Source organism: Candidatus Nitrososphaera sp. 86-2 (assembly GCF_056726185.1).
Genome location: NZ_JBWZON010000001.1, coordinates 1,424,962 through 1,479,622 on the forward strand (window position 1 = coordinate 1,424,962; position 54,661 = coordinate 1,479,622).

Below are 54,661 nucleotides of genomic sequence, written 5' to 3' on the forward strand. Positions count from 1 at the left end.
TGACGCCCAGCTTTGCCGGGTCCATGGTGTTTCCAATGTCATAAAAGTCCGACTTTTCCAAGAGGCCGATTGGCACGAACGTGAGCGGAGTCACCGTGAATTTCGAGTCCGGTTGCTCGGTTTCAAGCTCGTGGATTAGCCTTATAGTTTCCCAGCTGTCGTCTGGAGTCTCGTCGTTGTCAAGACCCATGATGAGTGTGAACGCAGGAACCCAATAGTGCTCGTTGAGCGCCTTGACGCCTGTTTTCACCACCCAGTGCCATTCCTCTGGCTTGTACGGGGCCAGCTTGCGGTCGGCGTACTTGCCGATGAGCCTGACGCTTCCGGTTTCAAAGCCACACTGGATGCCGATGTGGTTGTCCGGGCCTGACTTGATTATCTTTGACACGTTTGCGAGTAGACGCTCGTCTGCGATTGCGCCGGCAAGTGTGCCGTGCGTCGGGTTGGTGTGCTCGACGCCCGTGGCCATGATACCCGTGAACAGTTCCTCAATCGCTTCCCTGTTTGGCTGCATGTTCTTGGTCGTCCTCGGATTGAGGCCATAGACGAAAATATCGTCAGAGTGTATCCATGCATTCTTTAGCCCGCCGTACTTCATGTTCACCTCTATCTCCTTCTGCACCTTCTCGACTGGGTAGTATCGTAATGGCCTAAGAGTCACGTCGCAGAACTTGCATCCCCTGCCGCAGCCGCGCATCACCTCTATCATGCCGTGCATACTGGGGTTGACGATGTTTGGGATTTCATCGATGGAAGGCTCGTTCCAGTAGTGGATGAACCTGCCGTGATAAGTCCTGTCGCTCCTTACGAACTCTTTGATCTCTACCTTGAACTGGCTCTTTTTGAAGGGATTCGCCATGTCAAACTCTCCTCCGACTAGAGCGTCAAAGAACGGACCGGCCGCGCCGTCAATCTCTGGGCCGATGCCTCCAAGCTCGCCTTCGACGATGCCGTAGAGGTCGTACTCCTCTATCTTGGCAGGGTCGTAGTTATACTGCCAGGTGCCAGAGGCGCCTGCGACGACCTTGGCCTTGCTTCCCGTCCTCTTTTTGGCGGCGCTGATGCGGTGGTGCAAGTCCGCGTTATAAAACTCGTCATACGATTGCTGCTTGCGGCCATAGGTAAAAGTCATGGTAACTGGGCCCATGCCGAGCGGGTCCATCTCGTAGGTGCCGACTACCTGCGTCTCTGGGCCGATGAACTGCTCCACGTGGTCCGGGTGCGCCACCACAACGTCCTCGCGTGCATAGCCGTCCCTCAAGAGGGCGGCTTCTACCTTTCTAAGGCCGTACGGCGCGTAGTTGGCGTAGCCGTTGGTGTGCTCTATTGGGTTGCAGATAAAGTCAAACAGTATCCTTGGCGTAACCTGGTTGCCAAGTATGTGGTACCAGATCGAGTCGTGGCTCCTGTTCATGTCGAGTGCCGGAGCGCAGCCGAAAAATGACGCAAGCGAGATGCCCCTGTAAGGCGACATCAGAGTACGGTCAGCAGTAAGTACAATCTTTGGGTGCTTTGACAATGCCCTAAATCCCTTTTTATATCAAATTAATGGAAGATAAATTAAAAGTTTTCCAACAATCTGTGAGGGTGTACAGTGTTGTTAGGGCACCTATAGTTTGCTGTCCCGCTTCTCGACAAAGCCCTGCAGGGTCTCGCCGGCCAGCCTTTTCTTTAGCGTGTCGTGGATTTCCCGGACGATGCCAAAGCCCTGGAACGTCAATGCAGTATACAGTTGCACAAGCGTCGCCCCCTTTTGGTACGCCTGCCAGGCGTCATCGCCGTTCCATATGCCGCCACACGCTATTATTGCCAGGTCTGGAAATGCCTTGTGCACGTCTTCCACCATCTTGAGCATGTAGGGAAACAAGGGTCTTCCACTTTCCCCGGCAACAGGCCGGGAAAACTTTGTTCCAAGCAAGCTGCTGGTGTCTACAGGCCGGGTGTTCCCGATGACTACCGCGTGCCCGCCGTTTTCGTAAAACACCTTTATCGACTTTATGCGCGCCTCTTTTTCGTCGCCCTTTGGCGGCAGTTCGCTGTAAGGTGCAATCTTGGACGCCTTTAACCTGCCTGCAGGCACGTGCGCGTTCATCAGGTCAATCATCTTTTTCGTAAAGTCTGGGCTTTGCAGCACCTTGTTAAAGTCGGTGTTTGGCGACGTCCTGTTTTCCTCAAAGCCAAGGTCGACGTAGGGTGAGGTGTGCGTCATTATCTCCTTGCACGCATCAAGCACCGCGTCTTCCGTGTACGAGTCGGTGATGCCGGAAAAGTTCAGCAGTATCCGTGCCCTGCCATGCTCTCCTTGCGAGAATCTTTGCAGGTTTTTGACGGTGTGCTCAAGTCCCTTGTGTGGATACCCCTGGGCGTTTATTATCGCCTCCCTCCCGTCATCCACTGCCATGCGTACGGTCCCTTCCGACCTTGGCTTTTGCGGGTTCCCGGCCCTAGGCTTTAACAACACGCTGCCGGGGTTCATGTAGCCAAAGACGTACGACATTGGAAGCAGCATGTCGCAGTTCTTGTCAAAGCCGGCGGCGACTCCGACCGGGCTTTTGAGAGAAAGCCCGTCGACAGAGATGGCAAGCTGCTCGCCGGGATCAAAATATGACTCGTTCTGGGCAAACTTGCTCGCAAGTTTTGCCAGCCGCTCTTTTGCTATTTCATGGACGACCTCGCCTTGCGCCAGCTCGTCCGTGGCCTTGTAGCGCGAGTAGAGGTACCTGCGGTACAGCTTGAACAGCGACGGATCCAGGCTCGCCTTGAAGGTGTCCACAAGCACAGCTATATACTACCAGCGACCGGGGGTTCTTTTGCCTGCCTGAATATATTTATTGATACAGATACACACACATGCACGGGGCTAGTGCTGGCTGTCCTTGACGAACTGCCAGAGCTGCGACCACAGGCCGTCAAACGAGTGCGCCTCTATGCGGTAGACTGCAGAGTTGCCGTACTCGTTTGTCACCGTCAACACTGGCTCCTTGTCGCCAGTTATTGAAATGGACTTGCCACTAAAAGACACGGTGGCGTTTCCTTCCAGCTTTGGCTCCTGCTGTTGCTGCTTTTTCTTGGCCATAACCCTGCTGGCACGGCAGGATTTTTAAATGCATTTGCGCATACGATTGTTACAGGATGGCCAAGTCAGCCGACTGCGTTGAAAACAACCACGGCAAGTGCCAGGGACACTTTAAGGAAGAGCTCAACGGTTCCCAGGTCACTAGGATGTGCGCGTGCCCCTGCCACGACAGCACGTACCAGCTGGTGAGAAACACGGTCGCGCTGATAGCGCAGGCAGAAAGGCAGAACCCGTACCACCTCGCTCAGGCGGCCAACGACGACTATGATGATGGCGGTGGCGGCGGGCACCGGTAGACGTGCTTCATGTAGAGAAGCAGCAGATTGAACGCGGTGCCAAGGGCGTTTGCGATTATTATCACCCAATCGTCCTTGAATATCCCGTACGCAAGCCAGAGCGTAGTGCCGGATGCATATAGCGCCATCAGGTACGGCGAGACATCTTGCATCTTTTTGGTTTGGTAGCCCTTGACTATTTGCGGCAGGAAACTGATGGTGGTAAGACAGGCTGCAGCCGACCCGACAAGCGTGATGAAAATGCCGTTGGCCATTACTTGCAACAGCAGGGCGTGGGGTAGTGGTGGTGGCAGCAACACTGCCGGCCATTGCCCACCCGGCGTTAAAAAAGCCTGCCATTAAGATAATAACTTGCATCAACGCTCTACAACACGTGCTGCAGCTGAAAGACCTTGTGGACGGGACGGTGGTGGGCTCGGGTTCTGATTATATCGTCATACAAAAGGGCAGAAAGAGGCTGTTGGTAGAATGCGCAGGATTCAAGGTGCAGGAGCTAAAGAGCCACGGCACACCGTACGGTTCCCAGTTTGACTAACATTTATCTCCAAGTCAATAAAAATTCCGTAAAAAGTTAAATTGAGTTACGGAGCCACATCTCAACGTTTGACGCAAAAGGCTACCGCCGAGGTTGCTTCTGCTGCCAGCAAGCCTGCAGACGTCCCGGCATCCCAGACACGGGCCGTACATAGGGGCAGAGTAAAATACGACAAAAAGGCCGAGTCAGAGTTCTTTGTGGACAACTCGGCGCTTGCAGGGTTTACTGGCGAGCGCATCCTCTACATGGCAGTGCGCGAGCTCATAGAAAACTCGCTTGACTCTTGCGAGAGCAGCCACATCCTGCCGAGGATTTCGCTGTCGTTAAAGATGATAGACCCGGCAAACGAGATGTGGACCATAACCTGCCAGGACAACGGCATCGGCATCCCGTCGGACAAGGTGCCTGTCGCCGTCTGTTCGTTTCTGACCTCCGGCAAGTATGTGGAAAAGCAGCAGCGCGGGCTCTTTGGCGTCGGGTTAAAGATGATTGCGGCCTTTTCCACAAAGGACACGGACCACCCGTTAAAGGTATGGAGCAAGTCGCTAGAAGAAGGCGAAGAATACTATTTCGAGCTGCGCACAGACATCAGCACCAACAGGCCGATTGTGCTTGCAAAAAAGCAGGTAAAGGAAGACGCGGCAATGAGCAAAGATTCGGGCTTTCGCGTGGAAGCGATGCTCAGGGCAAAGCTTTCCCCCATTACAAAGAGCAGGATTTATGATTACATCAGCCAGACGTCCGTCGTCAACCCGTACGCCCACATCGAGTTTGAGACGGACGACGGCAAGGTAGCGTTTGACCGCAGGACGGACAGGATGCCCGAGCCGGCAAAGGAAGTGCTGCCGCACCCGACCGACATGGACCTAAAAACTTTGAAAAAGGCCATCATGAATTTCATGAACCAAAAGACGACTCTGCAGGGAGTCCTTTCCGACTCGTTTCAGAAACTGTCAAGCGAGAAAGCGCGTCAGATAATCTCCGAGGCAGGACTTGACAACAAGCCGGCGGACAAGTACGACGAGCACGAGCTCATCAAGGTAGTCAACATCTGCAAGCAGACGAAATTCCACATGCCAAACACCGACCACCTGAGCCCGATTGGCGAGGAGATACTCACCGCAGGCATGACGCAGGAATACACGATAATCACCAACAAGGACGAGGCCGCGCAGCAGGGGTCGCAGCCGCAGCTTTCAGTCAAGGTGCTAAAGCCGTCGCTTACCGCGTATTCTTCAAGGACATGCGTCATCAACAACCGTCCGACAATAGTTGAATGCGGGATCGCGTACGGAGGCGACATCGGCTCGTTCAAGCTGTACAGGTTTGCAAACAAGATACCGCTCTTGTACGACGAGGGCTCGGACGTCGCAAGGGAGGTTGTGTCTGAAGTAGAGATAAACAAGATGGGCATCTCCAAAAAGGAGGTCAAGGAGCAGTTTGCCAACCCGGACGCCAAGTCGGACAGGGCAGTCGAGCTTTTGCCCTTGCACATATTCTTCCACATCTGCTCGACCAAAATCCCATACAAGACCGCCGGCAAGGAGAGCATCGCCTCAGAAGGCGAACTGAAACGCTACATGAAGGCGTGTTTATCAGATCTGTATCGCAAGGTCAGCGCCCAGATACGCAAGGAGCTGCGCATGAAGGAGGCGCAAAGCAGGCTTTCGCTCTACAAGTTCTACATACCGCTCATCGTGAGCGCCATTTCCGAATCGATAAAGATAGACTCGGAAAAGCTGGAACAGGCGTTTACGCAGCTTGCTGAAAAGCACGTCTCTGGCGAGATAACGTCGACGCCGGTGCAGGAAAAGGAGGACGAGATAACCGGCGAGCGCATCGAGGAGGAGGCCGAGGAAACAGTTGAGGCAGAGATTGATGGAGAGGTGGTAAAGCGCTCAAAGGGCCAGATAGCGATAAACGCGGCGAGGAGAAAGGGCGAGCGCAGCAAGCAGCCCAAGAAAAAGGAAGGAACAGAGCAGACGACGCTTGACGCGGTGCTGGCGAAAAAAGGCGACAGGAGGAAAAGTAAGTAGATGCCCACAAAAGACAAGCGCCACCAAGAAGTCATGAAAAAGATCGGCCTGATAATGAAGGACGTCAGCACCGACCTCATGGTTGAAAAGACGATGCCGGTGCTCGACGTGCCAAAGGTCGGCTATGACAACACTGTCTGGTCCGACGAAAAGAGGATGTTGACAATAGGTGAAAAGACAGTCAAGATAAGCCCCGACAGCACGAAAAAGATCCCGACGTTTGCACAGTACCTAGTCATGGCAAATGCAATCAGAAAGCTGTTGGACGAAGAGATGGAGAGCACCATCAGGGGCATGTACTATGCGACTCTGAGCACGGTCGGCGACGAAAAGAACAAGCAAAAGTTCTGGAAGGGCCAGGACGAGTCCGACGATGCGATAAAGGCGCTTGAACTTTTGACTGGCACCCCGCGTGAAGAGTTCTCTGTCACTTCAAAGCCAAAGGGCATGATCTCCGGGCCCATCACGCTGCGCGTCGGAGGCGACATCATCGACTGCAACCTAGGAAGCAGGGCTACTTCTCAACTAATCCCGACCAACATCCGCGACTTGGAGATAGTGAAGGTCAAGGCCGACTTTGTGATGGTAGTCGAGAAAGACACGGTGCTCAACAACATACGCAAGTCCGGCTTTATCCAGAAATACAATGCGATACTGCTTACAGGTTCGGGCGAGCCGGACCGCGCGACTAGGATGATGGTCAAGACGCTCAACGAGGAATGGAAAAAGCCGGTCGTAGTTTTCGCAGACGCCGACCCGTGGGGCCTCGGCATCGCGCTACGCTACAAGATCGGAAGCGAATCTTTGAGCTACGACAGCGACAGGCTGGTGACTCCAAACGCCAAGGTGCTCGGCATGATGTTCTCTGACATTTACGAATACAACATACCGGAGGTAGCAAGGCTCGCCGCGTCCGACGAGGACATGAACAGAGCAAACGACATGAAGAAAAAGCCGTGGTTCCAGGACAAGCAGTGGCAGAAAGAGCTCGACCTATTTTTGAAGCGCAAGGAAAAATGCGAGCTGGACGCGTTCTTCAAGCACGGCTTCAAGTACCTTGCAGAAGTGTACCTGCCGCAGAAACTACGCGCGGCCGGCGTCATCTAGCAAGTTCCACAATATTTAGAAACTAGGTCTGCTACAACGCAGTACAGTTGAAACTGCTGCTTGCAGGCACGGCAATATTGCTCATCTTTGCAGCAATGCCGGCGTACGCGCAGAGTTCCTCTTCTGGCGGCCTACATAAGTATATGGTTCATGTAGGCAACAAACCGTACATAATTACGTACAATATCACAGGTGGCAGCATCAAATCCATTCAGGCAAATTCAACGTACTCGACAATAACCGTGATAATTCAAGCCTACTCTGACGGCAAACTGATTATCAATTTGCCAGGAAGCTTCCTGAATAGCATTTCTTTCGACAAGTCCGAGCCGGTAATCTTTGTTGATGGAATAGAGGAATTTGGCAACACGACGCATATCAATTGCGACGCCACACTAGAGATCCCATTCCAAAAAGGAGGCGAGCGGATCGACATTGCAGGAGTATTTCTGACATATGCAGGACAGACACCTACAAAGGGCAATTCGTTTTATGCGGCCGTGGACGGAGGCAAGGGATTCAATCTTGAGACCGTCGCAAACGCAGACACATGCAACTTTTCCTTTAAGCAAGATGAAAAGAAGTTGCACATAGAGATGACCGGTCCGGCAAACAAAGAAGAGGGCTTTTTCCAAATCTCGCTTCCGCATGAATTCCTCGGCGGCCCGTACACGGTCCTTGCTGAAGGCCAGCCAATAGAGTTTGAAACCGCGTTTTCAAACGCGACTGGCAGAGACGCCACCACGGTTTCATTCCAGTATGACGGGGACAAAGTGCATAACATCGACATAATCGGGACCACTGCCATACCGGAATTTGGTCCTGCAACCATTGCGGCCGTCGCAATCCCTATAGCAATGCTAAAGATCGTTCGTTTCAAGCGTCAGTAGGCGTACGCTTCATATTTTTTCCCAAAAACCCTGTCCACAAGTTTTGCAACCTGCGATGTAGAATCAAGATAATAAAATTCGTTTCCAACCTGCACCACGAAAACGCCCGACGCGCTCTTGTTGACAAACATCTTTTTCCCGGCAGACTCGATCCTCACTCCCTCGTCGAGGTCAAGTGACGACAGGACCTTCTCAAGGTCACCCTGTCTTATCTTGGCACCTACGGGCATCAACTGTTGCTGGAAAAAGGTGCAATATAATCGCGCATAAACCTTTAAAGCTGGCAGGCCGGATTTCCGCCGTCTTGCTTTCGCTTCCACTCGACGACGGCAGCGTCCTGTGCATCAGCGTCAGGACGAGCAGCAGGGCAAGGCGCCTGCGCCTTGTCGCTGGCATCCGCGGGGTCGAAGCGGTCGTGCCGGCGGCAGGCTATGACGAGGGCAGACTGCAAGAGTTTGTGCAGTCCAAGAGGAACTGGATAATCAAGACTGCAAGCTATTACAGCAGGCTGCGCGAAAAAACGGGCCACACCGAATCCGATGTCCTCTATTATCTCGGCAAGAGATACCGTGTGCGCCTAGTCAAGGACAGGATCGCCTCTGCAGTAGTCTCGGACGCGCTGGGTACGGCCACGTTCCACGTGACTGACATGCGCAGGTACAAACGCGAGATAGAGCAGTGGTACAGGGAGCAGACGGCCAAGGTCATTGCAGAGTGCCTGCCGGCCCTGAGCGCAAGGCTCGGCCTTGCATACAACAAGTTTTCCATAAAGCGCCAGAAATCGCGCTGGGCCAGCTGTTCAAGGAAAAAGAACCTGAACTTTAACCTGCTCCTTTCCGCGGCGCCGGCAGAAGTTGTCGACTATGTCATCGTGCACGAGCTGTGCCACATCGCAGAGATGAACCATTCAAAGAGGTTCTGGCAGCTGGTGGAATCCGCGGACTCTGACTACAGACAACACAAAGAGTGGCTAGAGGATCATTCTCCTGTTATCGGGGTACAAGGTTTATAGAACTGCGACGGCCCGCTTTTACGAGAGATGGACGTTCAAGAGCGCGTCGCGCTCGTCATGAAAGAGCCGACGGAGGAGGTAATCACCGAAGGCGAGCTAAGGGCGCTCCTTGAGACAAAGAGCCGGCCAAGGCACTATATCGGCCTGGAAATATCCGGCATACTGCACCTTGGAAGCCTGATACTCACGGGTTTCAAGATAAACGACTTTATCAAGGCGGGGATAGACTGCACGGTCTTTCTTGCCGACTGGCACACGTACATAAACGACAAGCTGGGAGGCGACTGGGAAAAGATACGAAAGGTGTCAGAGTATTACGCCGACGCGTTCAGGTTCTTTTGCCCCGGCGTCAACGTAGTCACTGGCAGCGACCTGTATGCAAGGACGCCGGGCTACTGGGAGAATTTCGTGCGCTTTTCAAAGCACATGACGCTTGCAAGGACGATGCGATCACTCACGATAATGGGCAGGAAGGAAACGGACAACATGGACCTCGGTCAGCTCCTGTACCCGCCAATGCAGTCCGTCGATATCAAGGCGCTAGACCTTGACATCGTGCACTCGGGCATGGACCAGCGCAAGATCCACATGCTTGTGCGCGAGATATTTCCCAAAATGGGCTGGAAGCCGCCAGTGTGCGTGCACCACCACCTGCTCCCCGGCCTTGCAGAGCCGGTGAAACTGGGCCTCGACGAGAACGCGGCCGAGGACGCCGTGGTGTCGAGCAAGATGAGCAAGAGCAAGCCGGCAAGCGGGATTTTGATTCACGACGACGAAAAGGCGATAAGGGACAAGATAGCCAAGGCGTTCTGCCCCGTGGGCGTGGCAGAGGGAAACCCCGTGCTGGAGCTTGTGCGCTATATCGCGTTCCACGAGTTTTCCGAGTTTACGATAGAAAGGCCGGCAAAATATGGCGGCAACACCACGTACGGCTCGTACAAAGAAGTAGAGGCCGACTTTGTAGCAAAAAAAATCCACCCCATGGACCTGAAAAACGCGACTGCCACGTACGTCAACAAGATAATCGAGCCAGTGTACAAGCATTTCAAGGGAAAAGAGCCCGCGCTGAATTGAGCGAAAGGCAGGGCTTTTTCAAGCGGTACAGAGAAGCAATCAACTTTAACCGAAACATCATCATCGCTGGCTTGGGCGCGTTTTTCACGGGCGCGCTTGTGGCCCAGCTGTACTCTGGCTACGACTCTAACAACAGCCTTGCCAATGCGGCTGTCACGCTCGCATCCGAGTACGCTGTGTACATACCGGCGTTTGCAGGTCTATACTACTGGGACAACAGGGGCAAGTACGTCGACCCTGAAACTGGAAGACGTGACGGCAAAAGGATGAGGCAAGACGTCAAAAAATTGCTTGCGACGTTTTCGGTGTCAGAAGTGGTGTTTTCGTTCACCAAGGTAGGGGTGCAGTTCCAGCTCCTGCAATCAAACAATGACGCGTATATCTCTGCGATGGTAGCGTCCGTGGCAGCATGGGCAGTGTTTTTCGTGCTCGTAAACTATATGGCAAGGCTTGTCAGGCTGTTCAAAAGCTAGTCCCTGCACATGTTCTTGAGCAGGCGTACCAGGTCATAGTAGTTTGACACCTGAAAGTAGCGCATCATGCCCTCGATCTCGCTGTCATCGTACTCGGGGTTGCGATACTTGCCCTTCCTGTCAAGCCGCTTGTTTATGGCGCTCGTTATCGGTCGCAAGGATTCTCTCACTCATCATATTAAAGAGGTTCGCAGCACATAAAATTCTTCTATTGTCGAGAATCAATCGCCGATAATATACATAAATTGCGCGCAGGGTGATAACAAAGTGTGGAAACCGCGGCTCTTGGCGATCTAAGGGTGTGCAGGATACTGAACGGCATGTGGCAGGTTGCAGGAGGCCACGGCAGGATAGAACACGAAAAGGCAATTTCTGAAATGATGGCGTACCACGATTCCGGCTTTACCAGCTGGGACCTTGCAGACATTTACGGGCCGGCAGAGGATTTCATTAGAGATTTCAGGAATAGGCTTGCAGAAGGAAGGGGCGAAAACGAGCTGGCAAAGATGCAGGCGTTCACCAAGTTCGTGCCCGAGCCGGCGCGCATGACAAAGTCGGTAGTAGAACAAGCAATAGAGCGCTCGCGCCGCAGGATGGGCGTCGAATCAATAGATCTCGTGCAGTTTCACTGGTGGGACTATAACAACCCCGCGTGGCTCGACGCGCTGGTGCACCTGTCGGAGCTCCGGGACGCAGGCAAGGTGCGCAACGTCGGCCTTACCAACTTTGACACTGACCACATGCAGGACATGGCCGACGCGGGGATAAAAATAGCATCGAACCAAGTGCAGTACTCCATAATCGACCAGCGGCCAAAGATAAAGATGCAAGAATTTTGCAGCAAGAACGGCTCGGTGATTTTCGCGTACGGGACGGTGTGCGGAGGACTCTTGTCAGAGAAATACCTTGGCAAAGGCGAGCCGGCAAACGCGCAGCTTGACACACTGAGCTTGCGCAAGTACAAAAAGATGATAGACGCTTGGGGAGGCTGGAAGCTGTTCCAAGAACTGCTTGCGACGCTAAAAGAAATATCAGGCAAACATAACGTGAGCATCGCAAACGTGGCCGCGCGCTATATCCTTGACAGGCCGGCAGTCGCAGGAGTCATAATAGGTGCCCGGCTCGGGATAGCAGAGCACAGGCAGGACAACGCCCGCGTCTTTGAGTTAAAGCTGGACAACGAAGACAAGCAAAAGATAGAGGCGGTCACTGCCAGGTCGCGCGACCTGTTTGAGCTCATCGGCGACTGCGGCGGCGAGTACAGATAGAGACGCGTACAGAAAGAGTTTACTGAAGTCTTAACTATGATGCGCTTTCTGAATCCGCTATGAGGAGGACGTACGTGGTGGCGGCAGGCATAGCCGCGGTGGCGATAATCTTTGTTTCTCTGCTTGCCGCAAGCAGCTACGCCAATGCAAGGCTCCAGTACAGATCGCGCGGGGCACAGGGGTACGATTTTTCAAAGTCGTCCACGGATGTTGCGATGGACGTGTGCAACCCGACGCCTTTCCCGGCCAGTTTTGATAGGCTGCAGTTCGTGGCGTCTTACAAGGATAGCGACTTGGCCACGATAAAGTTTGAAAACAACTCTGTCCCGGCAAACGCGGCCTCCACCGTGGACGGCGCGCTACAGGTCAATGGCAGGGCGGCCCTTGCCGCAGTGTTCCAGTCGTTTGCAGACAGCCTGAACGGCAAGACTACAGATGACTCTAGCAGCATGAAGGTAAAGATGACGTCAGAATCTCGGCTGCTTGGCCTCGTGCCGGTGTCGCAGAGCAAAGATATGTCAGGCGACGAGTTTTCGCAGATGATGAATGGCAAGGGCGGCTTTTCCTGCCCGACAAAAAGCTGACAGTTGGATTATATTGAATGCCAAAGCAGGATTTTTTGCACCGTGATTCCTCCGGGCCTGCACGCGGCTCCTCTGTTCCCAGAGTCTGCGCCTCGCCTTGGAGGGCTGCTGTCACGGTGCATCACATCATCTTCTTCTTCCTTTAGTAGATTTTTTATCCGCGTTTTGTGTTATCTTGACTGGTGCCGACCGGCAGGGAGGAATAGAATGAAACCATTTATCATGCTAGGCGTGGGCGCGGTGACTGTCGCCGGCCTCTTGCTGAGCGTCAGCGTGGGCGCCTATTCGCAGTTCCTGACTGGAAACAGCGGCGAAATGTTCAAGCCAAGGTGCGGGAGGGGCTGCAGCAGCACGACACATCTCTCGCCAGCATTTGCAATACACTATCCCAACCTGCTCATAGCAGGCTTGCTTTCAGGGTCTTTTGGTGTTGCCCTTTTGATAGTCCGACGGCAGGAAATCGAAGGTTAGACTCCTACCTGATCAAAGTTGATTTCGCCGGCATAGCGCACCTTTGGTTTTCTTCCGTGCACCTGCTTGTGGCGTTCTAGGCGTTCCTTGTCGTCAAATTCCATGCCACACTTGCCGCACTTGAAAGCCATGTCGCAAAATATCCGCATTCATTGCATATAACGGATCATTGCTCTGGCAGAATGGAACTGATGGATGAAAAAACGATTAGTTGTAATCGAACCCCTCTATCTTGTCCATGCGGGGGGACTTGCATACGGGGCAGATGTTTGTTTTTTGAGTTACTGCGCTCAGGGTGAAAATGACTCCGCAATTCGTGCAAGCGTAGATGTTCTTTTGCTTTATCATTTACACTCTGAATGAGGGTTTGCTCTCTATTTAAGACTCTGTTCTATCAAGTAAAATCGCCTAAACATAAGCACATTCGCCTAAAAGGCGACATGAAAAATAACAAGACGGAGAGGTTCAATGGGGAAATCCGCGACCGTGAGAAGGTCATGCGCGGCTTGAAAAAGGAAGATACAGTTGTCGTTCCCGGCTATCAGATTTATCATAACTACTTTAGGCCACATGAAGGATTAGACGGCAAGACACCTGCCGAAGCTGCAAATATCAAGATTGAAGGTGGAAATAAATGGATAACGGTAATTCAGAATGCTCGACAAGCGACTGAAAGGATCAAATAGAATGAAGGTTGATCAACCAACAGTCCTGTAGAATGCAAGACAAGTCGTTTCTTGCTTTGTCCCGCCAAGAGCAGGAGGAAATGCTTCGCAAAAACGTAAGAGAGCTCTTTGACAAACTTCCTTACTTGATTGAGATAAACAAGGTGTGGTTATCTGATACATTTGTGGTAGAAGCAAGGCGAAGAGTAGCCATCGAAGCACAATGGCAAGATGACAAGAATCTTGTACGGATCTTTGATACGTGGATAGAAGCCATGCAAGAAGAACTGCGGCAAAGGTTCGTATCAGCTAGCGGTTGTTAAATTTATTCAGAATCTTGTATGACCCGACAGTTAACAGCCTTTTCCATGACCCGATAACTTACCAGAACCACCCAAGACTGTTTAAATACTTAGGCTTGCCTAATTAGGCTTGCCTAATTGACGATGAATGCACTCACGTTTGACAATCATGCCACCGCAATGCCCCTCATGCAGGAGCTCATGGACGGCGTCTCGTACAGGTTGATAATGTCGACGATAGACACGCCCAAGACGGCCGCGCAGGTGTCCGTCGAAAACAACCTCCCGCTCAGCTCGACGTACAAAAAGATAAAAAAGTTGCAGGACGTAGGCATACTCTTTATCGAAAAGATAGAGCTGGACGGCAAGGGCAAGAAGGTTGTCTATTACAGGAGCAGGATAAAGTCGATGGAGTTCAACCTGTCCCGCGACCAGATACTGCTCCAGTTTGAAAAGAACGACGTCCACATGTCGGCTCTGGTAAACGCAATGAAGCAGCAGGCAACGGCTTTCTAGCCTGCCGCATTATTTTTCATTTTTTGTCGCACGCCAAGCCTGAACAGTGACGGCAATCTCGGCTGCACTTTATTTTAGAAGATTGTTCTCGTTTGCGAAAATCGCAATTTGGTTTATAAGCGCTCCAGAAAAGCTTGGCCGGCATGGCATATGCAAAGGTAGGAAAGGTTGTGCCACTGGCTCTTCTGGCAATGCTCGCAGGTTCGATAGCCACCGTCGCAGGACCGGCTATCACGACCAAGGCATTTGCCCACACGGACAAGCCGGTGGATTTCGTTACTAACATAGAATACATCCGCGGCCATCTTGAAAAGGCCGTAGAGAACAAGAACGCAGGCAACAACACGCTGGCAGTGGCCCACGCCGGCCACCCGGTGGCAGAAGTCTACACGCTCATCAGGGCGGACATACAGGCAGACGATGCGGCGCTCAACACCAAGCTCGAAGGAGACCTGAACGCGCTGTATGGACAGATACAGAACATGACTGCGGCTGACGTGCAGGCCAAGGTTGCAGGCATCAACACCAGCCTGGACAGCGCAGTCACCAAGGTGATCGGAAACGACAGCAACAACAACAGCACCACTCTGTGGGCGCAGGTCGCAATGACCCTGCTTAACACGTCTGTCGAGGAATACAAGGAGGGCGTGGCAAACGGCACCGTCGCGCAGATGGTAGAGTACCAGGATGCAAACGCCTTCATGCACAGGGCGGAGGTCATCTTTGGCAACTTTAAATCCAGTATGCCGGCGCACGAGGCGGAGGAAGCCGCGGAATTGTTCACCCAGCTGCATTCGCTTACCGACGCCAAAGCGGACGCCGAGCAGATAGAGACCGTCATAGGCGGCATCAACCACGAGATAACCGAGGGGTTCAATCTTGGCGGCACTGTCGAAGATTCCGAAGCAGTCGCCTTTGCAAGCAACGTCGAGATGATAAGGGGCCACATGTCGCAGGCGATAAAGAACGTCCAGAACAACAACTATGATCTTGCGCAGGCGCACGCAGGCCACCCCATAGCAGAGCATTATGCGCTGCTAAAGGCAGAGATATCCGAGCACGACCAGGCTCTTGACAGCAACCTAGAGTCTGCATTGAAAGACCTGGCGGCAAACATCAAGAACATGTCAGCAGGACAGGCGATGGTGCAGGTGGCCAAGGTGTCAAGGCTTCTCAACCAGGCGATTTCAGATGTAGTCACTGCAGATACATGGAAAGACTACAAGTTCAGGGCGGCAGTCGCAAACTCGCTCCTGTCCACAATGCAGGACGAGTATTCCGAGGCCATTCAGGACGGCAAGATCGCGCAGATGGTAGAGTACCAGGACGCCGAGGCGTTTACGGCCAGGGCAAACGTGCTTTTCAGGACATTCCAGGCTCAGCTGCCGGCGCAAGAGGCGCAGGAGACAGCTGAGGCCCTTGCCAACCTGAAGGCCAGCATGAAGGCAGGACAAGAGCCGGCGGCGATAAACACCATTGCGCAGGGAGCCATCCAGGAGATCCAGAAAGGCGCAGGTATCCAGACGCCAGCGAAAGAGCTTACCTCTGCAGACTACATCGCCAAGATAAGGACGCTCCTTGGCCAGCTCAAGGAACAATATGCGGCGAGCAACTATTCCGCAGCAGAAAGCCTTGCAGTAGAGGCGTACCTGGACAACTTTGAGCACGTCGAGGGCCCGCTCGTCAGCGCAGGCCAGAAGGACCTCATGGCGAACATCGAGCAGCTGATGAGGATTCAGTTGAGGAACATGATAGGCGAAAAGGTGCCAGCCGACCAGATAAACACCCATATCGCTACCATACTCGACAAGCTCGACCAAGCAGAAAAGGCACTCGCATAGAAAAAAAAGAAAAGCCCTGTCCGGTTCCCGGACGGGCCTTCTTTTCCTTTTTTCACACAAAAACGAATGTATTTATTGACGCATGTCAGATTTGGTAGTGATGGTGGGCGAAGCGATTGCAAATTTCGAATCCTACGTCGGCGTCGCCATAGGGCTATTTGTAGTCGGTCTATTCGCAGTCATGGTTTATGAAAAATCAAGCGGCAAGTCCAAGCAACAGCAGCGCGCAGCTGCGGATGCCGACGACAAGCGTAGCGGCAGTAGTTCTTGACCAGGCAATCCACGACAAGTTTTCCAGAGAAGGCTTCTCAGAGCTAACCGCCATACAGAAAAAGGCGCTCCCCGTAATCTCTAGAAAGATAAACTGCCTGCTAGTCGCACCCACCGGCTCTGGCAAGACCGAGGCGGCGGTGATGCCCGTGTTTTCAATGCTGTCGCACGCAAAGGGCGAGCCGGGTACTATAAGGGCCATTTACATCACCCCCTTGCGCGCCCTCAACAACGACGTTCTGCGCAGGATAGTGAAATATGCAGAGTCTGACGGCCTGCGGGTCGAGATACGGCATGGCGACACCACGGCTGCGGCAAAAAAGAAAATAGTGGACAACCCGCCCGACGTCCTGATAACCACGCCCGAGTCGCTTGCAGTCGTCCTGACAAGCGACAAGATGCTTGCCGCCCTGCGCGGGCTTGAATACGTCATAGTCGACGAGGTGCACGAGCTCGTACCTTCCGAACGCGGGTCTCACTTGTCCATATCATTAGAGCGGCTGCAGGCAGTCTCGCAGAGGCAGGTCTCAAGGATAGGGCTTTCCGCAACGGTGGGCAACCTGAAGGAGGCCGCGCAGTTTGTGTCGGGCGCCGGCAGGAGACACGCAGTGCTGATAGACGGCTCTGCAAGGGGCTACGACATTGAAGTGAAATATGTAAAGGGCTCGCTCAATAACGTCGCTCATTTCGTTGTCCAGTACGTCAAGGAGAGCAAGGTGGAAGGCTCGGTCCTTTTGTTCACGAACACCCGCGACGAGGCCGAGTACCTGGGCACGATGTTGAAAAACCAGTCGGACGTCAAGGTGGACATACACCACGGCTCGCTGTCAAAAGAGATGCGCGAAGAGACCGAAAACACGCTGCGCGCAGGCGAGGCAGGGATTGTAGTCTGTACGAGCTCTTTGGAACTTGGCCTTGACATTGGCTCTGTCGACCTCGTCATCCACTACGGCTCGCCAAGGCAGGTGTCAAAACTGATGCAGAGGATAGGGCGCAGCAGGCACAAGCAGCGCACGTTTGCCAAGGGGCTGATTGTCACGAACAACGCCGACGACGAGATAGAGGCGCTTGCGATAATCAACCGCATGAGGCAGGGCTCGATAGAGGAGCAAAAGATGCACGAAGGGGCGCTCGACGCTATGGCGCACCACCTCGTCGGCCTTGCGATGCAGACCCGCGATCCGGTCAGGGTGGAAGACGCATACGAGCTTGTTACACGGGCGCACCCGTTTAGAAACGTCAGCCTCTTTGACCTGGAGAGCTGCCTCGACATCCTTGCAGGCCACAACGTGATAAAGTACGACAGGGAGAACCGCGTGTACACGCGCAAGGTCAAGGCGTACAAGTACTACTTTGAAAACCTCTCGATGATACCCCACGTCCTGAAATTCGAGGTAATAGACACGATTAGCAAGCGCAGGATAGGGACGCTTGACCAGCAGTTTGTCGGGGACTATGGCGAGCGCGGGAACGTGTTCGTGCTAAAAGGCTCGCAATGGCGCGTGCTTGCAGTGGACGAGGGCAGGATGACAGTCAACGTCGAGCCCTTGCACGGCGCGGCGATAAACATACCGTACTGGGTCGGTGAGATGATACCGGTGGACGCAAGGACTGCAGAGGAGGTCGGAAGCATCCGCAACAGGGCGGCAAAAGGAACTGTCAAGTTGTCGACCGGCCTCATAGATGATACCAAGCAGCTTGGCATAATCCCGGACGCAAAAAACATCGTGGTGGAAAGTTTCACCTCAAGAAACGTGCTCGTGATGCACTCGGCTCAGGGGTCAAAGGTGAACAACACCCTTGCATCGCTCCTGTCGACTATACTTTCGTCGCAGCTGGGCTATGTAGTCGAGTCGCGCTCTGACGCATACCGGATAATGCTCACGTCAAGCGCAAGGATGGCAAAGGGAAGGATTGAGGCGGCATTGAACGACGTCTATGACCTAGAGCCGGTCATAATCGCGTCGCTTGCCGGCACGTACCAGATAAACTGGAAGGTGTGGATGGTCGCCAAGAGGTTTGGCATGATCGCAAGGGAGGCAGTCTATGACAAAAAGGCGGCGCGCATGATATACGACAGATACGCCAAGACGCCGGTTAGTTCCGAGTCGATAAGGGAGCTCGTGCACGACAAGTACGACATCGAGCAGGCAAGAAAGGTGCTTGCAGGGATCAAAGAGGGCACGATAAAGATCCACTGGCTTGAGGTAACGAAATTCTCGGATTTGGCCAAGCCGATAATGGAGCACTCTGCAAAATCCGCCGCGGCTCCACAGAGCATAGAGAAAGGAGTAATAGAATTAGTCAAGGAAAGGCTGGAAAAGACGAAACACAGGCTGGTCTGCATCCGGTGCGGAAAATGGGAGCGCGTGATGGAGACAAAGGAGACGCCGGAGGAAATAGTCTGCCCGCAGTGCAGGTCAAAACTCGTGACTGCGACTTTCTGGTCTGACTATGACATGTCAAAGATAATCCAGCGCAGGCTTGCCGGCGGAAAACTATCGGAGGAGGAGAACCACAGGTTCGAGCGGGCGTGGAAGGTGGCGTCGCTTGTGAACAACTTTGGCAGAAAAGCGCTAATAGTCCTTGCAGGCCACGGCGTCGGCGCCGACACAGCGGCGAGGATACTGCGCAACTATGTCGATGACGACCTGATGTACAGGGGCATATACGAGGCGGAAAAGCAGTACGTGATTACGCGCGGATTCTGGAACGACTAACACGTGTATTTTCAGAATATCGGCCTGTTGTTCCTCGTCTTTTCCCACACGTCTGCAATCACCTCGGCAAGCGTCTTTTCGACAGAGCCGGCGAACTTTGCCTGCCATAGGCGCGCCACGTACTCGCCTGCGGTGGTCCTGTTTTCGATCCTGCTCTCAAGGATGTCGAGAAACGCAGGCTTGATCCCCAGGTCTGCAAGCCCCTTTCGCGCAAGCTCCAACTGATGCTTGGCGGTGTGGACGACGTCAAAGTGTGTCTTGGCGTTAAAGCCCGACCTCACCACCGACTGGCGCTCTTCTCTGAGCGAGGCGAGCGGCCGCAGCTCCCGCTCATCGTGTATCGCCTTCTGAAGGTATCCGATAAAGAACTCTATCAGAGCCATCATGGTCCGGGGCGTCGGCTGGACCGACATGACCCTTGTCTCGACCCTGTACGAGTTCGGGTCCAGCCGAATGCGGCAGTCGTCATGGCGTTCCTTGACCATCTCGAAATAGTCCGTGGCTATGACCGGCTTTCTTGAAACGATGTAGTCGATATAGTCCTCAACTCCTGCAAGGTAGCGCGGTATGCCGGGGAAGCCCGAGTTCTGCTGCTCCGACTGGTCATACATGAACAGGCGCGGCTCGTGGAGCGAAAACACCCTGCCGGCGAAGAGCCGGCTGTTTGCACCAAGCAGTATCACGGACGGTATCAGGTTCAGGATGTGGTTGAACATCATCGCCGTAAAATGCGGGTTTTTGCCCTGCAGGTGGAGGTGAAAGCCCTGGATCGCAGACGCCACGTGCACCGCCTTGAACTTTTGCCCATCCATCTCGATGTCGGGAAGTTTTTTCTGCCAGCGGGCAAGCCGTGCGTAGCGGGGCTTGTCTGTTATCAGGCCGTCGGCAAGGGCAAAGGGCGAAGGGTTTGCGCCAAGGAACACGGGCGTTACGTCCCTGCCTGCCTTTTTCACGGCCTTTTCCAAGTGTTCGATGAACTCCTCAAACTGCAGGTTCAGGCCCTCGATCTCGCTCATCGACACAGGGTCAGTCTTGAATTCAAGCTGGCACTTGCCATACTCATAGTCTATCTGGTGACGGCGCGACAGGTGCTCTATAACTGGAGCCGCGTTTGTCGGCCTGCCGTCTTTTCCGTCAAGCAGGCACATTTCGATCTCGACGCCGACGCGAAAAGTCTCGTCCTTTCTCCGTGCATGTTTTTTGATGCGTGCCCTGAGCTCGTCTGCCTGCGCGTAGATTTTTTTAGGGTGCACCAAGGATTCAATATATAATACATTTCGCGCTTTTTCTGAGTTTCTACTTACCCCAGATGGATGACCGAAGAATACGAGCGCAGCGTCAGTTCCGTTCCTTCCCTTCCCGCGCCGGCAGTCACGCCGACCAGCTTGACTCTGTCGCCCACTGCCAGCTTGTTGACGGCTGAGCTCTGGTTGCGCCAGCCCACCAAGCGGATCTGCCCTGTGTCGTCGCCAAGCAATGTAGACGTTACAGGCACGGTCTCGCCAGATTTCAAGTTCACGTCAGAAGTGGAAGGTGCCTGCAGAACGATTGCCTCAAGCACTAGGGGAGCAGGCTCGCTTGAAGCGACAATGTCCTTTATCTTGGCCTCGAATTTTTCAAGCGACGGAAACGACGGGTCGTTGTCCGTGATGCGCAAGTACGAGTCCTCCTTGGCAAGCGTGACTGCATTTCCAAATATCCTGCTTGGCACGCACTCTATCATGGCACCGGCGTATAGCTGGCTCTGGCTTGCCACGCCGTTGTCAATAGTAAGTGTAAGGGCCCGAGAAGCCCTGTCGACTGCAAGGCAGAGAAAGCTGCCCCTTCCAGTCTCTTCTCCTACGGATATTACCCGCAGAGGCATCACGTCCACGTCCTGCTGCGAGCCAGAGAATTCAAGGACGGTCCCCTCGTCGCCGTGCAGCTCCAAGTCGCCGTTTCCAAACTGCGGGTTGCCCTGCTTTACCCTGACTCCCACCAGCTTGACCTTTGCGCCAGTCCTAAAGACTTTGGGCACCCTCGACTCGTCGACGTTCCATATCACCGCCCGCAGGGTGCGCGTGTTTGCTTCGTTTGATATTTGCAGTTGCAACGACTTGCTTGCCTCGCCCCGCTGGTTCACAAAGTCAGAGATCCTAGGGTTTGCGTTCACAACTCCCGTGATTACTGCAGAGTCCTGCACTTCCTTCACGTCGTCTATGGCCATGGCAAGCGAGTCCAGCGGCGGTATGTCGGAATCGCCCTGCGCGACCTCTATTGTGCTGTAACTGCCGAGGTTCATGATGGGCTTGCCGTCAAGGCCGGCGCGGACGTAGCCCTTGATAATCTTCACCAGGTCGCCGGCTTGCAGGCCCATCTCGTCTGGCACGCCCACCTGCTTGTCCCACAGCTTGACCTTCACTCTGGCGTCCTTATCATAGATTACAAGCGTGCGCGTCGAAGACTGCTCGTTGGTCTCTTTTTTGGTGAACTTGAAAGGAGGGTAGATGTTCATGATGCGGCCTGTTACTGTCACGTCCTTGGCGCCGACGTACAGGTCTTTGAGCCCGGACTGCATCTTGGGCACGCTGTCAAATGAAATGCCAAGGTCGGCCGCGACAAGGAACAGCGCGCCTTGGTCCGTCAGGTAGCCGGCGCCCACCTTGCGCTTTTTCTCGTCTACCATGTCGCGAATAGTCTCCGCAGTCAGTTCGGGCTTTTGTTTCAAAAGCACGTTTACCATGTCGATAAAGCTTGGCGACAAATCTTTCTTTCCTCAGCCCAACAGACTTCTTGGAGAACTTGCTAATATATCTTGAGAGAAGGAGAGAATCATATATTATTAGCCGGCCCGCTTTTTGTCAACGCAGGCCGATGGAAAACAACGAGGACAACAACAGTTGCATCAAAGTCTCGCAGCTGCGCATGGACTATGGCTCCGTACGGGCGGTGGACGGCGTGTCGTTTGACGTCGGCTATGGCAGGGTGTTTGGGTTCCTAGGCCCAAACGGCGCCGGCAAGACAACCACCATCAAGGTATTGACAACGTTGGTGCACCCTACATCCGGCGAAGTCAGTATATTTGGCAAGGACGTGGTCAAGCACGCAAAGGAAATCAAAAAGAGAATAGGTGTCGTCCTGCAGGAGCCAAGCTACGAGGGAAACGTGACTGTGGAAAAGGCCCTTGACCTGTACGGCATGATGTGGGGAGTGCCGGGCGAAAAGAGGCGCGACAGGGCGCGAGAGCTTGTAGAGCAGTTTGATTTGTCAGAGATCCGCGGCAAGAAAAACGACGAGCTTTCAATCGGCCAGCGAAGGCGCGTGCAGGTGGCAAGGGAATTCATGCACGACATGGACCTTTTGTTTCTGGACGAGCCAACGGTCGGATTGGACCCTGCTGCAAGGCGCACGCTCCTTGACTATGTCAAGAGGCACGTGTACGGCGGCCTGACCGTGTTTTTCACGACGCACATCATGGAAGAAGTGGAATACCTGTGCGACGAGATTGCGATAATCAATAGAGGCAGCATGATAGCCACAGACACGCCGGCGGGCCTGAAGCAAAAGTACGGCGGGATAAAGGCGGTAGAAATAAAGCTGAAAGACGCGACTGCGCAGTCGGTCATGGACATGCTAAGCCCGATAACCGGCGGCCAGATTGAAGTCCCTGCAAGCGACACGATAAGGATAAGCTCCAAGGACGCGCAGGACGTGCTAGTCAGGACGATAGAAGCGCTTGCAAGAAACGGCGTCCAGATGGAGAGTGTATCGGTCAGCCCGCCGACGCTTGAGGAAGTCTTTTTGACTGTGGTAAACGGCGGCGCTAGACCCTCATCCTGAGAATAGACAGCGTCGCAAGCGCAAACGTGCCGGCAGCCGCAGCAGCTATCACGCCTGCCTCGACGTTCGTAAAGAAGGTTATCTGATTAAAGACGCCGGCGCGTGTGATGTCTACGATGTAGGTCAGTGGGTTTGCGTAAAACGCCGCACCGAGCGCGGTTGGCACCCCTTTTGACGGGTAGAAGGCAGAGCTGACAAACGAGAAAAAGAGAAACACGCTGTTTACAATCACGTTAAAGCCCTCGTTGCTCTTTAGCCGCGTCGATATGATTATCGCAATCGAGCCAAAGAACACCGCGCCGATGATGAGCGCATAGAGCACGTACAGCGAACCTACGAGGGTCGGCTGCACGTTTCCGACAAGAGTTGGCGAGCCGGCGAGCAGTATCAGGCCGGCGCTTGCAAGGCCCATCAGCATTATCGTGACGATGTTTCCAAGGATGTATTCCATCCTTGCAAAGGGCATCACCAGAATCTGCTTGAACATGCCGTTCTTCTTGTCGTTCCAGATGATGCTGCCTGCCACGGTGCTAGAGTTCATCATGTTAAAGCCCATCATGCCGGCGGCAAGGTACGCGGGATATGGGACGTTGGCGCCCCCTATGGCAACTCCCTGCCCGCCTAAAAGCGCGGAATACGAGTAGCCGGCGACAAAGATATAGATCACCGGAAACATCACCTGCCATATCAGGAACACCTTGCTTATCGACGCGGTGAGGTTCCGGTATAGCAGGACCGCGACGGAATTCACGGCTTCAAATGGCCGGCCTTGCTATATTAACGCACACAAGCAAGGGTTCTGTTCAAATAGTGGGTGGGGTATGGACTGTTAAGCATCGTGTGGTGAAGCGGACAAGAAAAGCCTAGAGTTTATCCATCAGCTGGGTTGCAGCTTTTTCAAGTTACCAGCACAAGCCTTGGTGATTGTTAGGATCATTTTCCTTTAGTATATGACAATCTTCGATCTGGTGTTGGATAGACTGCTGGTAGGTTCTTTGCTGTTGGTCATTGACATACCACCAGAAAAGCATAACAATCATGCCAATCCCGACTCCTGCCGCCATTGGAATTAACCACGTGAGAGGAATTGGCATGAAAAAAGGTAGCATAATTCTTTGATAAAAGGATATAGTGTAAAGCACATGAATGAAATGAATACTCCACATGGATGACGTTTATTGTAGTCACTATCACCCGACGCTTAACATCCTACAAAACATTTGGAGATGGAACAGAACCCAAGCAAGCACGATTTAAATAACAAACCGACGCGGTGATAGTCATCAGATATGATGGCAGAAGACATGGCCGAGAAAAAATTGCGCGGCTCTGGCGGTTACGCTATTGCAAGGGTTAGCGACGACGAGCAAAAGATGGCCAACCTTGGCGGGCCGGAATTGTTCCTTGCCGGAATCGGCAGGCTTGACACTGACAGGTTTGTAAAATATTTCTGCAACAAGTGCGAGCGCGACTTTGAGGGCGCGCCCACCCTAAGCTACGAGAACCCCAACGAGGACCTCGGAGAGGGCGTGACGCTCGTAGAAAAAGGCGAATACAAGTGCAGGGCGTGCAGCGCGACAATCGCGCAGTACCGCAAGTTCAACGCGCCGGCGCAGGCGCCGCAGGTGGCTCCAAAGGCAGAGACAGCTTCCGGTGTGCAGGAAAGGGCGATAACTCCGGTGCCGGCCGCAGTCATTTCGCCGAATCAAGGCGATGATGCTGGCTTTGTCTCGATAAGCCAGCTCGTGGGCATGTCAGCGTACGACGGCGAGGCGATGCTCGTGGGCAAGATAGAGGAGGTCGGCCTGAGAAAGCAAGGAGGCAGGGCGACCATATCAGTCAAGATAGCCTCTAGCGCGGGCGAGAAAGAAGTGCAGTGGGACGGCATTTCAAAGATAGGCGACATTGTGCTCCTAAAGCCGGCCGGCGCCCCGGCGCAGGCAGCGGCAGGCAAGTGCCCGTCATGCGGCTACCAGAACGAGGCTGGCGCGGCGTTCTGCGAAGAGTGCGGCACCAAGCTGTAAAATATTCTTTTTAAGAGCAATACAGCGATATAACCATCACAAGGCCGTGAATTTCCAGATCCTGAATTATCGTGGCACAATCGAAGAAGACTTGGAAATCACGTCATTGCTGACCAGTGTTTTTGTCAAAGAAGGGCACACTGATAAATCAAACGCAGAGAAAATGTTTGCACCAGCAGAGCTGCAAAAACGCGGCGAGATCATGCTGGCCAGGTCGCCAGAGGGAAAACTTTTCGGCATGGTCATCTTTGTCCTCCCAACCAGTCCGGCTCGCCAGGTGGCAGAGGCAGACGAAGCTGAAATTCATTTGCTGGCAGTCTACCCGGAAGCACGGGGTCAGGGCATTGCATCAAGCCTCATCACGGCTTGCGAGCAACGGGCCACGTCATCAGGATATTCCAAGATGGTCCTTTCGACTCAGCCGACTATGAAAGAGGCTCACAGGGTTTACAGGCAACTTGGCTACCGGCGAAACCTTGCACGAGATTGGTCAAAGAGCGCGGACAACAAGACATACTTTGTTTACGAGAAACTCCTCGGATAGAGGGATAGAGAGGAAGGAAGGATCGCCGCCCGATTACTTTAGTATTATTCTGGCGTCGACCACCCTTGCGCCCTTGCCTTCTTCGAGCACAAGGAGCGGGTTGATGTCGAATTCCTTTATCTCTGGAAAATCGGTTACGAGTTGCGACAGCCTCTGGAGCGAGTCGGAAATGGCCTTCAGATCGGACGGCTTTTCTCCCCTGACCCCCTTCAACAGTTTTATCGTCTTTATCGACTCGACCATCTTTGCCGCCTCCCGCTCGTCAATGGGCGCAACGCGGAACACCACGTCCTTCAGCACCTCGACGTAGATGCCTCCAAGCCCGAACATTATGACCGGCCCAAACGTCGGATCCTGGCTTGCGCCAAGAATCGTTTCCTTGGCAGACTTGACCATCTCCTGCACGAGGACGCCCTTTATCCGGGCGTCGGCCTTGTACTTTTTGGCGTTTTCCATTATTGCCCTGAACGCGGCGCGAAGTTCTTCGTCGCTCTTTACCCCGACCTTGACTCCGCCTGCGTCCGACTTGTGTATGATGTCAGGCGACGCAATCTTCATGACCACTGGATAACCGATCTCTTTTGCAGCCTTGACGCACTCGTCTTCCGTCGCGCCGAGGACGCTCTTTGGCGTCGGAAAACCGTACGCTCGCAGGACTTCGTACCCTTCCTCTTCTAACAAATTGTTTCGGCCCTGTTTTTTGACTCCTGCAAATATCTCCTTGACCTTGGCGGTATCCTTGGCAAACGAGAGTGTGCCGGCCTTGGTCTTGGCGCCGTCGACCCAGCTCTTGAAATCATAGACTGCCTTGAGCGTCCTTATCGCCGGCTCGGCGTATAGGTAGTACGGCACCCCGCCTTCGGACATTATCGCCCTGTTCTCCACGCCCTCTGCGAGGCCCATGAGGGACGCAAGCATCGTCTTGTTCGGGAACTGTCTTGACATCTTGACCAGCACCCTTGCAAGGTTGTCATAGTTGAGGGTGGCAGAAGGCGTGCACATCGTGACGACCGAGCCCACGTTGGGATGCGCAAGGACGAGGTTGAGCACTTTTTCAAACCTGTTGAAATCCGCGTCGCCCACGATGTCGACAGGGTTTCTCGGCGAGCCGTACGCCGGTATGACCTTGGCAATGTCGTCGCGGATAGAAGAGATGTCGGCCATTTTCAGGCCGTACTTTGAACAGGCGTCAGTTGATATGATAGCAGGGCCGCCTGCGTTAGAGACGATTACTACGCCTCCTTCCGGCAGCGGCTGCTTGGAAAACGCGGTGGCAAGGTCAAACAGCTCTCCCATCGTGTCGACGCGGATGACCCCGCACTGCGCAAACGCCGCTTCATAGTTTGCGTCAGAGCCTCCCAGCGCGCCGGTGTGCGACGCGGCCGCTTTGGCGCCTTCCGCCGTCCTGCCTGATTTTAATACAATGACCGGCTTTTTCTTTTCAGTAGTTATCCTCTTTGCGATGGACATGAAGCGCCTTGCGTCTCGGATGTCCTCCAGGTACATCACGACCACCTTGGTGTCCTCGTCTTCTGCGAGCAGCTCCAGCACGTCGCTTTCATCCATGTCCACCTTGTTGCCCATGCTTATCACCTTGGAAAAGCCGATGTTCTGCGCGCCGGCATCCTCTACTGTCGCGGCGCAAATGGCCCCGCTCTGCGAGACGAGCGCAATGCCGCCGTGGCTTGGCGTTATCTTTAGAAACGTAGAGTTCATCATGTTGTCCTTTGACAGGCTCATGATGCCAAGGCAGTTGGGTCCGATTACCCTGATGCCGTATTTTTTGGAAATCTCGCCCACTTCTTTTTCAAGCCGGGCTCCCTCCTCGTCCACTTCCTTGAAACCGGCAGAAACGATTATCGCGCCCTTTATCCCCTTCTTGCCCACCTCCTCCATAACCGCAGGTGTGAACCTGCTTGGCGCAGCCACCACCGCAAGGTCGACGTTTTCGGGTATGTCCAGCACGCTCTTGTACGCCGTCAGGCCGCCCACGGTCGGGTTTGACGGGGTGACTGGATAGATCTTGCCTTTGAAATGCTTGGCAATGTTTGTGAATATCGTCTTGCCTACGCCCGGCTTTTCCGAAGCCCCAATTACTGCTATCGACTTTGGCGAGAAAAAGATGGAACTGGACATTTGGGGAAAAATGCGTCAGGATGGTTATAAATGCATGTGCACATCGAGGTGGACTTTTATTGTACGCATTGCATTGTCATACCATGTCGGCCATACTGCTCCTAGTAGTCATACCGGCAGTCATTGCGTTCCTGTTTTCCTTGATTGTAGCGTATTACGCGCTTTCAGACGCAAGCGAGCGACTGTCCGACAGCGAATCTGGCGTGCACAGGCTCAACATAGAAGCGCCAGACCAGCCCTGACAGTTTAGACAAAAATTCATTATCTTGTCTGCCACACAGCAGCGTGTACATGCATTCTGCCGCACCGGCGATAGCGGGCCTTGCCGCAGGCATTGTGTTTTTGACGCTGTTTTCCGCATGGGCCGCAAACCTGCCAGTACACAGGGTGCAATCTATGGCAGGGCAGATCGTGTCAATACCAGAGGGCGCATCCAGACAGAGCGGGCAGTTTGAGCCGCAAACGGCCAACATCAGAGCAGGCAATTTCATAGAATAGAGGAACGAGGAGGTCTTTCCAACCATCCTGCTAATAGAGCCGGCGTGCAAGCCCCTTCTGGACAGTGCCAATATCACTTCTTTTGGAGTAGAAAAGGAGCTAAAGCCGGGCGAGTCATTCATGTGCGGGTTTAACGACGCAGGGGAGTACCGCGCCCACACGGAGCCCTGGCCGTGGATGCAGGGTACGATAAGAGTGGCACCCTAGCAGGAAAGCAACCTTTATTTTCAATATCTAGAGTGTTACCTGCTATATTGATAGACTCGCTTGTCGACGCCGGAATGGACGACTTGATCTCTGACCTGCAGGCGCTTATCAGGCAGCCGAGCGTCTCGGCAAAAAAGGTCGGCCTCGTCGAGTGTGCAAACCTCGTCGCAAAAATGATGCAAAAGGCAGGCATTGATTCCGAGGTGCTGTACCTGGATGACAGGACCGTCCCGCCAATAGTTTACGGCGAAGTGAAATCAAAGGCAAACCCGGCCAAGACGCTCCTCTTTTACAACCACTATGACGTACAGCCGGAGGAGCCTCTGGAGCTGTGGGAGGACGAGCCGTTCAGCGGCACCGTCAGGGACAACAAGGTCTTTGGCAGGGGCTCGGCAGACGACAAGGGCGAGCTGATAACCCGCATCAAGGCGGTGGAATATTTCCTGAAAGAGACTGGCGACGTCCCGTGCAACATTAAGTTCATGGTAGAAGGCGAGGAGGAGGTCGGGAGCGTGCACGTCGAGCAGTACCTGAAAAAATACGAAGAAAAACTCGCCTGCGACGGCGTGATATGGGAATTCGGTTACGTTGACGCAAAAGACAGGCCGATAATAAGCCTGGGAATGAAGGGCCTGCTGTACGTAGAACTGATAGCAAACGGCCCGTCGAGGGACGCGCACTCTAGCCTCGCAGTGCTCATCGAAAACCCGGCATGGCGGCTTGTCTCTGCACTAAAGACAATGCGCGACGAAAAGTCAGGCAGAGTCACAATAAAGGACTGGTACAAAGAGGTCAGGCCCTTTACAAAGCAGGAGCTTGCAGTCATTTCTAAAGAGCCGTTTGATGAAAGAGAATTCAAGGAGGAGTACGGCGTAAAGCGCTTTGTGGCAAACGCCAAAGGCAATGACGCCAAGAAGGCGCTTGTCGGGATGCCCACCTGCAACATCGCCGGCTTTGACTCTGGCTACATTGGAGAGGGAGCCAAGACGGTGCTCCCCGCAAGGGCTCGTGTGAAAATCGACTTTCGCCTCGTTCCGGGCATGATGCCTGAAAAACAGCTGGCGCGGCTAAAAAAGCACCTGAAGGACAGGGGCTTTTCAGACATACAGGTCAATTTAATCCACGGCGAGGCGGCTGCAAGGACTCCCATCTCCGACCCGTTCGTGAAAAAGGTGGACGAGGCCGCAAGAGAGGCGTTTGGCAGTTCCGTTCTGAGCGTGTCGTCTGCCGGCACCGGCCCGATGTACTCGTTTGTCAAGGTGTTAAAGGCGCCGTGCATATCCGTCGGGAGCACGTACATGTTTGCGCGCATACACTCGCCAAACGAGTTTGCAAGGATCGACCTTTTGAACAAGTGCACGAAATGCATGGGCAGGATAATCGCAAAGTTTGCAGCATAGGTTCACTAGGTTAATAACGAAGGATCGCAGAAAAGACACGCGTTGAAACGCGGCTACTATGTCCTGATTGGAGGCGCGGCGCTCTTTGCGATAGGAATAGCCCTGACCATCGTGTGGGCGCTTCCGGTGGCAGAGCAGCTGCAAAAAGACACGACGATACTGCAGCAAGTGTCGCTTGCCGCAGGCAAGTCCGCGTCCGCCGAGTTCAAGGTTTCAGACCTGACAAGGCCGCTTTCGGTTGTGGTCTCGGCAAAGAATCCCGTTCCCATGACGGCAGTCCTAGTCGGGCCGGACGGAAGCGAGGTTCTGAGAAAAGAGTTTAACGAGACGCTCGCAGAAGGGGCGGCTCCTGCACAGGCCGGCAGCCACAGGCTGACAGTCACAAACAACGGTGGCACGGACACGACGGCGGACATTGTGCTTGGCTACATACCCGGTGTAGGACAAGACAATGCCAGCATTGGCGTGTTCAAGGGAATCGTCGCCGGCGTGGGAATAGTTGTCGCCGGCGTACTGGTGATGATAGCAGGCGTCGTCGTCCTCGTCATCGACGGGCGCAAGAAGAAATAGCCACGCAAGCCGCGTGCATGACGCGGCTTGTCATCATTATCACTATTTGCTTTTCAACAACTCGCCCTTGTGCCATTCCCTTTGGTGGGCCAGCCGCTCGGCGTCATCATAAAACATCAGGTTGCAAAAGTCGCATTTTACGTCAAGTTTCATGCGGCCGGCCTTGCGGCGCTTTTTCTTTTTAGGCCGCCGGGCTTTTCGCTTTTCTCTTGAGACAAGGGCGGTTGCGAAACCATGGCCCACTTTGCTCTTTGCCTCATGCAACTTCAATTCTTGTGCCAGCGCAGTATGGCGAAAGCCTTCCTTCCAGGAGGATATCCATTTTGCAAGCATGAAGGGCCAGTCGATGTACTCGTCGTCAGTCGCGTATGTCTCGTCTACGACTTTGACAAAATCGGCCCTTTCGTTAGTAGAGGCTCGAAAGCCTATCCTGTCCGCAGACAGCCTGATCGCGAATTCTGTTTCATCAGAATTCGACCAAAGCTGGACGATTCTCATATTAGATTCCTCTACTCGACAATAGTAGATGAGCTTGGCATATTCAAGAGTTTCTGATAGGTTGATGACTGATGCACGAAAAACTTTGAAATCATACTCTACCGCCGCGAACCCTGCGATATGAAAATCGCGGCTATCATCCTCCCGTTTATCTTGCTTCTTCCTCCTTCTTTTCTCGGCGGCAGAAGGAGCTGCATTCTTGCTGCTCTTTTCGGACCCACCCGCGCCCATCGCAACAGTTGCATCTTTCCTCGGTTGCAAGGGGAAGAGACAGGCAGAAGGGGTTAACGCAGTCGTCTTCCATGCATTGGATGGAGCCGGACCCTGCGCATACGGGGCATTTTACAATGACGTTTGGTAGGTCTTCTTTGTCGTCAAGGTGTAAAGCGACCGTCCCCATGATCTATATGCCACATTCGAAAATATAAATTTGAACCGATTATGATTTTTTACATATATAATACATTACTACATGCATAATTACAAATATTCATATTAATGAGATTGAAATAACAAAAATTTTATTTTACGCATAACAACTGCACGAGCTTTGCAGCATGCACACAGAGGTGCTGCCACAGTTCTCTTTTTACAAGATGCAGACGCAGTAATTGTTTCAGCTCTCAAGCTCTTTTATCCTGCGCGCGGCTGGAGTGGCGTTGTCCCAGCAGGTTTCAAAGACGTCGCGCTGGTGCGCGACAACTTCCTTTACGTTGCTTCGGACGAGTTTTGCAAGCGCCTTTTTGCCCCGGATGCCGGCGACAAACTCGGTCTCGCTGACCGCAAAACTGCCACGCACGCCGGAGAGGTGCCGCAGCTCGACAAACTCCATCAGCTCCTTGCAATGCCCAAGGTTCTGCGCCGTTATCTCGGTGACGTACCTGATTCTCACGCCCCGCTTTTTTGCGGCCACGTAGCCCTGCCTTATCCCATCGCTCATGGAAAACGCCGGAATGGACGAGTCGACGCAGGCGCACCAGTCCTTCTTGATGTTGGACTGGAACTTTGCGATCGCGCGGGCAATGTTGCCTGCGCCTGAAATCACTTTAGTTGTTGTAGTAGTTTGGCCCATTCCTGCTGCCGCATTTCAGCATCCAAGGAAACGTGATTTGAGTTTTGTTGTTGCCGGGCAAAGCGCCACCAGATAATTTATAAGCTAATGGGCAATAATCCGATAACTCGGGTACATGTCTCACTCAAAGACTCTACTTGCAGCTGCCTTTTTGGCGGCCCTTGCGTCTTTTCCCGCCATCTCTGCATATGCAGAGGAGTCAGCCAATCACATGACGTCGGACCAGTCGCACCTTCCGACTGCAAGCATCGGCGACAGGCAGCTTGCGCTTGATTTCACCACAAGCCCCGCAGCGGCCTTGCCGGGAGAGCCGATTGACATGACCCTTTCACTGATAGACAAGAACACCGGCAAGAACGCCCCCCACGTCAGCTATACCCTCATTATCACCAGAGAGGACGGCAAGCAGGTGTTCTCCGAGGTGGTCCACGGCCACGATGGCAAGGTCAGCATCCGCTTTGTGCAAGACAATTCAACCGATACGTACGGGGTGAGCGCAAACTATGACAACCTGTCGGCAAGCTATGTCTCTGACTTTGGAAGCCCGATAAAGGTGCAGGGCCCGGTGTTTTCTACTGCAGGCAGCTACAAGGTCGCAGTCGAAGTTACGGGAATCGACTTTGACAACACGTTCCTCCAGCCGCCGCTAGAGTACAGCTTTGTAGTGCCGGTGACGCCAAAACAGACCCTGAAGGTAAACTATCAGGACACGGCCTTTGACTTGGGCGCATACTCCTCCATGACGATAAGCAAGGCCGAGCTAAAGACAGAGAACAAACAGCTTGTCCTTTCTTCTTCATCATCCTCTTCTGGCAATGCGACCGCGCATTCCGGCGACTTTACCATAAAACTAGAGATACCAAAGCAGATGATGTCCGGTCCGTTTTCCGCATCGACCGGTAGCGGCGCGGCTTTGGACATAAAGGAAGATGCGTCGTCATCAAACGACCAGGTCACAACCCTTATCCTGACAGGCAAGCATGAAGACGTGGTGCAGGCAGACGCCCCGACCGGCTCTTCTTCCCAGTCGACAATAATCATCACGGCGGCAAACGTCGTGCCAGAGTTTCCCATGGGCCTAGCAGGGACGATTGCGGCTGTTGGATTTTCGGCGATAATCCTGTACGTCAGGGCGATAAAAGCCGGCAAAATGCACGGTTGAGCAAAAAAAGCAGGCAAAAAAACTCATCCAAAACTTGGAAAAAGTGGGCGGCGAGTGATTTGAACACTCGACCACCGCTGTGTAAGAGCGGTATCATAACCAGGCTAGACCAGCCGCCCGCTGTTCATGCAAGATTCGACGGCCTTATAAATTGCAAACGACTGTGAACAAAGCTCTCCCCATATCAGATATGCTAATCACTGGGCAAAGCGTATTAGCTGCGCCCTCGAAAGACTCTCCATGCATGATGAAGATTACCGCGAGCTTTCAAAGCAAGAGATCGACAAGGCACTTGAAAAAATGTCCGGCTGGAAGATAGCCGACGGCAAGCTGCGCAAGTCGTTTGAGTTTGGCGATTTTGCAGAAGCGTTTGCGTTCATGACCCGCGTGGCGATAGAGGCAGAAAAGCTTAACCACCATCCCGAATGGTCAAACGTGTACAACCATGTCACCATAAACCTCGTGACGCACGACATCGGCAACAAGGTAAGCAACTATGACGTCATGCTTGCGCAAAAGATAAGCGAGATCCACAGCTAGTGGACGCGCTCTTTCACAGGAGCATACGCCAAGATGGCCGCTATTGTCTTGGCATCCTCTATCTCGCCGTTGAGGCACTTTTTCACGGCGGCCGCAAGCGCGACCTTTTCCGTGACAATGTCCTCGTCGTCATCCATCGCGCGCCTCTTTTCGTCTATTTTCTTCAGGTCCGTGGCGACGAACAGGTGCATGAGTTCCGTGTCATATCCGGGCGCAAGATACCATTTCAAAAATAGCTTTAATTTGCCCGAGTAGCCTATCTCCTCGTCCATCTCGCGGATAGCGGCCTGCCGGGGCGTCTCGCCTTTTTCTATCTTGCCGGCAGGTATCTCTAGCAGCGTCTTGTCCGGAGCGCGCCGGTACTGCCTCACTAGAATGATGCGGCCATCGGCTGCAACGGCGATGATTCCCACCGACGGCTGATGCTCGACTATCTCTTTTTCGACCACCTTGCCATTTACAGAGAACCTGTCCTTGCGGAGCGAGATGGCGCCCTCATAGACGCGCCTGCTTGCAATAACCTTGACTGGCAATGCGGTTGGTACAGCGGAGGCGGGTTAATATCGATTCGCTAGTTTTATATCTGAAACCGGCTTTATTTTGCCCGTGGAGTTTGTAGACGCAGACGGCAACATCATAATTCCAAAGGCAGTCAGGCCGATAATAGGAATAGAAGAGACTGCGCTTGGGAGCAAGAAAGGCGCCGAGAGGCAGTACAGGTACGGCAACCTCCACATACGCGACTATGGCACCCACTACACGGCGCACGTGGACAAAATAGACCCGCGCAAGGACCCGCTCGGGCACCTGATGGCCGACGCGCCGGAATACCTTGTAGGCGCTGCAGCTGCCGCGGCGGTGGGCAGGGCGGTCTATGGAAAGCGCAAGAAGGACGGCAAGAGCTCCAGAGACGCAGCGGCAGACGCGATAATAGCAGGATGCCTAGCCGGCTCGGCCGCTGGTAAACTCTTCCTCCGGTACGCAGCGAACCAGAAAAAAGCGCGTGGCTTCTGATTTCACATGATTAGTTGTTTTTCGTTAATGTGCGCCGATAAGTCCGTTCCAGAATAGCCATACTTCTGTACTTAAATTTCCGGCACCCATTCCGTTTATGTGGCGCCCAAAATAGTCCTCACCGCCGACCGCACCCTCATGTCGCCGTACAGGGGAATCTCGCTTGCTTCGTTTCTCGGCTGCTTTCCGGCGCTAGAGCAGAACAACAATAACAACGGCGGCAGTGGTGGCAACGGCGCCAATTCCTTCTGGTACTACATGACCGGAAGCAGGTCTCTGTCAAGGCTGGTGTTCAGGAATCAGGTCACGCCGATGCCCCTTTTCAATTTCCTCTGCAACCCAATCGCGCAGGCGGCCGGCAGGGCAACGTACGCGCCGTACGGACTGAGAAAAGTTGAAGCGGCGTTGCTAAAGGACGGCTACAGTGCGGACGACGTTGCAGTGGTGCACCCCGACCACGTCGAGGAATTCATCGGTCCCGGGACGGAGGCGGTGGGCATATACGAGATGGATCCCCTCGGCATGGGGCCGGTCAGCATGACCTTTACGTACGGCAGGCACCTGATGTCCTACACTGAATACTGCAGCAGGGAACTTCACAGCAGGATAAACGCGGCAAAGACAAGAAACTCTAGCAAGGCAAAGGTGGTTGTCGGGGCGTCTGGCACTTGGCAGTATAACTATGACCCTGCCAAGATAGAGGAGTACGGCATTTATGCCGTGTTAGAGGGCGAGCTTGGTGGCATGGCGCCTGAGATAGACGGCGCGGCCGGTCCGTTCTTTGACGCTCTTACAAGGGGCGAGTTTGACATGGCGAATCCCTTCAAAAAGAGCCAGTTCAAGGTAGAGATCAAAGAGTTCTTGCGCGGGAAAAAGACGCACCACGGCCGGTTCGTGCACTATTGGGGAGAGCCGGCTGTTAATGATATTCCAGACATCGTCAACCCCAGTATGCACGGCATGATAGAGGTGATGCGCGGCTGCGGCAGGGGATGCAAGTTCTGCGACGTGACTCTTAGGCCATTACGATACTACCCAGTCGAGAAGGTGCAGAAGGAGATAGAGGTGAACATGAAGTACGGCGGATTGAAAAACGCGTGGCTCCACAGCGACGACATCTTTGTCTACGGCATGAATCCCCGCTCTAACAAGAATATGCAGCCAAACAGGGAAGCGATTGAGGAACTGTTCAGAGGCGTCATGGCGACCGGCATAGAGCACACAAACCCGACGCACGGCACGCTGTCTGGGGCGATTGCCGACGAGAGGCTGATACCAAACGTGTCGAGGATAATAAACGCAGGGCATGACAACTTTATCGGCATCCAGTGCGGCCTTGAGACAGGAAGCGTCAGGCTCATCGGCAAGTACGCCGACCGCAAGCTGGCCCCATACAAGCCGGAGGAATGGCACTGGGTGGTGAAAACCGCAGTCAAGACTTTGAACGAGAATTACTGGATACCGGCTTTCAGCCTGATAATGGGCCTTGACAACGACGAGACTCCTGACGACAGCTGGGAGACAATCAGGCTAATCCACGAGCTTGAAACCGAGCAGGAGGGTTCCAGGTTTGCCGTTGCACCGCTCACGTTTGTACCAATCGGCCTCTTGGAAAAGTCGGACTTTTATGACATTGGAAGCACGATGACTGCCGAGCAATTCGGCATAATCTACAAGACATGGCAGCACAACTACAAGCACGGCATGAAAAAGTTCATGCACCAGGTGGGCCGAAACGCCACGGCTGTCAACATGTTTTTTGCGGGGCTTGCAGTGTCCATGGGGTGGATTCCCCTGACTGCGATGGAGAGGTATGCAAGGAAAAAGGGTCCGGATTATGAGAGGGTCATTGAAAAGATAAAGGTCTCGTACGCCTAGTGTGCGTGAGATCAGAACCTTGCAGGCATTGCCTTGAAGGGGTTGACGGTGTTTCTTTTTTGCCGCCTTGCGACTGAAAACACGGCGTATTTCTGCTGCTCAACTCCGACCAGGTACGAGCCCACTTGCTCAAACTGGTACAGCTCGACGACTGCGGGGATAGACTGGATGACCCTGTGCAGGTCTGCCCCAACCACCATGCCGTTCCTTTCAGCCTTGGAGTTTATCTTGGCGCACAGGTTCATTGTCGACCCAAACAGGTCGTCGCTGTTTGAAGTTGCCGACCGGGCCACTTCCACCTTGCCATAGTCGGCACTTATCCGGTAGCCAAGCGGTGGGAGGCTTTCGATGTTGAGCCGGGCGTTTATGACCCTGTTGGCGTCTATCATTGCCGTGCAGCATTCAAGCACGTCCGAGAACGCGACTTGACTTGCAGAATCGGAAGTGGCTGGAAAGTAGTATATCAGACAGTCGCCGGCGTTTTTTATTATCTTGGCGCCAAAGTTCTTGGCTATTGCCGCCGTTGCGTTTAAAAAGATAGAGTAGTACCTGACGAGTTTCGCGGGGGCCAGGCCGGACGTGACTGCGGTCGAGTTCACCATGTCAATGAAGCACACGCAGTAGCTCTCGCTCCTGCCAGAGAAGGACACTTCGTCCGCGGGAAAATCGGAAAACGGACCGGTCTGGCTTTCTTGTGCCGAGCCCACTAGCGGATAGTCGCCAAATGTCGCTTCTTCATCATCTGTCGAACTCACACCATCGGTAATCTATTATCCCATGTTAATAAGTGGCACAGTAGCAAGATTAGCTAACCTTGGACTGAAGATATGCAAGGGCGCGGTTCTTTTGCGCCAAGAGCGCGATTCTGCGCTGCAGGCTGGCGTCTAGGTACTGGAAGCTGCGTACAAGCCCTGTTCCCAGACCGGTGGCAAAACCGTCGCTCTTGCCCACCAAGTCGAGGACCGCCTCCTGCAGCTGCTCGGAAAGGGACGGCAGGTTGTAGCCGAGGCCGGTGCCGAGGCCGGTGGCAAAGTCGTTGCTTTTGTTTATCCAGCCTAGGATTTCCTGCTGCGTTATCCCGTCGAGGTGCTGGAAGGACCGGCCTAATCCGGTGCCGAGGCCGGTGGCAAAGTCGTTGCTTTTGTTTATCCAGCCCAGAATCTCTTCCTGCAGCTGCTCAGTAAACGAAGGCAGGTTGTAGCCGAGGCCGGTGCCGAGGCCGGTGCCGAAGCTGGGATGCTTGTCTGTAAGGATGAGCAATTCTTGGCGCAGGGGTCTCGGCAGATAAGAAAAGATGTAGCCGAGGCCGGTGCCGAGGCCGGTGGCAAAATGCGGATCGCTCTTTGAGTATCCGACAACCTCTTTCTTCAAATAGTCTGGACAGTAGGCAAGCCCGTAGCTTATGCCGGAGCCCAGGCCATGAGAAAATGATGCATCTTGTTTTGCCCTGTCAAGAAATTCTTTCTGGAGCGTGTTGCCAAGGTAAGAAAAGATGTAGCCGAGGCCGGTGCCAAGACCCCGGGCAAGCGATGTATCGTTCCGGGCTTTTGCAGAAACGAGCGTTTGGACGTCGCGTGTTAGATAGGGAAAGATGTAGCCGAGGCCGGTGCCGAGGCCTATGTTAAACTGGGCGTTGTTTTTTGCCCTTTCAAAGGCGCCGGCTTGGGCGCCGGATGACAGGTAAGGGAAGATGGTGCCGAGGCCTTCGCCCAGACCCCTTGCAAACTGCCCATCCTTCTCTGCATGCCGGCTACTGGCTTCAAGCATATTGGCATCAAGATAGGGAAACACAGAGCCGAACCCGCGGCCCAGACCTCTTGCGAGGCCGCTTCCTGCGACGGCCTTTTTGAGGATTTCATTCTGGATCCTTTCGTCAAGATAGGAGAAGATTCTGGCGAGACCTTCTCCCAGCCCGATTGCAAATTGTACCTTCTCATGGCTCTTGGCAAACGCATGGTTCTGGATGTCTTGGTGTAGGTAGGCAAAGGCGTAGCCGAGGCCGGTGCCAAGACCCCGGGCAAAATATGCATCCTTTATCTTTTCAAAGAAGAGGCATTGATCTTCTTTTTGGAAATAAGAGAAGGTAAAGCCCAGGCCGGTGCCAAGACCGTATGTCAGTTCTGGATTGTCCTCGGCCATTGCAGAGATTTTTTCGCGCAGGCTTGGCGGAAAATAAGTGAAGACATACCCGAGGCCGTAGCCCAGGCCCTTTGCAAAATGCGGGTTCACCCGGGCCCTATCAAAGATTTCGTCATGGAATCTGTCGAGATACGCGAAAATTCGTCCCATGCCCATGCCAAGACCCTTTGCAAAATGCGGGTTCATATCAGCCTTTTGGAAACTGCGTTCCCGCTGCTCGCCGGACAGGTAGGGAAAAAGATATCCAAGGCCGTAGCCCAGGCCGTACGTCAGCTCGCTGTTCTTTTCAATACGCGCCAGTATGTCGTCCCGTATTTCGTCATCCAGATAGCTGAAAGACTGGCCCAGCCCCAGCCCCAGCCCGTACGCGAATTCGCTGTTCTTCTCTGACCTGTCAAAGATGTCTGCATAGATTTGTTTTTGATATGTGAATATGAACCCAAGGCCGTAGCCCAGGCCGTACGTCAGCTCGCTGTTCTTTTCAATACGCGCAAGGACTCTGTTCTGGACTTCCGGGGGCGAATTTTTGAACGAAAAAGCAAAGCCCGACCCTATTCCATAGGTCAACTTGGCGTTCTTGCTTGCCTTTTGAAGAATCTTGCCCTCCAGCTCTGGAGTCAAGTACTCGAAAAGATATCCTATTCCCATGCCCAGGCCGTACGCGAATTCGCTGTGCCTCTCTGCCATTGCAAGCATCTGATCTTGGATTTGCCCTGGAAGGTACGAGAATGCAAAGCCAAAAAAGATACCCAGACCATAGGAAAATTCGCTGTTTTTTCCTGCAAGATCTAGCAGTCGGGCTTTGAATTCCGGGGTGAAAGACTCGAATGGAAAACCTATGCCGTAACCCAGCCCCTTTGCAAACTCCCTGTTCTTTTCGACAAGTCCAAAGATCTTGGCTTCAAAATCTGCTGAAATCGAGGGAAAATTTCGACCTAGGCCGTATCCGAGCCCTCTTGTAAATTCGCTATCGTTTTCTGCCTTTTTGAATGCATCCTGCCGCAAGTTTTCATCTAGAAGGGGCATGACGTACCCCATTCCCATGCCCAGGCCGTCTGAAAACTGTACATTCTTTTTAGCTCTCTTGGAAATTTCATCCCTGAGCTTCTGGGACATGGAAAAAAAATGTGTTCCAAGGCTTTCTCCAAGATACCTTGCAAACGGAAGTCCGCTTGTTATCATGCCCAGAATCTTTTCTTGGCTTTCCGAATCAAACAGAGAAAAGTTGGATCCCAGGTTTTCGCACAGACCCCGCGTGAACTCGATGTCTACCTCCACCCTTCGCAATACACCTTGTTGAATCGGCTCGTCCAGCGAAAGGAAGATCGAGCCGGCGCCTTGGCCAAATCCTGTTGCAAAATACCGGTTCTCCCTCATAAAGTCGTAAACGCTGGCTGGAAGGAAAGGCTGCGACGCGTCACGCGGTACAAACTGGACGTGCTTGCCCAGAAACATCCCAAATGAATAGATCTGGTTGTTTTCTGTTGGAAGGACGTCTTGGAAATTGTCTATCAGGTAGTTTATGATTTGCAGCATCACGTGGTCACTAAATTTTATCGCGTCCTTCCGGGCGTCGTGCATCGCATAGTCCTGGCCTGAAAGGTAGACCCACGTGGACAGCCTGCGCAGCGGATCTCTTGGTGGCAGGCTGCCGAATATCCCTTTCTGCAACTTTTCTATGAGGCCAAACATCCTGCCGAGGCCGGCTTCATAACACAGCTTCAGAGTATATAGAAACTCGGCGTCTTCCCGGCGCTCTTTGGCATGGGTCACAAAGTCAAACTGGCTCTCATAATAGTCTCCGGCGCGCAAAAGTTTCTCTGCTTCTGCAACCGCGTTGATGGATTTTTTGCCGTCGCCTTCTTCCTTTCCGGCCAGTTCTCGGTAGTAGTCAAGAATGGCTATTGGTATCGGTTCTTTTTTCCAGAGAGCCTGAGAAACGCCCTCTATGCGGCTTGCCACGTGGCCCTGGTATACCCTATTGAACTGCGATAATTGCGCGCCGTACTCTTGCATGATTTTCTTGAAACGGTCCTTGTCGTATGATATCTCGACGTTGTGGAATTCTGGAACGGCATCGTCGCGGGTGATCTCGCGGTAGATCTCCATGTACCTCGGCTTTAGCGCAATCAGGAGGTCATTCAGATCCCTTGAGCTGACAAGCTCCAGCACGCCTGTGGCGCTTTTGACGTCCCTTTTTACGAGGTCGTCGGGAAAGTTGTCCCAGACCACCGCGTCTTCGTGGCCGGCCTTGCTGAGCAGGTTAAAGAGGCTCATCCTTCCTGACTCGCCCCCGAGCGTTTGCCGAGGGTTTATGATGTAGATTCGCTTTATCCGGGCTATCCTTTCCCGGATGATTTCAAAGATGGCTTTTGACTTGCCGCACCCGCTTGGTCCATACAGAAATACCTTGCTTGACTTTTTTGCACTCTCAAAGCCATTGAACGGGATGAAAGGAAATTTCTGGCCTTCTTGCATGGTCAGTTGCACGTTGATTATGGTTGCAAATTTTTGCAGGACGTCTTGCAGATCATTGCCCGGATCTACTTCCAGTATCGTGTACGAAACCCAGAATATCTCCTGTACGTCAGCCTGCACGTTCATTGTTTTTCAGTCATACATTATCCAGCGGATATAGAAAACGTTTGTGAGAAGGCGGATATTGATGAAAACTACCTAAAGTAATAACATATTATAGTAGAATTTGCATGATTATGATTTTCTTTTAAATATTGACACGGCCATGGTTACTGCGGCAGCTCCAAAGCCCGCATAAGCAACAAGGGAATTTTGGGGATAAAGTATCGACGAACCCACGAAAAGGCTGGCGGCAAGGATAGAGCCGGCCATCAGGCTGTTGCTATTGTTGTTGGTTTTGCCAAACAGCGCAGAGTCGTACGCGGACTGCATGAACTGGCCGAAATTCATGGCGGCTTCGACCGACTTGCGGATACGCTGCACGGAGGACTTGGCCTCTTCAATGTAAGCTTCGCGTATCAGGCCCTCTTCTTCGAGCAGGTTTGCAAGAACCTTGATGAACTGGAACCGCACCCTGTGGTGCTGGTATATTCCTTCCAAGATAGAGCTCATCCTCATGTACAGCGCGAGGTTCTTTGGGAGCTTGAAGGGGAACCGGCTCATCGTCTTGTTTGCAAGGTCCATGAGCGCCTTGACCTCCATCTTGTCCACCTGCTTGCCGTAAAGCGACTGGATGCTCAGGTCTATTGCCTTCTCTATCACGTACCTGTTTGCATCCGGCTCTAGTGTTCCAAGCTCCATCAGCACGTTTACGGTCCGCGCAGCGTCTTTTTCCACCAGCCCCAGGTAGAGCCGGATGAGCTTTATCCGCGTCGAGTTGTCTAGCCGGCCCACCATCCCAAAGTCATAGAGGATTATCCGGCCATCTTCTGCTACTGCTATGTTGCCGGGGTGCGGGTCGGCGTGAAAGATGTTGTGGCGCAAGAGCATCTTGAAAAACAACCTGTGGATGCGGACCACGAGTTTTTCTCTGTCTATCCCCATCCTGTCCAGCTCCTTGATGTCGGTTATCTTTGTCCCGGACAAATAGTCCATCGTCAGCACGTGCCTGGACGTCCTTTCGGGATAGACCCCAGGCATCAGGACAGAGCTGTCGTCAGCGAGGTTCCGGCTTATGGCCAGAAGGTTCTCGGCTTCAACCCTGTAGTCCATTTCCTCGTGCACCGTTTCTGCAAACTGCGCAAGCATCCCCTCGGCTGAAAAGCGCAGGTTCGGATCGATGAACCGTGTAGCAAGCGGCATTATCTTTTGCAGGATGTAGATGTCCTTTTCTATTGCCTCTTCGATGTCGGGCCTTGCAACCTTTACTATCACATCCTTGCCTTTGTGCCTTGCAAGGTACACCTGGCCAAGGCTTGCCCCTGAAAGCGCAGTCGTGTCAAACGACTCGAACACGTCTTCTATTCTGCCGCCAAGCTCTGCCTCTATTGTAGCCTTGACCTGCGAAAAAGGTGCGGCCGGCACGTCGTCCTGAAGTTTTGACAGCTCCTCCAGATACGGGAGTGGGAGCATGTCGGCTCGTGTGGAGAGCCACTGGCCCAGTTTTATGTACGATGGCCCAAGCTCCAGAAACGTCTTTAGCGCTTTTCGGGCGTGCTTGCGGTACTTTTCCTCGTCAACGTTGCGACCCTCGTGCTTTACCCATTCCCTCCTGTCCCTGCGGAAATTCAGAGCCACCGGAAGCAGCTTTAGGACTATTCTTGCCACGTGGAGGCGCGACGGCCGCTTGAATTCCACGGGGAAATCAGTAGAAATGTACTTGAAGGCAATCTGCTCTTTGAGCTGGGACGGGTCTTCCAAATCGCGGTTCACCCTTTAATGCCAGACGCCGCAGAAATAACTACGACATAACCCCTACGGCGGCTATGCATATATTCATTTGACCCAGCCGTGAATATAAACTAGCTATATTCTCTGTTTCCGTTTTGAAAAGAAAAAAAGGTGCGGATCATCATCTCAGGTGATCGGTATGCGCGAGGTTTTTGGAAGCGGCACCCTTATGGTCACCACGCCATCGATGTAGGTGGCCTTGCCAAGCACCTTGTCTTCTTCCTTTACGGATATTGGGAGCACTATCTTTTTGTCTATTTGCAGTGGCCTCTGGCGGTAGTAAACCATCCCGGCCTCTTCGGCCTTTTCCCTTTTTGCCTTTACCGACAAGATGTTGCCGTTGATGTTCAGGCCAATGTCTTTTTTCGCAAAGCCCGGCAGGTCGATCATGATGACGATTTCGTTGACATCTTCTACCACATCTACGGCAGGCATCACAAACTCGTAAAAGTCTCTGGACTTGTTGCCCAGCTCCTTTGCAAATTCCTTGGCGACGTATCCTGCGATACCCATGTTCTTCTACGACACATAATGCATGTATTTGGTATAAATCCTTTCGTGCCTCCCGCGTTTTTTCGCGAATTGACAAAGTAAAAATAGTCCAGAAGGCAAACAGCTGCAGAGATACATGTACTCAGGCTCGTACGACATGCCCAAGTGCAACGCCTGCGGCAGGGACGTCCACCCGGGCGAGATTTCAGAGAGCTTTTCGTGCCCGAAATGCAAAAGCGCGCGCATCTGGCGCTGCGAAGGCTGCAAAGGCAAGTCCAAAGAATACAAGTGCCCCGCGTGCGGCTACAAGGGCAAGTAGTAGTGACGCGTTAGGTCATTACCTTGAAAAAGTTGCGCGCAAGGTCCTTCTGCTCGCCTGAAAACGCTGAAAACGCCTCCACGAGCTCTTTTTCCACGGCGATCTCTTTTGCTATCACGGAGCGCAGCTTTTTCGTCTCTAGCGGCGCTATGCTGCTTATCAGGCCCGTGCTGTAGGCGTAGATGTACTCGTTGATGACCTTTGTGATGAACGCCGGGGCGCGGTCTATCAAGAGCAATAATCCATCTTTCATCGCCTTGCACTGCGCATCGTTTGCAGGAAGAGACGACACGTACGATTTCAATAGTCCCATGCGCTTGTCTCCAAGCTCCTCTATCGACGATGCCACGAGCAGACCGGTGTCCGTGAGCTCGTAAAAGGGCACGCCCTCTAGCTGGAGTGCCTTTGGCCCGCGCCTAAGAGGCAATCGCCCGCCCTCCTTTACCACGCCGGCGGGAATGAGCACCTCGTCGAGGTCGCGGAATATTCCGGAATAGATGTTCTGCCACAGTATCCCATGTTGCTCGGCTATGGCGTGCGCAATCGATGTGCGGGTGCGCAGCTCCGGGCTCTGCTCTGTCGCAAGGTGCGCGATTATGCCCCGCTGCCTCTTGGCCTCGCCGGTGAACTTGTTCCGGCGGGTCTTGAACGTGTCAAATATAGCGATGTTTGATTTTCCGTCTTTCAAGCGCTAACCGTGCTCTCACCTGTTAACAGGGTGGATATTATTTAATTTGTTGGTTTTTAGTTTAAAATTCTGGTCAAACAGGAGGCGCAAATCTCACAATCCCGCTTTCCCGAGAATTATTCAACATCTTTTTATTGGCGCCTGCCTTGACCTGTGGCGGTGGCAAAGGGCAAGATAATTGTTATAGAGGGGACTGACAAGGCAGGCAAGACGACCCAGTCTCGCATGCTGCAGGAGGCCATCAAGGCCCTCGGCAAGATATGCGTAGTAGTAGACTTTCCGGACTATACCACGCCGATAGGCATGGAGATCCGTGCCTTTCTCGACGGCAAGCGCGACTATCCCCCGGAGGTCAAGCACCTGCTCTTTTCCGCAAACAGATGGGAGAAAAAGAAAGAGATAGAGAGCATGGTGGAAAACGGCACCATAGTCATCATGAACCGCTACTGGCAGTCAAACCTCGTTTACGGCGTGTCAAACGGCATGGACGCAGGCTGGCTGCAAAGGCTGGACAAGGGCCTGCCAAAGGAAGACTTGGTGCTCCTGCTGCTTGTCAATCCGAGCGTGTCAAAGAACCGCGCGGAAGTGCTCGACGCGTTTGAGGGCGACGCCAGGCTTGCCGCAGCCGCGTACAAGAACTACCAAAAGTTTGCAAGGCAGTTCAAGTGGAAGGTGCTTGACGGCTCTAAAAGCAAGGAGCAGGTCCACCAGGAAATACTAAAGACAGTGAGAAAGGCACTGAAAGTTTAAGTCGCTCCCCACGCCTCTGCATCTCGTAGACCTTGGATTTTGCAGGCGAAATAACGGACCCGATACACCGCTATATCCGGTTTTCGCAGGCGGAAAAAGACGTCATTGACAGCGCGGCTTTTCAGCGCCTCCGGCGAATACGCCAGCTTGCCGGCGCGCATCTCGTCTACCCGAGCGCGCAGCATTCTCGCTTTGAGCACTCGCTTGGTGCCATGCACATAGCCGGCCTTGCGTGCGAGAGCCTTCTTGCCAAGGGCCATATCGACAACGCCGAGGTAGTGGAGGAGATCAGGCTTGCCGCGCTCTTGCACGATATCGGCCACGGGCCGTTTTCGCATCTTTTTGAGGAAGTGCTTGAGACAAGATGCGGAACAAGCCACGAGGAGATGGGCCGGCTCATAATAACAAAAAGCGAGATAGCAGATGCGCTTGGCAAAAACGGCTACAGTGCAGATCACATATCGCGGCTGTCGTTTGGTCAGTCAAAGGTGCACTTTCTCAACGAGATAATCTCCGGCGGGCTTTCCGTGGACATCATGGATTATCTCCCACGCGATTCTTATTTCACCGGCGCCGAGTACGGCAAGATAGACTATTACAGGCTGATAAGCTCGTACGAGGTTGCTGGAGGCAGGCTTGCAATCAACAGGTCGGCGCTCAACTCGCTTGAATCGATGCTGATATCGAGGTATGAGATGTTCAAGGCGGTGTATTTCCACAAGACGGTCAGGTCCGCGGAGGTGATGCTTCTGCATTCTATGATAAACGCGGACGAGGCGCTTGCCCTCACCGACACGTCGCTTGAAAACTACCTCTCCATCACGGACGAGGCGACGCTGGAGCGGCTGTGCGCGCTGGACAACGGTGGCATGGCCGCAAGGCTGGCCCGGGACTACCGCGACCGGCGCCTCCTAAAATGCGTGTACGAGAAACTCTTGCACAAGCGCGACAGGCACAAGCGCATGGACAGAAAGGCGCTGTCGGCGCTTGAAGTCGAGATCGCGCAGGCGGCAGGTGTGGACAGGAGCCACATGTTTGCCGACGCGTCGAGGGCATCGTCGATGCCTCTCACTCCGAGCAAGAGCGAGATGTTTTCTGTCCTAGTCTTTGACAAAAAGGGCGTCGTACGCGAGGTGCCCATGTCAGAGATACCGCTTGTAGATTCCATCACCGGCTTTTTTGACATGCTTCGCATCTACACCACCGCCGAGAGCAGGCAGAAAGTCGAGCGATCCGTTAAAAAGGTGCTGGGAGATCAGGAGACACTGGAAATGGGAGCGGGGAGGCTGCATGGCAGCAGCAGGTAAGGGCCGCGTCGTAATCAAGCTGAGCGGCAAAGTGTTCAGCGGCGAGGACGGAAGCGAGATAAAGAAATATGCGTCCATGCTTGCCGGCATTTCTTCTGCAAAGGTGCAGCCTGTGGTAGTCGCAGGCGGGGGCAAGGTCGCCCGGCACTACATCGGAATAGCAAGGGGCTTTGGGCTTGACGAGGCCAGCCTGGACATCATGGGCATCGAAGTGTCGAGGCTAAATGCAAAGCTCCTCATCGCGGCGCTTGGCGAAAAGGCGCATCCTGCCGTCCCGCAAGACCTAGAGCAGGTCACGGAGGCGGCAGCAAGTGGCAAAATAGTGGTAGCAGGCGGCCTGCACCCGGGCCAGAGCACGAACGCCACTTCGGCGCTCATCGCCGAAAAGGTGGGCGCGGCGCGCTTTGTCAATGCGACCGACGTCGACGGCATCTACGATTCCGACCCGCGCAAGAACAGAAACGCAAAACGCTATTCAGAGATAACTACGAAACAATGCCGTGACCTGCTTGCAGGCGAGAGCTCGATGGCAGGAGGCTATGACCTGATGGACATCGTCGCATTAAAGGTCATCGAAAGGTCCAAGATACCGACAGTAGTGATAAAGTCCGAGCCGGCGACGATAAAAGACGTCGTGCTCAAGAACAAGGCCGCGGGCACGAAAATAACAGTTGCTGTTTAAGAGACAGTCTTTATCTCGCCTGAAAACTCTTGCATACCGTCTGCGACCATCTTTTTGAATGCCTCTTCGCCCTGCGCAATGGGCATAGGCTTTGACTGCGCCTTGGCGTAGCCGTCCCTGTCGCAGATGAACAGCATCGCCTCTTCGCCTCTCGTCATCTTTGCCGCAAGCTCCTCCTCGCCCACGGGCTCAAAAGAGCCTCCGCCGGACTGCTTTATCGTGTACGTCAGCATTGCAAAGCCGGTATAGTCGAACAGCTTCATCTGCGCCTTTTGCGCGCGCTGCTTGCCAAGGTGGGCCGCCTTGTGGTACTGCAACATGGCCGGTGCGCCTTTTCGCAAGTATAAGCATTGTGCAGGACATGCAGGCAAGCGACAGATTTAAACACGGGCTGGCGACAGCTAACATACAGTTTTGAATATAAAGGCGATATACGCCGCCGGCGGAGGCATTGCCGTCGCGGCCGTGGTGATATTCTTTGTGCTTGGCTCAAACAATCCCATGCCAGCCCCAAGCACCAACTCAAACGCTAACACAGGCACGAACTCTACTACTTCTGGCGCCTTGCCCGTGTTGCCGCCGGTCGTAGGCGTAAAGGACATCTCGGTGAACAAGACCGACGATACCCACGCCACCGTGCAGGTCACCTTCACGGTGAAGAACCCCAACCCCAGTACGCTGATACTAGAGACGATACACTACAACGCAAACGTGGACGGCCTGCGCATGACGATAGGCGACGTGGGCCAGAGCGCGCAGGGCTTCCTCGACTCGCAGGGCAACCTGTTCCCCATAGTGCCAGGATCGACTTTGACTGCCAAGAGCGTCGGGACGGCGGAGCGCAACGGCGCGACTGCGGCTGCGTGGGACAAGATGGTCGCCGGCAACGCCAAGTTTTCGATAGACGGCACCTACTCGTACAGGGTCACGGGGGGAAACTTGCAGACCACCGCCGAAGACAAGGACTTTAGCCTGACATTTCCGTAAACTTTTATGATAATATCGTGCAGCGCGGGGAGCAATACCGATAAGGATAAAACCTTCAGTCAAAACCGCATATACGGCATGTCTGAACAAATGTTCATTTTCGGAGTGACGACGGGGATGTTCGTGTTTCTGGTCGGCATAGTCTTTGCGGCAAGGGCGAGGAGATACAGCCAAGGATACACGTCGTCAGTCGAGGCTCACGGGAGCAGCAGTAGCGGTAGCAGTCACGGGGAATAATAACAACAACTTCCTCTTTTCCCCTCTCTCCACACCTCTTCTTCTTCTTTTTACTTTGGCGTCATCTTGCCGAATATTTCCTGCAGCAAGTCTGTGCTCTCTCTGGCTTTTTCGCGCGAGTAGCAGCGCGAGTAGTACTTGCATTTCATGCACAGGTCGGACGGCTCGACTATGGGCACCTTGCCGTCCTTCAAGAGCGTGCTGAGCACGCGCGCCCTGCGCACGATTTCCTCGAACATGCGGTTGTTCTTGGTGACAGAATATTCTTCGGTCTTGCCTTCTGCCGTCATGTAGATGAGAAAGCCCTCGTCCTTGCCGAGCGCAAACAGGCACGCGTTCAGGTACAAGAGATGCCGAGGATGCGGCACAGCGGGAAGCTCTGTCACTATCTCAAACCGCACGACAAACTCGTCGCCTATCAGCATGTCGGCGTTGACATCGAGGGTCAGGCTGTCCACCTTGTATTCGCCCTTGATGTTGCTCAGGGCGTTTCTGATGCCGTGGCTCAGGAGGATAGAGACCTTGGACGCGTTGTCGTCGGGGAGCGGATCCTTGCGCTCGTAGTAGGAAAGCCGCGTGCAGAGCGCCGCTTCGAGCGCGTGTATCCTGTCAGGGTTTTTCTTGTCTATCTTGATGTTCAGGTCGTCGTTGAGCCTGTCAAGTGCCTTTTCTATCATCCCCCGCAGGTTGCGGTCTCCAAGCATTTCTGTGGCGCTTTAGCACCCGGCGGTATATATTGTGTTGTCGTCTGCTGTCAGCTGCTGGCGGGGGCTGCCGGCCTTGCTTCGAGCACCACTTGTGCCTGCACGTCCTGGCCCGCTCTGTTCAGGTGCAGGGTCACGGTGTCGCCGGGGTGCGCGTTCTGCTCAAGGTAGGCAATGATGTCCTCCATGCGCTTTACGTCCTGGCCGTCAATCGCAGTCACGATGTCGCCGGCCCTCCGGATGTCGTTGGTGAACCTGTCAAACACGGTGCCCCGTATGCCGGCCTTTTGCGCCGGCGCGCCCTCCGTGACCGAAGTCACGAGCACTCCCTTGAAGTTCTTGGCGAGACCGAGCTTTTGCTCAAGGTCAGGGGTCAGGTTTGTTCCGGTCATGCCAAGCCAAGGATGGCTGTAGCCGCCGTCCTTTATGAGCGCAGGCACTATGCGCTGCACCGCGCTTGACGAGATTGCAAAGCCTATTCCGGAAAAGCTCCCCGTGTTTGACTGTATGGCCGAGTTGACGCCGATGACCTCGCCCTGCGTGTCAAGGAGCGGCCCGCCAGAGTTGCCCGGGTTTATGGCCGCGTCGGTCTGTATGACATCAGGTATCGAGAAATTATTCTCCTCGTTTGGTATTAGCCGGCCAAGCTGGCTCACAATCCCGGTGGTCATGGTGTTGCTGAGCCCAAAGGGGTTTCCGATTGCTACCACCTGGTCGCCCACCTGCAGGTCTGTCGAGTTGCCTATCTTCAGTGGCTCCAGCTTCTCCGTAAAGTTGTCGGTTATCTTTAGCACTGCAAGGTCGCTGTACGCGTCCCTTCCAAGCACCTTTGCTGAATATGTGTTGCCGCTGGTGAACGTCACATCGACCGAGTCGGCGCCGTCTATCACGTGGTTGTTCGTGACTATGAGCCCCTGCGCGTCGTAGACAAAGCCGGAACCAAGGCGGGTCGACTGGCTTGTCAGCGGATTGCCGTTTATCATGATGTTGTCGTTTACCGTAGAGACGGTGCTTGTTATCTGCACCACAGAGCCTTCCACTTCCTTGAATAACGAGACAAGGTCGGGATTGGCCGCCGCTATAGTTGTAGTCGTTGTCGTTGTAGCCGCTATTGGAACAGGCGCGGCGGCAGACTGCTGCGCAACCGCGGTCGGCCCTTGTTGTTGTTTGGCCAAGAATGACGGCGCGTAGTTCAGTATCCCGGCCGTAAGGATGGCGCCGACTAGTATCCCTGCAAACAGTACGGCAAGCATGGTAGCCTTTGCAGTGGTGGTCATACGGGCTTGATAAGACAAGTAGCAAATAATGTCTTGCTTAACATTGTTACGCAAGGGATTACCTCCTCCCCGCCGCCCTTCATCTTGATGTCGTGCAGGGGAAAGTGCGAGGATTACAGGGCCACCAAGACCAGCAGCCTTGGGAGATACGCCAGCGGCCAAAAGAGGTGCCAGATATGCGACCTGTTCATAATATGCGAGGGAAACGTCTGCCCGTGCTGCGGCTACAGGCTGCGCACAAAGCCCCGGGGCCAAAAGTACAAGCAAAAGATCCACGCGACCCAGGAGCAGCGCCTTAACTTTGTTAATCGACTTTAATTAACTTGGCCTGCTAGTCGTATCATGATATGGCGATAGAAAGACCGGCCCTTGCGCGCCCGGCTGCTAAAGAAAAGCCCCGCCTGCGCGCCAATTTTCTCCTCTGCAATTCGTGTCTCTGGTGCGCCTCGTGTCTCGGCTCTGCCTGCATGGAGAGGTGCCCCGCCTGCAGCGCGCCGGTCGAAGCTCTGCCCATCCAGCCAAACGAGGCTTACACAATGAAAAAGATGAACGGCGGCAGCGGAGTCGAGCTGGATTTCACTCTTGTTGCGTAAAGTGCCTGCTCCTTGGGAACATCTTTTCGTACGGCTCTAATATTGTTCCGCAGAATTCTATGCCCCACGCCGTCGCAGAATAGAACGTGAACGTCCTCTTGCCGGAGGATCTTTCGGACCTCTGCAGGAGGCCCTTGAACTCTAGGTCGTCAAGTATTGGCTTGTGCTTTTTCAGATTCAGCCCGCAAAAGCTGACAAGTGCAGTCTGGTTCAGCTCGCCGTATTCCACCAGTTTCAGTATGATATCCTTGACAATGTATATCCTGTCACGGTAAGACACCTGCGGGATTGCCGCTAACGATGATGACGATGATGATGACGACACCAGCCGCGACACGATTTCTAATAGGCCGGCGAATATCTAAACATCAAGGAACTATGTTAAGGGCACAGTGAACAATGTTAAGCCAGCCTTTAATACGGAAACTGGCTAGCAAGTCTAGCTAACCCCAAGAACAGAGCGGCCCTGCCCTGGCGGCGCCTCTTCCCTTTTCGCCGGGCGGGGCCACTATTGTGTTATATCAGATCAGAATCCTGCCTTTATCGGGTCTTCCGGCTTTATCAGCTCGCGCAAGAGCGTGGTGGCATACGAGCCCTTTGGCAGTTTGAACGAGACTGACAGGGGGTTTTTCTTCTTCCATGCAAAGTCCCTGCACCACAGGGGCGCCTGGCGAAAGCCGCCCTGCTGGCTCAGCTCCTGCATCTCTTTCACGTAAAAGTCCTTTGCGGCGACTTCTTCCTGCAATAGCAGTTCTTTTGTCACCTCTTCAAAGCGACCCTTGCCGGGCTGAAACGTATATCCGGCCATCCTCACTGCCGGGACGGACTGGACGGCCGACAAATGATCGTATTTCTTTACCCTGCCAAACGTAAAGGGACCCTCCATCTCGAAGCAGAGGTCGCCCTGTTTTGGCAGAGTCACGTCTTCTCCCTGCGCTATTGCCCTGCTCACGCACCTGTTAAAGATGTACGCCTGGTACGCCTGCACAAAGAGCCGGCGTATCTGTATGGGCACAGCGCGGAGCGCCGCTACAGGTTCTTTGCCTTCCACGAGCGCGGCCAGCAGCTGCCTCTCAATGTCCATGCCCCGGGGCATCTCCCGGAGAGCCTGCCGGTAGCCGGCAGGGTCGAGGCACTTGCGCCGGATTTCGCGGCTTGAATCAGTGTCGTACTCTGTCGTATACGACAGCAGCAGTTCCACCGCCTTTGCAAAGTCCCTCTTTACTATGGCTTTTCCGACGAGGTGTGTGACTAGGCGCTCGCTACCGAACCGCTGCAGGCCATAAAAGTTGGCTATTTTTTGCACCTGGTCCTCAAAGCCGGAAATGTCGTCGCTGTGCGGGTCAGAGATGTCTATGGAAAACTCGTTTCCGGCGAGAAGCTCCCTGCCAAGCGGCCTCTTTGTAAAGCCCACAAGGGTCAATCTCGTATGCTTGGTACGCAGCTCTTTTGGCGGGCTCTTTATATTATTCTGCCATGCCCTCTCTGCGCCTGCGTACTGGCTGGTGGCCGCCTTGGCGTCCTTTATCCCCATCACGCGCAGGCGCAAACGATGTTCGCGCTCGATTTCAAACAGCGCGTGGTTCGAGTCGATGCCCTCTTTTTCCAGCAGGTAAAGAGGATAGCGGTGCGCGCCCCCGGGCTCTTTTGAAGCGCCAAGCGACTGCTCGTCTACGAGCTCTGACACCCTGAACGAGGAGCTGTCCTGCTTTATCGATCCGCCAATGCCAGTAAAGCCGGCACAGCAGTAGCACTCTATTCCGGCCATCAGGTCTATCTTGGGGACGGGCGGCGGCGACAACAGCGTAACAACACCCTTGCTTTGTAACTTATATTGTGCGGCCGCCGACAGTGGAGGCATATATGGCATATTGGCTGTTCAAGCAAGAGCCTTCCACGTACAGCTATTCGCAGCTTGAAAAGGACGGCCGGACAGCGTGGGACGGGGCGGCAAACAACCTTGCGCTCAAGCACCTGAGGAGCGTGAAAAAAGGCGACAAGGCCATCTTTTACCACACAGGCGACGAAAGGCAGGCAGTAGGCATCATGGACGTCATATCCGACCCCTACCCCGATCCGAAGGAGAAAGACAAGTCGCTTGTAATAGTCGACGTCAGGCCGGCAGGCAGGCTGAAAAAGCCGGTGACCCTTGACCAGATCAAGGCCGACCCTGCGTTTGCGCAGTGGGAACTTGTCAGGATATCCCGCCTGTCGGTCATGCCAGTCCCGGAAAAGCTGTGGGAACGGCTGATGAAGATGTCAGGTTAAAATGCCCGAAATTCTATAAATAAGGCAAGAAGCTGAAGAGCTGGCGTGACCCCAAAGCAGCAAGTCGCAGTGATGGTCGGTCTGTTCTCCGCGCTCGGAATAGGTGTGAGCGTTGGCATTATCGCGTTTGGCGGGGGGTTCGCGGGCGGCGACACCTCGTCGCTATTCAAGCCGCCCACTTCGGCCGATATTTACGTGATAGGCGCACAGGTCACAGACGGCCTGTCGATGGGCTACACCGTGGACTCGCAGGGTGAGCAGTCGTCGCTTGCAAACGCAAACGTTTCGATAACATTCCACAAGTCAGGCGACAGCTGGCGCGCCGCATTCAACGTAGTAAACGGCACGCAGGGAGCGCAGCCGCAGCAGTTTGACATCATGTATTCAAAGCTGCTCACCAAGGAAGGGAATGTTGCAGAATCTGCAAAGCCGTATCTTGGGCCCATCGAGTCGTCGATACTTGCGATAAGGGACATGGATTATGGCGGAAGGGCCAAGTACTTGGTCGTGGGCGCGCCTTGGAACACCATAGTCACCGGCGGCACGACTCCCATCACGGTCAAGATAACAAGCGAGGAGAAAGTCACCACGCCTGCAGGCACTTTTGACGCGCTGGTGCTCACGTACAAGCTCAACGACAACACGAGCAAGATATACGTCGTAAAGGACCTGCCCATGCCGGTCAAGGCAGAGACGTACGACATCAACGACCAGATATACTACAAGTACGAGCTGGTCAGCCTGGTGCGCTGACGGCGAAATACACGTTTTCCATGAGCCAGTCCGCGTATTTCCTCACGCGCTCGTCTATCCTGCACCACAGGTGCACCGAGCCGGGAAGGACTTCAAGCCTGCCCTGTGGTGTCATCACCACCTTGACCCCCTCCTTGCCCTCGTACATGTAGGCGTCAAGCGCCTTTGCGTCCGGGCCGAGGATTTCGGCGGCCTTTTGCTTTACCGTTTCCCGCGCGACTGGAAAAAACGTCCGGCGGAACTTGTCGATGACGATGCCGATGTTTTCCGTGCCGTACGAGTCGACGTCTGCCACCTTTGCAGGCACGGGAAAATGCAATTGTAAATTAACTCCGTGGCGCGAGCCGACAAACAGCGCAAGCTCGTTTACTTTGGAGTACGCCATGTGCGGGTTCTTTTTTGCCATAGCCAAGAGTGCGTCGCGGTTCTGCGCCACGTTTTCCCGGAAATCGTCCATGAGAGCGGAAAACGTGGTAGTAGCAGCAGTCGCCAATGCCTCTCTCAGGCCATGGCAGGTTAATCAACGTATACGCTTATTACGTCGCAAAAGCGACAAACATTCGTGGTGGCTAGGTCAGAGCAGCTGTACAACAGGGCGA

General features: G+C 53.9%; 64 protein-coding genes and 1 tRNA gene (2 of these 65 running past the window's edge). 39 read left to right on the forward strand and 26 right to left on the reverse strand.

From position 1 onward, the window contains the following. The 3 genes from ACYOR7_RS08700 to ACYOR7_RS08710 all read right to left on the reverse strand — a co-directional run. Window positions 1-1,474: the 5' portion of a B12-binding domain-containing radical SAM protein gene (locus tag ACYOR7_RS08700; RefSeq protein ID WP_294808084.1), read on the reverse strand. 209 nt of this gene lie to the left of the window's left edge; the window shows 1,474 of its 1,683 coding nt (coding positions 1-1,474); its start codon is at window positions 1,472-1,474; the stop codon falls past the left edge of the window. 135 nt (window positions 1,475-1,609) lie between these two features. Further along, entirely contained in the window at window positions 1,610-2,779 is a 1,170-nt protein-coding gene (locus ACYOR7_RS08705; protein WP_479913643.1) for a beta/alpha barrel domain-containing protein, read from the reverse strand. Between the two features lie 81 nt (window positions 2,780-2,860). Then, the gene (locus tag ACYOR7_RS08710) at window positions 2,861-3,076 is read right to left on the reverse strand and encodes a hypothetical protein (RefSeq protein WP_479913644.1); all 216 of its coding nucleotides are present in this window, start codon (window positions 3,074-3,076) and stop codon (window positions 2,861-2,863) included. Window positions 3,077-3,132: 56 nt separating this feature from the next. On the opposite strand from ACYOR7_RS08710, the gene ACYOR7_RS08715 reads away from it, so the two are divergent. Then, a complete protein-coding gene (locus ACYOR7_RS08715; RefSeq protein ID WP_294807640.1) occupies window positions 3,133-3,372 on the forward strand; it encodes a hypothetical protein in 240 nt (79 codons plus the stop codon). Here the strand turns inward: ACYOR7_RS08715 and ACYOR7_RS08720 are convergent. After that, complete coding sequence (locus ACYOR7_RS08720; protein ID WP_479913645.1) at window positions 3,339-3,626, reverse strand: SemiSWEET family sugar transporter; 288 nt, start codon at window positions 3,624-3,626, stop codon at window positions 3,339-3,341. The two genes, ACYOR7_RS08715 and ACYOR7_RS08720, sit on opposite strands and share 34 nt — an antisense overlap. A 26-nt stretch (window positions 3,627-3,652) precedes the next feature. Here ACYOR7_RS08720 and ACYOR7_RS08725 point away from each other — a divergent pair, with 26 nt between their 5' ends. The 4 genes from ACYOR7_RS08725 to ACYOR7_RS08740 all read left to right on the forward strand — a co-directional run bounded on the left by ACYOR7_RS08725 (window position 3,653) and on the right by ACYOR7_RS08740 (window position 7,940). After that, window positions 3,653-3,907: a hypothetical protein gene (locus ACYOR7_RS08725; protein ID WP_479913646.1), complete on the forward strand. Its 255-nt coding sequence runs from the start codon at window positions 3,653-3,655 to the stop codon at window positions 3,905-3,907. A 68-nt stretch (window positions 3,908-3,975) separates the two neighbouring features. Next, the gene (locus tag ACYOR7_RS08730) at window positions 3,976-5,943 is read left to right on the forward strand and encodes a DNA topoisomerase VI subunit B (protein ID WP_294807649.1); all 1,968 of its coding nucleotides are present in this window, start codon (window positions 3,976-3,978) and stop codon (window positions 5,941-5,943) included. Next, the gene (locus ACYOR7_RS08735) at window positions 5,944-7,050 is read left to right on the forward strand and encodes a DNA topoisomerase IV subunit A (protein ID WP_294807652.1); all 1,107 of its coding nucleotides are present in this window, start codon (window positions 5,944-5,946) and stop codon (window positions 7,048-7,050) included. Window positions 7,051-7,097: 47 nt separating this feature from the next. After that, on the forward strand, window positions 7,098-7,940 hold the full coding sequence (locus tag ACYOR7_RS08740; protein WP_479913647.1) for a hypothetical protein: 843 nt from the start codon (window positions 7,098-7,100) through the stop codon (window positions 7,938-7,940). On the opposite strand, the gene ACYOR7_RS08745 is transcribed toward ACYOR7_RS08740, so the two are convergent. After that, entirely contained in the window at window positions 7,934-8,170 is a 237-nt protein-coding gene (locus ACYOR7_RS08745; RefSeq protein WP_294807658.1) for a hypothetical protein, read from the reverse strand. The two genes, ACYOR7_RS08740 and ACYOR7_RS08745, sit on opposite strands and share 7 nt — an antisense overlap. A 74-nt stretch (window positions 8,171-8,244) precedes the next feature. Here ACYOR7_RS08745 and ACYOR7_RS08750 point away from each other — a divergent pair, with 74 nt between their 5' ends. The 3 genes from ACYOR7_RS08750 to ACYOR7_RS08760 are packed head-to-tail and all read left to right on the forward strand — an operon-like array spanning window position 8,245 to window position 10,499. After that, window positions 8,245-8,952, forward strand: coding sequence for a M48 family metallopeptidase (locus ACYOR7_RS08750; protein ID WP_479913648.1), 708 nt, complete (start codon window positions 8,245-8,247; stop codon window positions 8,950-8,952). A 27-nt stretch (window positions 8,953-8,979) separates the two neighbouring features. After that, window positions 8,980-10,026 carry a tyrosine--tRNA ligase gene (locus ACYOR7_RS08755; RefSeq protein WP_479913649.1) on the forward strand — a complete coding sequence of 349 codons (1,047 nt, stop codon included), beginning with the start codon at window positions 8,980-8,982 and terminating at the stop codon, window positions 10,024-10,026. Further along, window positions 10,023-10,499 (forward strand): hypothetical protein, encoded by a 477-nt coding sequence (locus tag ACYOR7_RS08760; RefSeq protein WP_294807665.1) that lies wholly within the window; start codon window positions 10,023-10,025, stop codon window positions 10,497-10,499. The genes ACYOR7_RS08755 and ACYOR7_RS08760 overlap by 4 nt, the downstream gene beginning before the upstream one ends. On the opposite strand, the gene ACYOR7_RS08765 is transcribed toward ACYOR7_RS08760, so the two are convergent. Further along, window positions 10,496-10,657, reverse strand: a complete 162-nt coding sequence (locus ACYOR7_RS08765; RefSeq protein WP_294807667.1) for a hypothetical protein — start codon at window positions 10,655-10,657, stop codon at window positions 10,496-10,498. The two genes, ACYOR7_RS08760 and ACYOR7_RS08765, sit on opposite strands and share 4 nt — an antisense overlap. 111 nt (window positions 10,658-10,768) lie before the next feature. Here ACYOR7_RS08765 and ACYOR7_RS08770 point away from each other — a divergent pair, with 111 nt between their 5' ends. The 3 genes from ACYOR7_RS08770 (at window position 10,769) to ACYOR7_RS08780 (ending at window position 12,822) form a co-directional block, all read left to right on the forward strand. Further along, window positions 10,769-11,767 (forward strand): aldo/keto reductase, encoded by a 999-nt coding sequence (locus ACYOR7_RS08770; RefSeq protein WP_294807718.1) that lies wholly within the window; start codon window positions 10,769-10,771, stop codon window positions 11,765-11,767. A 59-nt stretch (window positions 11,768-11,826) separates the two neighbouring features. Next, the gene (locus ACYOR7_RS08775) at window positions 11,827-12,351 is read left to right on the forward strand and encodes a hypothetical protein (RefSeq protein ID WP_479913650.1); all 525 of its coding nucleotides are present in this window, start codon (window positions 11,827-11,829) and stop codon (window positions 12,349-12,351) included. Between the two features lie 207 nt (window positions 12,352-12,558). Beyond that, on the forward strand, window positions 12,559-12,822 hold the full coding sequence (locus ACYOR7_RS08780; RefSeq protein ID WP_294807724.1) for a hypothetical protein: 264 nt from the start codon (window positions 12,559-12,561) through the stop codon (window positions 12,820-12,822). On the opposite strand, the gene ACYOR7_RS08785 is transcribed toward ACYOR7_RS08780, so the two are convergent. Continuing rightward, a complete protein-coding gene (locus ACYOR7_RS08785; RefSeq protein WP_294807726.1) occupies window positions 12,819-12,953 on the reverse strand; it encodes a C2H2-type zinc finger protein in 135 nt (44 codons plus the stop codon). The genes ACYOR7_RS08780 and ACYOR7_RS08785 overlap by 4 nt on opposite strands. Before the next feature lie 228 nt (window positions 12,954-13,181). Between ACYOR7_RS08785 and ACYOR7_RS08790 the strand changes: the two genes are divergently transcribed. The 6 genes from ACYOR7_RS08790 to ACYOR7_RS08815 all read left to right on the forward strand — a co-directional run bounded on the left by ACYOR7_RS08790 (window position 13,182) and on the right by ACYOR7_RS08815 (window position 19,136). Then, on the forward strand, window positions 13,182-13,508 hold the full coding sequence (locus ACYOR7_RS08790; protein ID WP_294807728.1) for an integrase core domain-containing protein: 327 nt from the start codon (window positions 13,182-13,184) through the stop codon (window positions 13,506-13,508). Window positions 13,509-13,540: 32 nt separating this feature from the next. Further along, entirely contained in the window at window positions 13,541-13,810 is a 270-nt protein-coding gene (locus tag ACYOR7_RS08795; protein WP_294807730.1) for a hypothetical protein, read from the forward strand. A gap of 117 nt (window positions 13,811-13,927) precedes the next feature. Next, window positions 13,928-14,305, forward strand: a complete 378-nt coding sequence (locus tag ACYOR7_RS08800) for a hypothetical protein (RefSeq protein WP_294807733.1) — start codon at window positions 13,928-13,930, stop codon at window positions 14,303-14,305. A 143-nt stretch (window positions 14,306-14,448) separates the two neighbouring features. After that, on the forward strand, window positions 14,449-16,146 hold the full coding sequence (locus ACYOR7_RS08805; RefSeq protein WP_294807737.1) for a hypothetical protein: 1,698 nt from the start codon (window positions 14,449-14,451) through the stop codon (window positions 16,144-16,146). 82 nt (window positions 16,147-16,228) lie between these two features. After that, window positions 16,229-16,417: a hypothetical protein gene (locus ACYOR7_RS08810; protein ID WP_479913651.1), complete on the forward strand. Its 189-nt coding sequence runs from the start codon at window positions 16,229-16,231 to the stop codon at window positions 16,415-16,417. Beyond that, window positions 16,383-19,136 carry a DEAD/DEAH box helicase gene (locus ACYOR7_RS08815; RefSeq protein WP_479913652.1) on the forward strand — a complete coding sequence of 918 codons (2,754 nt, stop codon included), beginning with the start codon at window positions 16,383-16,385 and terminating at the stop codon, window positions 19,134-19,136. Before ACYOR7_RS08810 ends, ACYOR7_RS08815 begins: the two co-directional genes overlap by 35 nt. A gap of 11 nt (window positions 19,137-19,147) precedes the next feature. Here the strand turns inward: ACYOR7_RS08815 and ACYOR7_RS08820 are convergent, their stop codons facing one another. Both ACYOR7_RS08820 and ACYOR7_RS08825 read right to left on the reverse strand, forming a co-directional pair. Then, window positions 19,148-20,389, reverse strand: coding sequence for a carboxylate-amine ligase (locus tag ACYOR7_RS08820; RefSeq protein ID WP_294804340.1), 1,242 nt, complete (start codon window positions 20,387-20,389; stop codon window positions 19,148-19,150). A gap of 47 nt (window positions 20,390-20,436) precedes the next feature. Continuing rightward, on the reverse strand, window positions 20,437-21,879 hold the full coding sequence (locus ACYOR7_RS08825; protein ID WP_479913653.1) for a hypothetical protein: 1,443 nt from the start codon (window positions 21,877-21,879) through the stop codon (window positions 20,437-20,439). A 110-nt stretch (window positions 21,880-21,989) separates the two neighbouring features. Here ACYOR7_RS08825 and ACYOR7_RS08830 point away from each other — a divergent pair, with 110 nt between their 5' ends. Next, on the forward strand, window positions 21,990-22,955 hold the full coding sequence (locus ACYOR7_RS08830) for an ABC transporter ATP-binding protein (RefSeq protein WP_294804250.1): 966 nt from the start codon (window positions 21,990-21,992) through the stop codon (window positions 22,953-22,955). On the opposite strand, the gene ACYOR7_RS08835 is transcribed toward ACYOR7_RS08830, so the two are convergent. Beyond that, entirely contained in the window at window positions 22,939-23,706 is a 768-nt protein-coding gene (locus ACYOR7_RS08835) for an ABC transporter permease (protein ID WP_294804252.1), read from the reverse strand. The genes ACYOR7_RS08830 and ACYOR7_RS08835 overlap by 17 nt on opposite strands. Window positions 23,707-24,244: 538 nt before the next feature. Between ACYOR7_RS08835 and ACYOR7_RS08840 the strand changes: the two genes are divergently transcribed. Together ACYOR7_RS08840 and ACYOR7_RS08845 are read left to right on the forward strand one after the other, a co-directional pair. Further along, window positions 24,245-24,979, forward strand: coding sequence for a zinc-ribbon domain-containing protein (locus tag ACYOR7_RS08840; protein WP_294804254.1), 735 nt, complete (start codon window positions 24,245-24,247; stop codon window positions 24,977-24,979). A gap of 46 nt (window positions 24,980-25,025) precedes the next feature. Continuing rightward, window positions 25,026-25,523, forward strand: coding sequence for a GNAT family N-acetyltransferase (locus ACYOR7_RS08845; RefSeq protein ID WP_294804255.1), 498 nt, complete (start codon window positions 25,026-25,028; stop codon window positions 25,521-25,523). Window positions 25,524-25,556: 33 nt separating this feature from the next. Here ACYOR7_RS08845 and ACYOR7_RS08850 read toward each other — a convergent pair whose 3' ends face one another. Next, window positions 25,557-27,659, reverse strand: a complete 2,103-nt coding sequence (locus ACYOR7_RS08850) for a 4-hydroxybutyrate--CoA ligase (RefSeq protein WP_479913654.1) — start codon at window positions 27,657-27,659, stop codon at window positions 25,557-25,559. Between the two features lie 83 nt (window positions 27,660-27,742). On the opposite strand from ACYOR7_RS08850, the gene ACYOR7_RS08855 reads away from it, so the two are divergent. From ACYOR7_RS08855 to ACYOR7_RS08870, 4 genes are all read left to right on the forward strand, one after another. Continuing rightward, a complete protein-coding gene (locus ACYOR7_RS08855; RefSeq protein ID WP_294804259.1) occupies window positions 27,743-27,901 on the forward strand; it encodes a hypothetical protein in 159 nt (52 codons plus the stop codon). A 49-nt stretch (window positions 27,902-27,950) separates the two neighbouring features. Continuing rightward, complete coding sequence (locus ACYOR7_RS08860) at window positions 27,951-28,157, forward strand: hypothetical protein (protein WP_479913655.1); 207 nt, start codon at window positions 27,951-27,953, stop codon at window positions 28,155-28,157. A 281-nt stretch (window positions 28,158-28,438) separates the two neighbouring features. Next, complete coding sequence (locus tag ACYOR7_RS08865; protein ID WP_366137325.1) at window positions 28,439-29,764, forward strand: M20/M25/M40 family metallo-hydrolase; 1,326 nt, start codon at window positions 28,439-28,441, stop codon at window positions 29,762-29,764. Window positions 29,765-29,806: 42 nt separating this feature from the next. Further along, entirely contained in the window at window positions 29,807-30,334 is a 528-nt protein-coding gene (locus ACYOR7_RS08870) for a hypothetical protein (RefSeq protein WP_294804265.1), read from the forward strand. A 42-nt stretch (window positions 30,335-30,376) separates the two neighbouring features. Here ACYOR7_RS08870 and ACYOR7_RS08875 read toward each other — a convergent pair whose 3' ends face one another. Both ACYOR7_RS08875 and ACYOR7_RS08880 read right to left on the reverse strand, forming a co-directional pair. Continuing rightward, on the reverse strand, window positions 30,377-31,063 hold the full coding sequence (locus ACYOR7_RS08875) for a hypothetical protein (RefSeq protein WP_479913656.1): 687 nt from the start codon (window positions 31,061-31,063) through the stop codon (window positions 30,377-30,379). Window positions 31,064-31,448: 385 nt separating this feature from the next. Further along, window positions 31,449-31,904 (reverse strand): hypothetical protein, encoded by a 456-nt coding sequence (locus ACYOR7_RS08880; RefSeq protein WP_294804269.1) that lies wholly within the window; start codon window positions 31,902-31,904, stop codon window positions 31,449-31,451. A 115-nt stretch (window positions 31,905-32,019) separates the two neighbouring features. Here ACYOR7_RS08880 and ACYOR7_RS08885 point away from each other — a divergent pair, with 115 nt between their 5' ends. Beyond that, window positions 32,020-33,066, forward strand: coding sequence for a hypothetical protein (locus tag ACYOR7_RS08885; protein ID WP_479913657.1), 1,047 nt, complete (start codon window positions 32,020-32,022; stop codon window positions 33,064-33,066). Between the two features lie 44 nt (window positions 33,067-33,110). Here ACYOR7_RS08885 and ACYOR7_RS08890 read toward each other — a convergent pair. Beyond that, a tRNA-Val gene (locus ACYOR7_RS08890) sits at window positions 33,111-33,185 on the reverse strand. 121 nt (window positions 33,186-33,306) lie between these two features. On the opposite strand from ACYOR7_RS08890, the gene ACYOR7_RS08895 reads away from it, so the two are divergent. Next, entirely contained in the window at window positions 33,307-33,606 is a 300-nt protein-coding gene (locus ACYOR7_RS08895) for a 4a-hydroxytetrahydrobiopterin dehydratase (protein ID WP_294804272.1), read from the forward strand. Here ACYOR7_RS08895 and ACYOR7_RS08900 read toward each other — a convergent pair. Continuing rightward, window positions 33,603-34,139, reverse strand: a complete 537-nt coding sequence (locus tag ACYOR7_RS08900; protein WP_294804274.1) for an NUDIX hydrolase — start codon at window positions 34,137-34,139, stop codon at window positions 33,603-33,605. The two genes, ACYOR7_RS08895 and ACYOR7_RS08900, sit on opposite strands and share 4 nt — an antisense overlap. Before the next feature lie 73 nt (window positions 34,140-34,212). On the opposite strand from ACYOR7_RS08900, the gene ACYOR7_RS08905 reads away from it, so the two are divergent. Next, window positions 34,213-34,620 carry a hypothetical protein gene (locus ACYOR7_RS08905; RefSeq protein ID WP_294804276.1) on the forward strand — a complete coding sequence of 136 codons (408 nt, stop codon included), beginning with the start codon at window positions 34,213-34,215 and terminating at the stop codon, window positions 34,618-34,620. Window positions 34,621-34,758: 138 nt separating this feature from the next. After that, complete coding sequence (locus ACYOR7_RS08910) at window positions 34,759-36,498, forward strand: B12-binding domain-containing radical SAM protein (RefSeq protein WP_479914460.1); 1,740 nt, start codon at window positions 34,759-34,761, stop codon at window positions 36,496-36,498. An 11-nt stretch (window positions 36,499-36,509) separates the two neighbouring features. On the opposite strand, the gene ACYOR7_RS08915 is transcribed toward ACYOR7_RS08910, so the two are convergent. The 4 genes from ACYOR7_RS08915 to hsp14 all read right to left on the reverse strand — a co-directional run bounded on the left by ACYOR7_RS08915 (window position 36,510) and on the right by hsp14 (window position 43,518). Then, a complete protein-coding gene (locus ACYOR7_RS08915; RefSeq protein WP_294804280.1) occupies window positions 36,510-37,253 on the reverse strand; it encodes an adenylate/guanylate cyclase domain-containing protein in 744 nt (247 codons plus the stop codon). Window positions 37,254-37,302: 49 nt separating this feature from the next. Continuing rightward, entirely contained in the window at window positions 37,303-41,241 is a 3,939-nt protein-coding gene (locus ACYOR7_RS08920; RefSeq protein ID WP_479913658.1) for a hypothetical protein, read from the reverse strand. 108 nt (window positions 41,242-41,349) lie between these two features. After that, the gene (locus ACYOR7_RS08925; protein ID WP_294804284.1) at window positions 41,350-42,975 is read right to left on the reverse strand and encodes an ABC1 kinase family protein; all 1,626 of its coding nucleotides are present in this window, start codon (window positions 42,973-42,975) and stop codon (window positions 41,350-41,352) included. Between the two features lie 156 nt (window positions 42,976-43,131). Further along, a complete protein-coding gene (gene hsp14, locus ACYOR7_RS08930; protein WP_294804286.1) occupies window positions 43,132-43,518 on the reverse strand; it encodes an archaeal heat shock protein Hsp14 in 387 nt (128 codons plus the stop codon). Between the two features lie 115 nt (window positions 43,519-43,633). On the opposite strand from hsp14, the gene ACYOR7_RS08935 reads away from it, so the two are divergent. Continuing rightward, the gene (locus ACYOR7_RS08935; protein ID WP_294804288.1) at window positions 43,634-43,816 is read left to right on the forward strand and encodes a zinc finger domain-containing protein; all 183 of its coding nucleotides are present in this window, start codon (window positions 43,634-43,636) and stop codon (window positions 43,814-43,816) included. Window positions 43,817-43,826: 10 nt separating this feature from the next. On the opposite strand, the gene ACYOR7_RS08940 is transcribed toward ACYOR7_RS08935, so the two are convergent. Next, complete coding sequence (locus ACYOR7_RS08940) at window positions 43,827-44,504, reverse strand: hypothetical protein (protein ID WP_294804290.1); 678 nt, start codon at window positions 44,502-44,504, stop codon at window positions 43,827-43,829. Between the two features lie 159 nt (window positions 44,505-44,663). On the opposite strand from ACYOR7_RS08940, the gene tmk reads away from it, so the two are divergent. Genes tmk through pyrH form a run of 3 tightly spaced genes read left to right on the forward strand, consistent with a single transcriptional unit; the run spans window position 44,664 to window position 47,243 of the window. Beyond that, window positions 44,664-45,254: a dTMP kinase gene (gene tmk, locus ACYOR7_RS08945; RefSeq protein ID WP_294804292.1), complete on the forward strand. Its 591-nt coding sequence runs from the start codon at window positions 44,664-44,666 to the stop codon at window positions 45,252-45,254. Window positions 45,255-45,286: 32 nt separating this feature from the next. Continuing rightward, entirely contained in the window at window positions 45,287-46,561 is a 1,275-nt protein-coding gene (locus tag ACYOR7_RS08950) for an HD domain-containing protein (RefSeq protein WP_294804294.1), read from the forward strand. Next, window positions 46,545-47,243, forward strand: coding sequence for a UMP kinase (gene pyrH / locus ACYOR7_RS08955; protein ID WP_294804295.1), 699 nt, complete (start codon window positions 46,545-46,547; stop codon window positions 47,241-47,243). The genes ACYOR7_RS08950 and pyrH overlap by 17 nt, the downstream gene beginning before the upstream one ends. On the opposite strand, the gene ACYOR7_RS08960 is transcribed toward pyrH, so the two are convergent. Next, entirely contained in the window at window positions 47,240-47,563 is a 324-nt protein-coding gene (locus tag ACYOR7_RS08960) for a hypothetical protein (RefSeq protein WP_294804297.1), read from the reverse strand. The two genes, pyrH and ACYOR7_RS08960, sit on opposite strands and share 4 nt — an antisense overlap. Window positions 47,564-47,657: 94 nt before the next feature. Here ACYOR7_RS08960 and ACYOR7_RS08965 point away from each other — a divergent pair, with 94 nt between their 5' ends. After that, a complete protein-coding gene (locus ACYOR7_RS08965; protein WP_479913659.1) occupies window positions 47,658-48,230 on the forward strand; it encodes a hypothetical protein in 573 nt (190 codons plus the stop codon). A gap of 78 nt (window positions 48,231-48,308) precedes the next feature. Continuing rightward, window positions 48,309-48,467: a hypothetical protein gene (locus ACYOR7_RS08970; protein WP_294804302.1), complete on the forward strand. Its 159-nt coding sequence runs from the start codon at window positions 48,309-48,311 to the stop codon at window positions 48,465-48,467. Between the two features lie 50 nt (window positions 48,468-48,517). Here ACYOR7_RS08970 and ACYOR7_RS08975 read toward each other — a convergent pair whose 3' ends face one another. After that, window positions 48,518-49,171, reverse strand: coding sequence for a CRISPR-associated protein Cas4 (locus tag ACYOR7_RS08975; protein WP_294804304.1), 654 nt, complete (start codon window positions 49,169-49,171; stop codon window positions 48,518-48,520). Window positions 49,172-49,221: 50 nt separating this feature from the next. Next, entirely contained in the window at window positions 49,222-50,448 is a 1,227-nt protein-coding gene (locus tag ACYOR7_RS08980) for a S1C family serine protease (RefSeq protein ID WP_294804306.1), read from the reverse strand. Between the two features lie 87 nt (window positions 50,449-50,535). On the opposite strand from ACYOR7_RS08980, the gene ACYOR7_RS08985 reads away from it, so the two are divergent. Continuing rightward, on the forward strand, window positions 50,536-50,766 hold the full coding sequence (locus tag ACYOR7_RS08985; RefSeq protein WP_294804308.1) for a hypothetical protein: 231 nt from the start codon (window positions 50,536-50,538) through the stop codon (window positions 50,764-50,766). 29 nt (window positions 50,767-50,795) lie between these two features. Next, window positions 50,796-51,041 carry a hypothetical protein gene (locus tag ACYOR7_RS08990; protein ID WP_294804310.1) on the forward strand — a complete coding sequence of 82 codons (246 nt, stop codon included), beginning with the start codon at window positions 50,796-50,798 and terminating at the stop codon, window positions 51,039-51,041. Here ACYOR7_RS08990 and ACYOR7_RS08995 read toward each other — a convergent pair. Beyond that, entirely contained in the window at window positions 51,025-51,369 is a 345-nt protein-coding gene (locus ACYOR7_RS08995; protein WP_479914461.1) for a winged helix-turn-helix domain-containing protein, read from the reverse strand. The genes ACYOR7_RS08990 and ACYOR7_RS08995 overlap by 17 nt on opposite strands. A 198-nt stretch (window positions 51,370-51,567) precedes the next feature. After that, a complete protein-coding gene (truD, locus tag ACYOR7_RS09000) occupies window positions 51,568-52,842 on the reverse strand; it encodes a tRNA pseudouridine(13) synthase TruD (protein WP_294804315.1) in 1,275 nt (424 codons plus the stop codon). 62 nt (window positions 52,843-52,904) lie between these two features. Between truD and ACYOR7_RS09005 the strand changes: the two genes are divergently transcribed. Together ACYOR7_RS09005 and ACYOR7_RS09010 are read left to right on the forward strand one after the other, a co-directional pair. Further along, window positions 52,905-53,309 carry an EVE domain-containing protein gene (locus tag ACYOR7_RS09005; RefSeq protein ID WP_294804317.1) on the forward strand — a complete coding sequence of 135 codons (405 nt, stop codon included), beginning with the start codon at window positions 52,905-52,907 and terminating at the stop codon, window positions 53,307-53,309. Window positions 53,310-53,354: 45 nt separating this feature from the next. Beyond that, window positions 53,355-54,062 carry a DUF3108 domain-containing protein gene (locus ACYOR7_RS09010; RefSeq protein WP_294804319.1) on the forward strand — a complete coding sequence of 236 codons (708 nt, stop codon included), beginning with the start codon at window positions 53,355-53,357 and terminating at the stop codon, window positions 54,060-54,062. On the opposite strand, the gene ACYOR7_RS09015 is transcribed toward ACYOR7_RS09010, so the two are convergent. Continuing rightward, window positions 54,046-54,555 (reverse strand): hypothetical protein, encoded by a 510-nt coding sequence (locus ACYOR7_RS09015; RefSeq protein WP_479913660.1) that lies wholly within the window; start codon window positions 54,553-54,555, stop codon window positions 54,046-54,048. The genes ACYOR7_RS09010 and ACYOR7_RS09015 overlap by 17 nt on opposite strands. Window positions 54,556-54,627: 72 nt before the next feature. On the opposite strand from ACYOR7_RS09015, the gene ACYOR7_RS09020 reads away from it, so the two are divergent. Then, window positions 54,628-54,661, forward strand: the start of a protein-coding gene (locus tag ACYOR7_RS09020) for an aspartate aminotransferase family protein (protein ID WP_366137329.1). 1,247 nt of this gene lie beyond the right edge of the window; the window shows 34 of its 1,281 coding nt (coding positions 1-34); it begins with the start codon at window positions 54,628-54,630; its stop codon lies beyond the right edge, outside the window.

Bases quoted from the DNA above. Each gene is read 5' to 3' on its own strand.
- ACYOR7_RS08790 (WP_294807728.1), top strand. From the start codon at position 13,182: ATGAGGGTTTGCTCTCTATTTAAGACTCTGTTCTATCAAGTAAAATCG.
- ACYOR7_RS08880 (WP_294804269.1), bottom strand. From the start codon at position 31,904: ATGGGCCAAACTACTACAACAACTAAAGTGATTTCAGGCGCAGGCAAC.
- ACYOR7_RS08990 (WP_294804310.1), top strand. From the start codon at position 50,796: ATGGCGATAGAAAGACCGGCCCTTGCGCGCCCGGCTGCTAAAGAAAAG.
- ACYOR7_RS08720 (WP_479913645.1), bottom strand. From the start codon at position 3,626: ATGGCCAACGGCATTTTCATCACGCTTGTCGGGTCGGCTGCAGCCTGT.
- ACYOR7_RS08710 (WP_479913644.1), bottom strand. From the start codon at position 3,076: ATGGCCAAGAAAAAGCAGCAACAGCAGGAGCCAAAGCTGGAAGGAAAC.
- ACYOR7_RS08875 (WP_479913656.1), bottom strand. From the start codon at position 31,063: ATGGGCGCGGGTGGGTCCGAAAAGAGCAGCAAGAATGCAGCTCCTTCT.
- ACYOR7_RS08910 (WP_479914460.1), top strand. From the start codon at position 34,759: ATGTCGCCGTACAGGGGAATCTCGCTTGCTTCGTTTCTCGGCTGCTTT.
- hsp14 (WP_294804286.1), bottom strand. From the start codon at position 43,518: ATGGGTATCGCAGGATACGTCGCCAAGGAATTTGCAAAGGAGCTGGGC.
- ACYOR7_RS08735 (WP_294807652.1), top strand. From the start codon at position 5,944: ATGCCCACAAAAGACAAGCGCCACCAAGAAGTCATGAAAAAGATCGGC.
- ACYOR7_RS08970 (WP_294804302.1), top strand. From the start codon at position 48,309: ATGTCTGAACAAATGTTCATTTTCGGAGTGACGACGGGGATGTTCGTG.
- ACYOR7_RS08715 (WP_294807640.1), top strand. From the start codon at position 3,133: ATGGCCAAGTCAGCCGACTGCGTTGAAAACAACCACGGCAAGTGCCAG.
- pyrH (WP_294804295.1), top strand. From the start codon at position 46,545: ATGGCAGCAGCAGGTAAGGGCCGCGTCGTAATCAAGCTGAGCGGCAAA.
- ACYOR7_RS08775 (WP_479913650.1), top strand. From the start codon at position 11,827: ATGAGGAGGACGTACGTGGTGGCGGCAGGCATAGCCGCGGTGGCGATA.
- ACYOR7_RS08895 (WP_294804272.1), top strand. From the start codon at position 33,307: ATGCATGATGAAGATTACCGCGAGCTTTCAAAGCAAGAGATCGACAAG.
- ACYOR7_RS08755 (WP_479913649.1), top strand. From the start codon at position 8,980: ATGGACGTTCAAGAGCGCGTCGCGCTCGTCATGAAAGAGCCGACGGAG.
- ACYOR7_RS08980 (WP_294804306.1), bottom strand. From the start codon at position 50,448: ATGACCACCACTGCAAAGGCTACCATGCTTGCCGTACTGTTTGCAGGG.
- ACYOR7_RS08920 (WP_479913658.1), bottom strand. From the start codon at position 41,241: ATGAACGTGCAGGCTGACGTACAGGAGATATTCTGGGTTTCGTACACG.
- ACYOR7_RS08745 (WP_294807658.1), bottom strand. From the start codon at position 8,170: ATGCCCGTAGGTGCCAAGATAAGACAGGGTGACCTTGAGAAGGTCCTG.
- ACYOR7_RS08805 (WP_294807737.1), top strand. From the start codon at position 14,449: ATGGCATATGCAAAGGTAGGAAAGGTTGTGCCACTGGCTCTTCTGGCA.
- ACYOR7_RS08865 (WP_366137325.1), top strand. From the start codon at position 28,439: ATGGACGACTTGATCTCTGACCTGCAGGCGCTTATCAGGCAGCCGAGC.
- ACYOR7_RS08885 (WP_479913657.1), top strand. From the start codon at position 32,020: ATGTCTCACTCAAAGACTCTACTTGCAGCTGCCTTTTTGGCGGCCCTT.
- ACYOR7_RS08780 (WP_294807724.1), top strand. From the start codon at position 12,559: ATGAAACCATTTATCATGCTAGGCGTGGGCGCGGTGACTGTCGCCGGC.
- ACYOR7_RS08840 (WP_294804254.1), top strand. From the start codon at position 24,245: ATGATGGCAGAAGACATGGCCGAGAAAAAATTGCGCGGCTCTGGCGGT.
- ACYOR7_RS08985 (WP_294804308.1), top strand. From the start codon at position 50,536: ATGTCGTGCAGGGGAAAGTGCGAGGATTACAGGGCCACCAAGACCAGC.
- ACYOR7_RS08855 (WP_294804259.1), top strand. From the start codon at position 27,743: ATGTCGGCCATACTGCTCCTAGTAGTCATACCGGCAGTCATTGCGTTC.
- ACYOR7_RS09005 (WP_294804317.1), top strand. From the start codon at position 52,905: ATGGCATATTGGCTGTTCAAGCAAGAGCCTTCCACGTACAGCTATTCG.
- ACYOR7_RS08975 (WP_294804304.1), bottom strand. From the start codon at position 49,171: ATGCTTGGAGACCGCAACCTGCGGGGGATGATAGAAAAGGCACTTGAC.
- ACYOR7_RS08860 (WP_479913655.1), top strand. From the start codon at position 27,951: ATGCATTCTGCCGCACCGGCGATAGCGGGCCTTGCCGCAGGCATTGTG.
- ACYOR7_RS08850 (WP_479913654.1), bottom strand. From the start codon at position 27,659: ATGTCCAGTTCCATCTTTTTCTCGCCAAAGTCGATAGCAGTAATTGGG.
- ACYOR7_RS08795 (WP_294807730.1), top strand. From the start codon at position 13,541: ATGCAAGACAAGTCGTTTCTTGCTTTGTCCCGCCAAGAGCAGGAGGAA.
- ACYOR7_RS08830 (WP_294804250.1), top strand. From the start codon at position 21,990: ATGGAAAACAACGAGGACAACAACAGTTGCATCAAAGTCTCGCAGCTG.
- ACYOR7_RS08815 (WP_479913652.1), top strand. From the start codon at position 16,383: ATGCCGACGACAAGCGTAGCGGCAGTAGTTCTTGACCAGGCAATCCAC.
- ACYOR7_RS08960 (WP_294804297.1), bottom strand. From the start codon at position 47,563: ATGTTGCAGTACCACAAGGCGGCCCACCTTGGCAAGCAGCGCGCGCAA.
- ACYOR7_RS08810 (WP_479913651.1), top strand. From the start codon at position 16,229: ATGTCAGATTTGGTAGTGATGGTGGGCGAAGCGATTGCAAATTTCGAA.
- ACYOR7_RS08785 (WP_294807726.1), bottom strand. From the start codon at position 12,953: ATGGCTTTCAAGTGCGGCAAGTGTGGCATGGAATTTGACGACAAGGAA.
- ACYOR7_RS08935 (WP_294804288.1), top strand. From the start codon at position 43,634: ATGTACTCAGGCTCGTACGACATGCCCAAGTGCAACGCCTGCGGCAGG.